The organism is Candidatus Methanoplasma termitum (assembly GCF_000800805.1).
In the GTDB taxonomy this organism is placed as follows: domain Archaea; phylum Thermoplasmatota; class Thermoplasmata; order Methanomassiliicoccales; family Methanomethylophilaceae; genus Methanoplasma; species Methanoplasma termitum.
This window is the reverse complement of the sequence record NZ_CP010070.1, coordinates 1-57,671: the sequence shown is the minus strand read 5'-3', so window position 1 is coordinate 57,671 and position 57,671 is coordinate 1. Positions and strand designations below refer to the sequence as shown.

Annotated in this window: 48 protein-coding genes and 4 tRNA genes (1 of these 52 running past the window's edge); 14 read left to right on the top strand and 38 right to left on the bottom strand. The window is 49.4% G+C overall.

Translation table 11 applies throughout. The annotated features are described in order from the left end of the window. The 6 genes in view from trpB to Mpt1_RS00240 are tightly spaced (each overlapping or abutting the next) and all read right to left on the bottom strand, a layout consistent with a single transcriptional unit that may run on beyond the window. Positions 1 to 712 carry the 5' portion of a tryptophan synthase subunit beta gene (trpB, locus tag Mpt1_RS00265; RefSeq protein ID WP_048111190.1) on the bottom strand. It extends 473 nt beyond the left edge of the window, so the window shows 712 of its 1,185 coding nt (coding positions 1-712); its start codon is at positions 710 to 712; its stop codon lies off the left edge, out of view. Next, a complete protein-coding gene (locus Mpt1_RS00260; protein WP_048111188.1) occupies positions 713 to 1,318 on the bottom strand; it encodes a phosphoribosylanthranilate isomerase in 606 nt (201 codons plus the stop codon). It abuts the gene before it with no gap. Beyond that, a complete protein-coding gene (gene trpC, locus Mpt1_RS00255; RefSeq protein ID WP_048111186.1) occupies positions 1,315 to 2,082 on the bottom strand; it encodes an indole-3-glycerol phosphate synthase TrpC in 768 nt (255 codons plus the stop codon). Before trpC ends, Mpt1_RS00260 begins: the two co-directional genes overlap by 4 nt. Then, positions 2,079 to 3,095 (bottom strand): anthranilate phosphoribosyltransferase, encoded by a 1,017-nt coding sequence (gene trpD / locus Mpt1_RS00250; RefSeq protein WP_048111184.1) that lies wholly within the window; start codon positions 3,093 to 3,095, stop codon positions 2,079 to 2,081. The genes trpC and trpD overlap by 4 nt, the downstream gene beginning before the upstream one ends. Beyond that, positions 3,092 to 3,673, bottom strand: a complete 582-nt coding sequence (locus Mpt1_RS00245; protein ID WP_048111182.1) for an anthranilate synthase component II — start codon at positions 3,671 to 3,673, stop codon at positions 3,092 to 3,094. Before Mpt1_RS00245 ends, trpD begins: the two co-directional genes overlap by 4 nt. Next, on the bottom strand, positions 3,673 to 5,130 hold the full coding sequence (locus Mpt1_RS00240; protein ID WP_048111180.1) for an anthranilate synthase component I family protein: 1,458 nt from the start codon (positions 5,128 to 5,130) through the stop codon (positions 3,673 to 3,675). The genes Mpt1_RS00245 and Mpt1_RS00240 overlap by 1 nt, the downstream gene beginning before the upstream one ends. Positions 5,131 to 5,706: 576 nt before the next feature. Between Mpt1_RS00240 and Mpt1_RS00235 the strand changes: the two genes are divergently transcribed. Further along, positions 5,707 to 6,420 (top strand): DUF6994 family protein, encoded by a 714-nt coding sequence (locus tag Mpt1_RS00235; protein WP_048111177.1) that lies wholly within the window; start codon positions 5,707 to 5,709, stop codon positions 6,418 to 6,420. A gap of 87 nt (positions 6,421 to 6,507) precedes the next feature. Here Mpt1_RS00235 and Mpt1_RS07640 read toward each other — a convergent pair whose 3' ends face one another. The 6 genes from Mpt1_RS07640 to Mpt1_RS00205 all read right to left on the bottom strand — a co-directional run bounded on the left by Mpt1_RS07640 (position 6,508) and on the right by Mpt1_RS00205 (position 8,889). Beyond that, entirely contained in the window at positions 6,508 to 6,912 is a 405-nt protein-coding gene (locus tag Mpt1_RS07640; protein ID WP_048111170.1) for a hypothetical protein, read from the bottom strand. Between the two features lie 485 nt (positions 6,913 to 7,397). Continuing rightward, positions 7,398 to 7,470, bottom strand: a tRNA-Pro gene (locus Mpt1_RS00225). A gap of 24 nt (positions 7,471 to 7,494) precedes the next feature. Continuing rightward, on the bottom strand, positions 7,495 to 7,686 hold the full coding sequence (locus Mpt1_RS00220) for a DNA-directed RNA polymerase subunit N (protein ID WP_048111168.1): 192 nt from the start codon (positions 7,684 to 7,686) through the stop codon (positions 7,495 to 7,497). A gap of 9 nt (positions 7,687 to 7,695) precedes the next feature. After that, positions 7,696 to 8,094, bottom strand: a complete 399-nt coding sequence (locus Mpt1_RS00215; protein ID WP_048111166.1) for a 30S ribosomal protein S9 — start codon at positions 8,092 to 8,094, stop codon at positions 7,696 to 7,698. Positions 8,095 to 8,098: 4 nt separating this feature from the next. Continuing rightward, the gene (locus tag Mpt1_RS00210) at positions 8,099 to 8,524 is read right to left on the bottom strand and encodes a 50S ribosomal protein L13 (protein WP_048113531.1); all 426 of its coding nucleotides are present in this window, start codon (positions 8,522 to 8,524) and stop codon (positions 8,099 to 8,101) included. Positions 8,525 to 8,529: 5 nt separating this feature from the next. After that, complete coding sequence (locus tag Mpt1_RS00205) at positions 8,530 to 8,889, bottom strand: 50S ribosomal protein L18e (RefSeq protein ID WP_048111165.1); 360 nt, start codon at positions 8,887 to 8,889, stop codon at positions 8,530 to 8,532. Positions 8,890 to 9,034: 145 nt separating this feature from the next. Here Mpt1_RS00205 and Mpt1_RS00200 point away from each other — a divergent pair, with 145 nt between their 5' ends. Together Mpt1_RS00200 and Mpt1_RS00195 are read left to right on the top strand one after the other, a co-directional pair. Further along, positions 9,035 to 10,075: a TIM barrel protein gene (locus tag Mpt1_RS00200; RefSeq protein WP_048111163.1), complete on the top strand. Its 1,041-nt coding sequence runs from the start codon at positions 9,035 to 9,037 to the stop codon at positions 10,073 to 10,075. Positions 10,076 to 10,091: 16 nt separating this feature from the next. Beyond that, positions 10,092 to 10,619, top strand: coding sequence for an SIS domain-containing protein (locus Mpt1_RS00195; protein ID WP_048111161.1), 528 nt, complete (start codon positions 10,092 to 10,094; stop codon positions 10,617 to 10,619). Here Mpt1_RS00195 and Mpt1_RS00190 read toward each other — a convergent pair whose 3' ends face one another. Genes Mpt1_RS00190 through Mpt1_RS00175 form a run of 4 tightly spaced genes read right to left on the bottom strand, consistent with a single transcriptional unit; the run spans position 10,620 to position 12,606 of the window. Continuing rightward, positions 10,620 to 11,120: an MPN domain-containing protein gene (locus Mpt1_RS00190; RefSeq protein WP_048111160.1), complete on the bottom strand. Its 501-nt coding sequence runs from the start codon at positions 11,118 to 11,120 to the stop codon at positions 10,620 to 10,622. After that, positions 11,113 to 11,598 carry a ubiquitin-conjugating enzyme E2 gene (locus tag Mpt1_RS00185; RefSeq protein ID WP_048111158.1) on the bottom strand — a complete coding sequence of 162 codons (486 nt, stop codon included), beginning with the start codon at positions 11,596 to 11,598 and terminating at the stop codon, positions 11,113 to 11,115. The genes Mpt1_RS00190 and Mpt1_RS00185 overlap by 8 nt, the downstream gene beginning before the upstream one ends. A gap of 1 nt (position 11,599) precedes the next feature. After that, on the bottom strand, positions 11,600 to 11,842 hold the full coding sequence (locus Mpt1_RS00180) for a ubiquitin-like domain-containing protein (RefSeq protein ID WP_048111157.1): 243 nt from the start codon (positions 11,840 to 11,842) through the stop codon (positions 11,600 to 11,602). After that, positions 11,839 to 12,606 (bottom strand): ThiF family adenylyltransferase, encoded by a 768-nt coding sequence (locus Mpt1_RS00175; protein WP_052399208.1) that lies wholly within the window; start codon positions 12,604 to 12,606, stop codon positions 11,839 to 11,841. Before Mpt1_RS00175 ends, Mpt1_RS00180 begins: the two co-directional genes overlap by 4 nt. Positions 12,607 to 12,703: 97 nt before the next feature. On the opposite strand from Mpt1_RS00175, the gene Mpt1_RS07365 reads away from it, so the two are divergent. Continuing rightward, positions 12,704 to 12,910: a DUF2116 family Zn-ribbon domain-containing protein gene (locus Mpt1_RS07365; RefSeq protein WP_082007202.1), complete on the top strand. Its 207-nt coding sequence runs from the start codon at positions 12,704 to 12,706 to the stop codon at positions 12,908 to 12,910. Here Mpt1_RS07365 and folP read toward each other — a convergent pair. From folP to Mpt1_RS00125, 9 genes are all read right to left on the bottom strand, one after another. Then, positions 12,876 to 13,721 carry a dihydropteroate synthase gene (folP, locus tag Mpt1_RS00170; protein ID WP_052399207.1) on the bottom strand — a complete coding sequence of 282 codons (846 nt, stop codon included), beginning with the start codon at positions 13,719 to 13,721 and terminating at the stop codon, positions 12,876 to 12,878. The two genes, Mpt1_RS07365 and folP, sit on opposite strands and share 35 nt — an antisense overlap. Continuing rightward, on the bottom strand, positions 13,718 to 16,060 hold the full coding sequence (gene larA, locus Mpt1_RS07805; RefSeq protein WP_238603121.1) for a nickel-dependent lactate racemase: 2,343 nt from the start codon (positions 16,058 to 16,060) through the stop codon (positions 13,718 to 13,720). The genes folP and larA overlap by 4 nt, the downstream gene beginning before the upstream one ends. Before the next feature lie 124 nt (positions 16,061 to 16,184). Then, complete coding sequence (rpsJ, locus tag Mpt1_RS00155; RefSeq protein WP_048111150.1) at positions 16,185 to 16,499, bottom strand: 30S ribosomal protein S10; 315 nt, start codon at positions 16,497 to 16,499, stop codon at positions 16,185 to 16,187. 31 nt (positions 16,500 to 16,530) lie between these two features. Beyond that, complete coding sequence (gene tuf, locus Mpt1_RS00150) at positions 16,531 to 17,799, bottom strand: translation elongation factor EF-1 subunit alpha (RefSeq protein ID WP_048111148.1); 1,269 nt, start codon at positions 17,797 to 17,799, stop codon at positions 16,531 to 16,533. A gap of 59 nt (positions 17,800 to 17,858) precedes the next feature. Continuing rightward, positions 17,859 to 20,066, bottom strand: coding sequence for an elongation factor EF-2 (locus tag Mpt1_RS00145; RefSeq protein ID WP_048111141.1), 2,208 nt, complete (start codon positions 20,064 to 20,066; stop codon positions 17,859 to 17,861). Between the two features lie 21 nt (positions 20,067 to 20,087). Beyond that, a complete protein-coding gene (locus Mpt1_RS00140; RefSeq protein ID WP_048111139.1) occupies positions 20,088 to 20,669 on the bottom strand; it encodes a 30S ribosomal protein S7 in 582 nt (193 codons plus the stop codon). 5 nt (positions 20,670 to 20,674) lie between these two features. Further along, positions 20,675 to 21,103, bottom strand: a complete 429-nt coding sequence (locus Mpt1_RS00135) for a 30S ribosomal protein S12 (RefSeq protein ID WP_082007299.1) — start codon at positions 21,101 to 21,103, stop codon at positions 20,675 to 20,677. 167 nt (positions 21,104 to 21,270) lie between these two features. After that, on the bottom strand, positions 21,271 to 23,451 hold the full coding sequence (locus Mpt1_RS00130; RefSeq protein WP_048111135.1) for a glutamine synthetase III family protein: 2,181 nt from the start codon (positions 23,449 to 23,451) through the stop codon (positions 21,271 to 21,273). A gap of 207 nt (positions 23,452 to 23,658) precedes the next feature. Beyond that, positions 23,659 to 24,066, bottom strand: coding sequence for a hypothetical protein (locus Mpt1_RS00125; protein ID WP_048111133.1), 408 nt, complete (start codon positions 24,064 to 24,066; stop codon positions 23,659 to 23,661). A gap of 35 nt (positions 24,067 to 24,101) precedes the next feature. On the opposite strand from Mpt1_RS00125, the gene Mpt1_RS00120 reads away from it, so the two are divergent. Genes Mpt1_RS00120 through Mpt1_RS00100 form a run of 5 tightly spaced genes read left to right on the top strand, consistent with a single transcriptional unit; the run spans position 24,102 to position 28,575 of the window. Further along, the gene (locus Mpt1_RS00120) at positions 24,102 to 25,025 is read left to right on the top strand and encodes a hypothetical protein (RefSeq protein WP_048111131.1); all 924 of its coding nucleotides are present in this window, start codon (positions 24,102 to 24,104) and stop codon (positions 25,023 to 25,025) included. A 5-nt stretch (positions 25,026 to 25,030) separates the two neighbouring features. Next, positions 25,031 to 26,575, top strand: a complete 1,545-nt coding sequence (locus tag Mpt1_RS00115) for a hypothetical protein (protein ID WP_048111130.1) — start codon at positions 25,031 to 25,033, stop codon at positions 26,573 to 26,575. An 18-nt stretch (positions 26,576 to 26,593) separates the two neighbouring features. After that, the gene (locus Mpt1_RS00110; protein ID WP_048111128.1) at positions 26,594 to 26,959 is read left to right on the top strand and encodes a hypothetical protein; all 366 of its coding nucleotides are present in this window, start codon (positions 26,594 to 26,596) and stop codon (positions 26,957 to 26,959) included. Beyond that, positions 26,960 to 27,496, top strand: coding sequence for a hypothetical protein (locus Mpt1_RS00105; RefSeq protein WP_238603120.1), 537 nt, complete (start codon positions 26,960 to 26,962; stop codon positions 27,494 to 27,496). Between the two features lie 2 nt (positions 27,497 to 27,498). Then, entirely contained in the window at positions 27,499 to 28,575 is a 1,077-nt protein-coding gene (locus Mpt1_RS00100) for an SPFH domain-containing protein (protein WP_048113519.1), read from the top strand. 50 nt (positions 28,576 to 28,625) lie between these two features. Here the strand turns inward: Mpt1_RS00100 and Mpt1_RS00095 are convergent, their stop codons facing one another. From Mpt1_RS00095 to Mpt1_RS00085, 3 genes are all read right to left on the bottom strand, one after another. Next, positions 28,626 to 29,678, bottom strand: a complete 1,053-nt coding sequence (locus Mpt1_RS00095; protein WP_048111126.1) for an epoxyqueuosine reductase — start codon at positions 29,676 to 29,678, stop codon at positions 28,626 to 28,628. A 516-nt stretch (positions 29,679 to 30,194) separates the two neighbouring features. Further along, the gene (locus Mpt1_RS00090) at positions 30,195 to 32,426 is read right to left on the bottom strand and encodes a heavy metal translocating P-type ATPase (protein WP_048111124.1); all 2,232 of its coding nucleotides are present in this window, start codon (positions 32,424 to 32,426) and stop codon (positions 30,195 to 30,197) included. Then, positions 32,426 to 32,644, bottom strand: a complete 219-nt coding sequence (locus tag Mpt1_RS00085) for a heavy-metal-associated domain-containing protein (protein WP_048111122.1) — start codon at positions 32,642 to 32,644, stop codon at positions 32,426 to 32,428. The genes Mpt1_RS00090 and Mpt1_RS00085 overlap by 1 nt, the downstream gene beginning before the upstream one ends. 94 nt (positions 32,645 to 32,738) lie before the next feature. Here Mpt1_RS00085 and Mpt1_RS00080 point away from each other — a divergent pair, with 94 nt between their 5' ends. Further along, positions 32,739 to 33,263: an adenine phosphoribosyltransferase gene (locus Mpt1_RS00080; RefSeq protein WP_048111120.1), complete on the top strand. Its 525-nt coding sequence runs from the start codon at positions 32,739 to 32,741 to the stop codon at positions 33,261 to 33,263. 81 nt (positions 33,264 to 33,344) lie between these two features. Here Mpt1_RS00080 and Mpt1_RS00075 read toward each other — a convergent pair whose 3' ends face one another. Next, a complete protein-coding gene (locus Mpt1_RS00075) occupies positions 33,345 to 34,424 on the bottom strand; it encodes a Fic family protein (protein ID WP_158386700.1) in 1,080 nt (359 codons plus the stop codon). Positions 34,425 to 34,774: 350 nt separating this feature from the next. Continuing rightward, positions 34,775 to 34,847: transfer RNA gene (locus Mpt1_RS00065), tRNA-Arg, on the bottom strand. 79 nt (positions 34,848 to 34,926) lie between these two features. Here Mpt1_RS00065 and hypE point away from each other — a divergent pair. Further along, positions 34,927 to 35,973: a hydrogenase expression/formation protein HypE gene (hypE, locus tag Mpt1_RS00060; RefSeq protein WP_202965147.1), complete on the top strand. Its 1,047-nt coding sequence runs from the start codon at positions 34,927 to 34,929 to the stop codon at positions 35,971 to 35,973. Between the two features lie 73 nt (positions 35,974 to 36,046). Further along, entirely contained in the window at positions 36,047 to 37,234 is a 1,188-nt protein-coding gene (locus Mpt1_RS00055; protein ID WP_048111112.1) for a DUF1015 family protein, read from the top strand. A gap of 25 nt (positions 37,235 to 37,259) precedes the next feature. On the opposite strand, the gene Mpt1_RS00050 is transcribed toward Mpt1_RS00055, so the two are convergent. Continuing rightward, positions 37,260 to 37,334, bottom strand: a tRNA-Thr gene (locus Mpt1_RS00050). A gap of 118 nt (positions 37,335 to 37,452) precedes the next feature. Between Mpt1_RS00050 and rqcH the strand changes: the two genes are divergently transcribed. Next, positions 37,453 to 39,375, top strand: a complete 1,923-nt coding sequence (gene rqcH, locus Mpt1_RS00045) for a ribosome rescue protein RqcH (protein WP_048111109.1) — start codon at positions 37,453 to 37,455, stop codon at positions 39,373 to 39,375. Positions 39,376 to 39,379: 4 nt separating this feature from the next. Here the strand turns inward: rqcH and Mpt1_RS00040 are convergent. From Mpt1_RS00040 to Mpt1_RS00015, 6 genes are all read right to left on the bottom strand, one after another. After that, positions 39,380 to 39,453: transfer RNA gene (locus tag Mpt1_RS00040), tRNA-Arg, on the bottom strand. Between the two features lie 39 nt (positions 39,454 to 39,492). Continuing rightward, a complete protein-coding gene (locus Mpt1_RS00035; protein ID WP_048111107.1) occupies positions 39,493 to 39,684 on the bottom strand; it encodes a 30S ribosomal protein S17e in 192 nt (63 codons plus the stop codon). A 41-nt stretch (positions 39,685 to 39,725) separates the two neighbouring features. Further along, a complete protein-coding gene (gene thyX / locus Mpt1_RS00030) occupies positions 39,726 to 40,388 on the bottom strand; it encodes an FAD-dependent thymidylate synthase (protein WP_048111105.1) in 663 nt (220 codons plus the stop codon). Further along, positions 40,385 to 41,110 (bottom strand): TraB/GumN family protein, encoded by a 726-nt coding sequence (locus tag Mpt1_RS00025; RefSeq protein WP_048111102.1) that lies wholly within the window; start codon positions 41,108 to 41,110, stop codon positions 40,385 to 40,387. The genes thyX and Mpt1_RS00025 overlap by 4 nt, the downstream gene beginning before the upstream one ends. A gap of 142 nt (positions 41,111 to 41,252) precedes the next feature. Then, positions 41,253 to 45,947, bottom strand: coding sequence for an InlB B-repeat-containing protein (locus tag Mpt1_RS00020; RefSeq protein WP_048111100.1), 4,695 nt, complete (start codon positions 45,945 to 45,947; stop codon positions 41,253 to 41,255). 289 nt (positions 45,948 to 46,236) lie between these two features. Continuing rightward, positions 46,237 to 54,027 carry a hypothetical protein gene (locus tag Mpt1_RS00015; protein WP_148305775.1) on the bottom strand — a complete coding sequence of 2,597 codons (7,791 nt, stop codon included), beginning with the start codon at positions 54,025 to 54,027 and terminating at the stop codon, positions 46,237 to 46,239. Positions 54,028 to 54,779: 752 nt separating this feature from the next. Here Mpt1_RS00015 and Mpt1_RS00010 point away from each other — a divergent pair. After that, on the top strand, positions 54,780 to 55,913 hold the full coding sequence (locus Mpt1_RS00010; RefSeq protein WP_048111096.1) for an IS110 family RNA-guided transposase: 1,134 nt from the start codon (positions 54,780 to 54,782) through the stop codon (positions 55,911 to 55,913). Positions 55,914 to 56,323: 410 nt separating this feature from the next. On the opposite strand, the gene Mpt1_RS00005 is transcribed toward Mpt1_RS00010, so the two are convergent. Then, positions 56,324 to 57,571, bottom strand: coding sequence for a Cdc6/Cdc18 family protein (locus Mpt1_RS00005; RefSeq protein ID WP_048111094.1), 1,248 nt, complete (start codon positions 57,569 to 57,571; stop codon positions 56,324 to 56,326). Positions 57,572 to 57,671 lie beyond the last annotated feature (100 nt).

The following is a 57,671-nucleotide window of genomic DNA, read 5'->3' as shown; positions in this document are numbered from 1 at the left end:
AACCTATTGCATTGGAACCGCCGCCTACACATGCTATCACCGCGTCCGGGAGGTGCCCTTCTGCCTCGAGAATCTGTTTGCGTATCTCCTTCCCGATCACACTCTGGAAGTCCCTGACCATCATTGGGAAGGGATGGGGGCCCATGACGGAACCGAGAACATAGTGGGTATCATATACACGCTTTGACCACTCGCGCATTGTCTCATTCACTGCGTCTTTAAGGGTCATTGTTCCAGACGTTACAGAATGTACCCTGGCCCCGAGCATACGCATCCTGTAAACATTCAGCGCCTGCCTTTCTGTATCCTCTTTCCCCATGAACACCTCGCACTCCATTCCCAGAAGCGCCGCTGCGGTAGCCGCTGCGACACCGTGCTGCCCGGCGCCGGTCTCCGCTATCAAACGAGTTTTGCCCATGCGCTTAGCCAGCAATGCCTGTCCGAGGACATTGTTGATCTTGTGCGATCCCGTGTGGTTCAGGTCTTCGCGCTTAAGGTATATCTTGGCCCCGCCCGCATATTCGGTCAGATTCTTGGCATAGTAAAGCAGAGACGGCCTGCCTGCATAGTTCTTCAGCAGGTCTGTGAGCTCTGTTTGGAATTCTATGTCGTTTTTGTAACGATAATAAGCCTCTTCCAGCTCATACAATGCGCCCATAAGCGTCTCGGGAATGTACATTCCGCCGAACTCGCCGAATCTTCCTTTTTCCATTTAATCCGCCTCTCTTACAAGCTTTACAAATTCTTTTATTTTTGCGGGATCCTTCACTCCGCCGGTCTCCACTCCGCCACTCACATCCATGCAGTATGGGGACAAAGTTCTTACCGCTTCCCAGACATTAGAGGAATTCAGTCCTCCGGCAAGAAAATATGGCATCGTGTCGAATCCTTTCAAAATATGCCAATCGAAGGTTTTCCCGGATCCTCCGCGCTGAGCGGAGAGGTTATCGAACAGAAGATAATCGGAGCCTTTTGGTATCGGTGGGATCGATCCTCCTATCGGGATGGACTTTATCACTCTGCACCCGCAATCCTCTTTCAATTGTTTGATATATTCTGAGTCCTCGTCACCGTGGAGTTGCACCATGTCGATCGTGCCGTTTTTGTATAGCTTCGATACTTTTTCCGCATCTTCGTTAACGAACACTCCCACTGCCTCGATGCGGCCGTCGAGTTTTCCTTTCAGGCTTTTTGCCTTCTTTTCATCTATTTGACGGCGGCTTTCCGCGAACACGAACCCGATATAATCCGGAAGTACGGAATTCGCCGCTTCGATGTCCTCCGGACGGCTGAGTCCGCATATCTTCACTTTGCTCATCGTCTCCCTCTCAGGGCATCCAATGCCGCTTTCTTATCCGACGACCTCATAAGCGCTTCACCGATCAGAACGGCATCGACGCCGTTCTTCCTTAGGACCTCTACGTCCTCTGCCGTGCGTATGCCGCTCTCTGAGACGAATATTATCTCATCTGGAGTGAGTTTTCTCAGTCTTATGCTGTTCTGAGTATCAACTTCGAACGTTTTGAGGTCCCTATTGTTAACCCCTATTATCCTTGCTCCGGCTTCGACGGCCGTTCTCAGTTCTTCCTCGTTATGGACCTCCACCAAAGATGATAGACCGAACTTGTCGGCCTCCTTGATGAATTCGGAGAGCTCTTCCCCCGAGAGAATTGAACATATCAGCAATATCGCATCCGCACCGAAGCGGAATGATTGTTCGATCTGGAATTTGTCGATGACGAAGTCCTTGCGGAGTATGGGTATGTCAACCGATTTCCTGATCTCCTTCAGATATTCGTCCGCCCCCCGAAAGAACTCCGGTTCCGTCAGAACGGATATTGCCGAGGCTCCCGCCCCCTCATATTCTTTTGCTATATCCAGATATGGGAAATCTTCTGCGATCACCCCCTTCGAAGGAGATGCTTTCTTCACCTCGCATATGAATGAGATGTCGGGACCGCGGAGGCTCTTTTCGAAAATAAAATGCTGCCTTTTGACCGAGTTTCCTGTAGGCATTCCCGCTGCCTTATCCCTCTCGACCCTCTTCTTTGTTGAAGCGACGATCCTGTCCAGAATGTTCATTTCCCTGCCTCGTTGGTGGCACGGACGAACTCTTCCAATTTGCGCATTGCGCTTCCGTTGTCAAGCAGTTCCTGCGCCAGCCGGACGCATTCTCTCATAGTGATGTTGTTCTTCCCCATGTATATGCAGCATGCCGCGTTCATAACAACTATGTCCCTCTTCGGCCCTTTTTCGCCGGAAAGGATGTTCCTTGCTATCTCCGCGTTCTCCGGCGGCCCACCGCCGACCAGGTCTTCAATCTTGCATCTGGTCAGTCCGAACTGTTCGGGCGTCACGAAATAACTGTTCAGCATCCCGTCCGATACTTCGCATATCGTCGATGTTTTGGTGAGAGTGATCTCATCCAGTCCGTCATGGCCGTGCACGACCATCGCGCGTTTAACGCCGAGGTTGCTCAGCACTCTCGCCAGCGGTTCAACGAGATTCTCGTCGTACACTCCGAGGAGCTGCATGTTCGCACCGGCGGGATTGGCCAGGGGCCCAAGGATGTTGAATATCGTTCGAACGCCCAATTCCTTGCGTACGTGTGCGACATGCTTCATCGCTGAATGGTAGACCTGAGACAGCATGAAACACATCCCCACTTTATTCAGGACGCGCTCGCTCTGCTCTGCGTTCAACGTAATGTTCGCACCCAGTGCCTCAAGCACATCTGCGCTTCCGCATTTACTGGAGACACTGCGGTTGCCATGCTTTGCGACCGGCACTCCCGCCGCAGCCACAACAAACGAGGATACTGTCGAGATATTGAAAGTGAACAGTTCGTCACCTCCCGTACCCACTATATCCAGCACATCTGTTTTCGGGTGCAGTTTCATGCTCTTTTCCCTCATTACTTCGGCACAGGCCGTGATCTCCTCGATCGTCTCTCCTTTAAGGCGCATTGCCGCAAGGAACGCTCCCATCTGAGCATCTGTTGCCTTTCCGTCCATTATCTGCAGCATCACTTCTTTTGTGTCATCGAGACTCAGGTGCTTGCCCGCGACAATATCATATATTGCACGCTCGATCATTGGAGACCGCCTCCGATCTTCAGGAAGTTCTCGATTATCTTCTCGCCGCCCTTGGTAAGTATCGACTCGGGATGGAACTGCAGCCCGAACACGTCGTAGCTGCGGTGTTTTACTCCCATTACTTCGCCGTCATCCGTCTCTGCTATAACCAACAATTCATCCGGGATAGTAGAACGATCAACCGCCAGCGAATGGTAACGACCGGCCTCGAGCATCGGCGGGAGGTGGCGGAATATCGGGTTCCCGTTCGCAATGTGGACCGCACATCTCTTACCATGAACAAGTTCCTTTGCATAGGTGACCACTGACCCGTATGCTTGGCAAATCGCCTGATGTCCCAGACATATCCCCAGTAACGGGACCTTCCGTTGGAATGCGAGGATCACTTCCTCACATATTCCTGCATCTTCCGGTCTTCCCGGGCCGGGAGAGATGATGATGTGTGACGGATCCATCTCCTCGATCTCCTTCACTGTGAACTTATCATTGAGTACCACTTTTATGTCCGCCGTGAACAATCCTGCAATCTGATAGAGATTGTATGTGAAACTGTCATAATTATCTATAATTAGTAACATCAGAGCCCTCCCGCATCATTCAGCGCTTTCATTACTGCGCGAGCTTTGTTCCGAGTCTCGGCATATTCCTTTTCTGGAACGCTGTCGGCCACGATCCCCGCTCCTGCCTGTACGAACACATTACCTTTCTTCAGCACGGCCATTCTGATGCCGATGCACATATCCATGTTCCCCGTGAAGTCAATGTATCCTATCGCGCCGCCGTAAATTCCGCGCCTCCTTCCCTCCGCTTCATCGATTATCTCACATGCGCGCTTCTTGGGCGCCCCAGAAAGCGTTCCTGCGGGAAGCGAGGCCATAAGCACATCAAGTGCGTCGACATCATCGCGGATCTCTCCTGTCACATGAGAGGATATATGACTAACATGCGAATATTTCTTGATGGCTCTATAATCGCGAACCTTTACCGTGCCGAATTTGCATACCTTCCCTATATCGTTACGAGCGAGATCTACAAGCATATCATGCTCCGCCAGCTCTTTTTCGTCTTTCAGAAGAGCTTCGATCAATGCTTTGTCCTCTTCTTCCGTCTTCCCGCGCGGGCATGTTCCTGCGAGCGGAAACGAACTGACCTCCCCATTCTGTAAAGATGCCAACGTTTCGGGGGAAGAGCATGCTATCTCGACATCATCCGCACGCATGTACACCATGTACGGCGACGGATTGATCGTTCTCAGCATCCTGTACGTGTTGATCAGGCTTCCCTTGAACGGTGCTTTGAACCTGTTGGAAACTACCGCCTGGAAAATATCTCCTTCAAAGATGTGAGATTTTATCTTCAATACCATCTCTTTGAAGTCCCCTTCCGTGAACATCGAGGTGAACTCACCGCATGAACAGTGTTCGTCTTGCGGTTTGGAGCCTGATAGGATCGTCCTTGCGAGATCGTTAAGATCCTGGAATCCTTTGGAGTAGCCGTTCTCTATGTCTTCCACCGGGATGTTCGCAATCACATACATCTTCTGTTTCAGGTGATCGAATGCTATTACCTTGTCGATCAGCATCAGGTGGAAGTCCCTGAACCCTTCTTCATTCTTGGACCTCAGTTTCAGACCGGGGATGCAGTTCTGCACAAAGTCGTATGAGAAATACCCCACGAATCCACCTGTAAACGGCGGAAGTCCAGGAACATTCGGGCTTTTGTATTTTCCGATCAGTTCTTTTACAACCTCTATCGGGTTGCGTTTCTCTTCCTTTGATTCGCGGCCGCTCTTTATTACGACAGTATTACCCGTGCCGTAGACGTTGATTATCGGGTTGTAGCCAAGGAAAGTATAACGTCCCCATCCTTCTCCGCCGTTTACACTCTCAAGTATGAAACAGGAACCCCCCAGACTCCGGATGTTCCTGATTATTTCGATTGGCGTTTTTTGGTCGGAGAATATCTCTAATGCCATAGGCACAAGCGTATAGCCTTGAGACAGTCTCTTCGCGTCTTCCAAAGATGGTTTTATCATTTGATACCTTCCTTTGATTGGACTATTGTAATCATCTATTTAATTATTAGTACATTGATGTATATTATTATACATTATAATAATTATTTATCATTAGAACAGACCTTTTTGTTTAGTATCTCCGGGATCACCTTTGCTTGTGTATGCTCTGTGTCCCTCCCGGCAAAAAGCAGGGTCGTTTCTTTCTATACTTTATCTTATCAACAAAATCATCTTAAGCGGGGTTGTTCGATAATTCTGTTCTGTACCTTTCTCCGAACTCCGAACGGGATATATTCCGACTGTGAAGATCTTTTCACGATCGTTCGTCGGCGCAATGTCCTTTCCCATATGTCAATACCGGCGTCCTCTTTCTTTATATCGCGCGGCTACAACCGATCAACACGCACGCGACAGCCATCTGTCGGATCCATATGTTCGTAAATTCGTTTCATTCGGATCATCATTGTTCGCAGGTTGCTTTTTCTACATCCGAAATGGGTTCGATGATTATGTCCCTTTCCGATCATCCCACGCTCCTACCGCTTCGGGATTGCATCGTTATTTTTGTATTGAGACCGCTTACTGTTCGATAAGATGAAGATCGATACCTCATACAAAGCAGATTGGACCGGCGGCAAGGATGCTGACATGACCGATCCTATCTTGCGCGATTATCACAAATTGCTTTGGAGCAAGCCGCTGCCTGACGGCAGGATGTTCGATCTCACAGTCAGCTCGGCACCGCCTTACAGGCTGTTCCATAGTTCGGAAATCGGTACTTTTTCACTTTCCAGCGATTCGATCGTCCACACATATTCCCGCCTGAAGAATGGGCATATGACGGAAGTGGTCGGTTCATTACCTAAGCATGATATAGATGCTTTCTACGATCTTGTCTGCACCATCGGAGCATATTTGGTGTTCCCATCGAACAAAATAGACAACAAAGCCACAATAAATGTAGAGCGCGGGTTCAACGGCCTCATAAAGGACCGTTTCGACTTTACACTTGAGTGTATAAGGCGCTGGTATATCGGAGAAAAAAATCCATTGCGGGATTGTTTTGACAGATATACCGATTTCTTCAGACTGTTCACTGACTTCCGCGGGTATGTGGAGTTCTTCCTTCTTGACGACATTGTCGACGAAGATGAAAATGTACGTTTTTGGCTCCCGTTCAGAGACTTCGGTTCGACGCCGCCGCTGCCTAACAGTGTGACCGAATACAAAGAATATATGAAAAACGCTTCTGATTTCACAAAAGCACGAAATAAAAGGATGGCTGCATGGGCGATGACCTTGCCCTGAGTGTTTGTTTCTCAAAGAAAAGTTTCAACGAGGCTGTAAAAAGCCTCGTTTAGATGGATCGGTCACATGTTTCGGGGCTGGTGCTGATCAGTCCTCTTCATCATCCTCTTCATCGTCTTCCTCGATGTCTATCTCAAAGTCATCGTCTTCCCATTCATCTTCTTCATCCTCAAGCACATCAAGGAATATATCCAGTGTTATCTCGCGCAACCAGAAGAACTCGTTCTTATCCATCGCTCCTTTTCCTTCCAGGATCTCGCCGAGTTTGATCTTGATATCTATTAGGCCTTTTCTGTTTATTTCAAGCTCTTTTCTGAGTATTTCGCGGCCGGCGGTACCCATGCCGTCTATCATCATGAGGATCTCTGTGGCTTTGATCTGTTCTTCGGTCGGTTCGATCTCTTTTACCTTTGTGTCCTTCTTTTTAGTCATTTTCACAACCTCTCTTTTTTTGCCCTTCTTTGAAAGGACATAGCATTCACATGTACTCATTCGGGACATTTAATCTGTCGTATAATTCACTCTATAATGCCTGTCATCATTGGATCGTTTTGCTGGCTACCGCTAAAAAAGGCGAACGGAGCATAATTCCATAAATGTATTAAAGCACATTACAATTGTTGTTTAGATAAATTCATGCGCTCATTTTTGTCTATGGTTTGCTATAATGATAACAAACGAATGTAAATTGAAAGCAGTAGATAATATCTCAATCAATAACGGCCATTGTGCCCTCAATTGCTTTTTATGTCTCGACCCTGCTGTAATTCTGTATTTACTTTGTAACTTTCATGTTGATTTGACTTTTGACTTGAATTTAACTTTTAGTTTTTTCTAATGATGACCTATCATTTAAAGTATTCAAAAAGTTAAAAAGTTAAACAAAAAAGAAATAAATAACCGATTTTTACAATCTCTTATTTTTGCAGATGAAAGTTATTGATCCAATACATTTAAGTGCTGGCTGTGAAAATAGGTGAGCCCGTCCAGATTTGAACTGGAGTCAACAGCACCCCAAGCTGCAAGGATACCAAGCTACCCCACGGGCCCATAAATTAGTTTGTTTTAAGAGGTTTATCCGAGAGGTGCTATCTCTCCGATGAGGTCTGCGTGGGATACGATCATCCTGCGGCAGCAGTATCTCTCGAACCCCAGGCTGTCCAGGACATCCTTGGGGTTCTCTCCCATTCCTACGCGTTTAACGTACTCGGGGTAGGCGCTTCCAACCACCTTTCCGCATGTGAAACATCTCACCGGTATTATCATGATATCACCTTAACGGTATGACTTCTGCTTCTTGGCACGAGCACCGTGTCCGAGGGGGTTTTTCGGAAGTTTCCTTCTTGTGTCGTTGATGATCAGTGTCCTGTCATACGCTCTGAACACTGCCTCAAGCTCCTCGTCCTTGTAGAAGTCTACGAGTCCTCTTGCGATAGCTGTTCTTGCTGCCGCCGCCTGACCCATGACCCCTCCGCCGTTGACCAATACAGATATATCCACTTTTTCAGCCTTCTCCGGCACGAGGCCGAGGGGCTCCAGGATCTTGAGCTTTGCAAGCTCGGGGCTGTATATCTCCAGCGGCGTCTTGTTGATCGTTACCTTTCCGGTACCTTCTTTGACGGTTGCCCTTGCGATAGCCGTCTTTCTTTTTCCGCTTGTGTTTACGTGCTCCATAGGATCATCTCACATTGGATCCCAGGAATTTTGAAACGGCTCCCAGGGTCGTATATTTGCCGGTGATCTCTCTGATCGCCTCTTCGGGCCTCAGTTTCTCGCATGACTCGAACTGTTTGGGAGTTCCGACGTAAACGTGGAGCCTCCTGTATGCTTCCCTTCCGGTTGTGTTCTGGAAGTGTATCATTCCTCTTACGCAGCGTTTGAAGAGCAGATCCGCTCTGCGGGGGTAGAATGGCCCCTTTCTCTTTGTGGTGTCTCCGTGGTCAACTTTCTGTTTGAAGTAAGCAAAGACCACATCTCTGTTCCCCGTTATGATTATCTGTTCAGCGTTGAGGACCACTACTTCCTCTCCTGCCAGGACCATCTCTGCGATGTTGCTTGCAAGCCTTCCGTAGACCAATCCTTTTGCATCAATGACTGTAACCATACATATCACCTCATGATCCTCACGCCGGAGCCTTTGGGGTTGTTCTCCATGAGCTCTCTTATTGTCATCGTCTCTCCTCCGGCAGCTTTGATACCTGCTGCTGCCGCATCCGAGAAATCGTATGCTGCCACTGTTAATTTTTTGGTTACGCTTCCTGCTGCGAGAACTTTTCCGGGGACAAGTATCGTCTCTCCGTCCTGTGCATACCTTTCCAGTTTGCTGAGGTTCGCTTCGGCCCAGTTCCTTTTCGGTTTTTCAAGCCTAAGCGCTATGTCTCGCCAGATAGCGGCCTCGTTCTCCCTTGTCTTTGCCTTAAGATCGAAGATCAAGGCAACGAGCTGGGGGTTTGTTTTGATTCCACTCATATTCTGACTCTCCCGACACGGGTAACCGTCGTATGAATAGGTTGTTTATAAAACTATCCTGAATTCCTTTTATCTTTTTTCCCTATTATGTGCGTACACATGTTTTAATACCTTCCTGCATTCCCATGTTATTATCGGTGATGCCATGATAAGATTCGGACCTGCCGGAATACCCCTGTCTTGTAAAGGACGAACATTGAAAGATGGGATCGAGGATGTACATAACCTCAGTCTGAACGCACTCGGCATCCAGATGGTGAGGGCGGGCGTTTACGGAAGGGTCCCCAATGAGGAAGAGATAGGCATCAGGATCATGGACATTGAAGAGGGATTCGTCGTTGAAGTGGACAGGGACGGCGAGATAATATCTGACCCGGAGGAGATCGTCGAAGAGGATGATGTCCTTATCTATATGCCGTCCGGAATAACCAACAGCTTCGGCGAACTCTACGGTATCGGAGAGATCGCAAAAAGATTGGATGTAAGTGTTTCACTGCATACTCCCTATTACATGGATCTGGGTATGAACACCGAGATCACCGAGTCGTGCATCGACAACATCAGAAGAGCGGCAACCATTGTTAATGCCCTAGACGGAGATATCGTGGTGACAGGCCTCGGTCTGTACACAGGAAAGATGTCCAGAGAAGAAACGGATGCGAACATCGAGGAAAATGTGGCAACCATTATGGAATGGTGGAAAGACAACAAGATCCGCCCTAAGCTCGGAGTGGAGATCACCGGCCACCAGTCCGCATACGGGTCATTGGATCAGATATTGGATCTATGCGATTCGATTGACGGCATTGTTCCGGTCATAAACTTCCCGCACCACCACTCAAGGACCAACGGTTCGCTTACAGAACCGGAGGATTTTATTGACCTGATTCAGCAGGTGGAGCCGTATTGTAAAAGCAGTATTCACGCCGCATTTGCAGGTGTTGAATACAGCGACGGAAATGAGAAGAGGCTCACCCCTATCAAGAAAGGGGATTTGAAATTCGAACCATTGGCGGAAGCACTCTGCACCCTCAATCCGGATGCGACGATAATATCGTCCTCCCCCTTGCTGGAACATGATGCGATGTATATGAGGATCATTAATGAAAGGGTACTGAGCAAAAGAGTGGCCAAAGCACTTAAAGAGAAGAAAAAGGCCGAACTGGCCGCAGCGGCAGAGGAATGAAACCTTGCGGGAGACGATGGATTATCTCAAAGAGCGCTGTAAGGCGGTAGTTTATTCCATCCCGGAGAGCGAATGGAATGTTCTGATCGACCTCATAATCTCAAAGGAAAAGATCTTTGTTTACGGTTCCGGAAGGTCCGGTCTCATCGGACAGTTGTTTTCCGTGAGGATGGTGCAGCTGGGATTGAACGTACATTTCGTCGGAGACATGACCACCCCGATCATCGGAAAGAACGATCTTACACTATTGATCTCTAACACCGGGCGGACTATGTCCGTTGTTCAAACGGCCGAAATAGCCAGGCGCGTCGGGTCACATGTAGTATCGCTGACATCGTCCGGGACAAGCAAACTTGCCGCCGCCTCCAACACTACAATCATCTTTAATATCACAAAGTACGAGGCCGATTCCAAATTGGCACCGCTGGGTACGATCTTCGAGGATACCGTTCTTTTCTTCTTCGACTGCATCGTACCGGAACTGATGCGGAGACTTAATGTCACGGAAGAGGACATGCGGAAAAGACATGCCATCTGGGTATGATCAGTTGAACACTATCATCGAGACGATTTTTGGTTTGTAGTCATCGCATGAGAAAACAGCAAGGGTCGAATCGGAAGGGTCTATTACGACCGCAAACCCTATCTCCCCTCCGAATAATCCCATGTGCGTCCTTATGTCAACTTCCGAAAGATAACATCCGATACCGAGATGAGAATGGTACCATCCGACAACCGCGTCGCCCTCGCAATTGTCAATAGAGTCAAAAAGTTCTTCAAGATTTTCTTTTTTGAATCTCACGCTCACCTCGTCCGCTTCGAGTTCCGACGTCACGGCATCCTCGATGCGGACATACATCCCCTCATCGTCTTTGAAAATATAACCTGCCAACAGCCCCATGACCTCTTTGTTCTCCGCATATCCGGATTCGGCGTGTTCTGTCATCGCTGTTATCACACTCTCGCTTACAAACAGATTAACACCCTTTACCGGTCTTTTCCTGAATTCTATCTCCGGGGTATCGGAAGAGATTATCTTAGGCATTGCGCCCACCGTAATTGACCTCGGCTTCGATCCTGGGTTTATTCGCCGAGTACCACTTCGCCGCCTCCAGGCATGAGTCCGTACCAAAGGGATTCTTCGGGTTCGGTTCCGATATCAGCTGTTCCACGCCTCTCACGAATGATAACAAAGATGAACCGAATGACCAATCGTCCAACATTTTGACGCAGACATATCCGCCGTCCTCCGGCATCATTATGTTCGGATGGAATATCGGCGTCATCCATTTGGCTCTGGGCCTTTCGTACGGATAGTTCTCGGTAACAATAATGGACAGGATGTGTTCGCCGCTCACCTGATCCTTTGATATTCTTGCGGGGATGTTCTTCAGTGCGATCCTTATTTCGATCGGGAACTCTACATCATCGGGCACTTCTTTTATCCTGACATTAAGGTGAGATTTCAGACCGAGGATCTCGTTGTTGATCCTTTTTATCAGTACCTGTCTCACCAGACCCATCTCAGCTACCGCCTTCCGGGTCTGGGATCATTTCGATCTTGTCATCATCTTTGAGATTGATATCCCCGATCTTCTGTTTCTTGTTCAGAAGCTTGGACCCTTTTCTGAGAACATAAGCTCCCGCGGCCTTGCCCCAGTATTCTGCGGCGGTGTCTATTATGTCCTCGACGGACTCATAAGATTCCAATTCCATCCTTATGGATGAACCATTCATTGTGTTCACTACGGTGACTCTTACGGTCATTTTGATCCCTCTGTAAAGTGGTTCGGACAGCTGCTGTCCTCAGAGATCTCAAGATCCGCCATAGCCCCCGACAGCCCGTCATAATACATGACATTCCTGACGCAGGAATCTCTTCTCCCTGATAATAGTTTTATTGCTTCTCTTACCTGAGTAGCTGCGATTATCGATGTGGTCGTTATCTCTGCTGCGAACTTCGGAATGAAGACGGACCCCTCTCCCGTACATGAGAACCTTTCGTCCATGACCTTCATATGGCTGCTGTTCATCCCGCACTCCAAACAGGGACCTGTTTCCAACACAACTTGCACTTTCCCTCTGAACCCGTCGGTGGCGCCATCGATGTAGGGTATCTTATTGTACCTTGCATGGGAGTTCACATGCAACCTTGCCGTGATGTTGTCCAAACACCCGAATACGAGATCGAATTCCCAATCATCCAGATCCTGTATCTTCGCTGTGATCGGAGTTATCTTTGACCCCGGATAGAGGTCTGCCGCCCTTTCGGCAACAACTTCCGCTTTCTTTTTCCCGTTATCGCTTTCTCTGAAGAACACGCACCTGCTTAGGTTAGAGACAACGACCTCGTCCATATCTACTATTGTAATATCCCTGAAACCTGCCAGCAGCATGCATTTCATTACCTCATTCCCGAGCGCGCCGGCGCCGACCACGAGGCACCTTGCACTCTGTATCCTCACCATGTCCAACCAATCGATCCTTCTCATCCTGTCGAATCTGTCGGCGTCATATTCCCGCACTTTCACAGACCGACCATTTTCTTTCGGTATAAAACGGTTGGGCTGCCAGCTTTCAGCTTAAACCGGCAAGAGAGATTTAAACTATGACCGCCATAATCGGTCAATGTCGATAAGACTGCCCGAACATGATCATTGTAAGTTCTGCGGGGATCCTGTGCCGTTTGACAGGGCATTTTGCTCAGAGGACTGTTACTGGAAGGAACAGGCCAGGATCAAAAAGGATAAGAATAGCAATATTCGATTTGCCGTGATAACGGCGGTGAGCGTCGCGATCATCATCGTAGCTGGCTTCTTCCTAAGGAATGGTTGATTTTCTCAGGTTTTTTGTTTTCGAGATAAGATAAGACCAATGGAACATTGTGCACTCTCAAAAGACCTGCTCCATTCTCGGCTGCAATGCCCGATACGACCGCGGTGGCCTGGTCTTTATCCATATCCGGACAGTATTTTGAGAGGAACTTTTTTCTGGATGGGGCAATTAGTATCGGATACCTATCACTGAACCATCCGCTGTTCTCTATTATGCTCATGTCCTGTTCGGCGGTCTTGCCGAATCCGATGCCTGGGTCTATGATAATATTCCCTTCCTTCATCCCTTTGCCTGTTGCGTATTCCGCTCTGTCCCCGAGGAATCTTTTGATCTCTCCGTTGGCATCGCCTCTCATCGTATCGAAGAGAAATGTCTTAGGTGTTCCGTGCATATGCGTGATGACGACTGCGGCGTCATATTCGATCGCCGTCCTGATCATTGCTTCTTCTCTAAGCCCGCTTATGTCGTTTATCATCACCGCGCCTGCGTTCAATGATGCTTCCGCAACGACGGGTTTCGTTGTGTCTATCGATAATGGTACGTCGGTAGTCGATGCGAGCTCTTCGATCACGTCAATGACCCTGCTCAGCTCTTCCTCGACGGTAACAGCATCGGAGCCGGGTCTTGTGGATTCGCCTCCGATATCAATGATGTCGGCGCCAGACCTTATAAGGAAATGTGCATGCTCAAGCGCATCTTTTTTTGAAAGATATTTACCCCCGTCCGAAAAGGAATCGGGGGTAAGGTTTAGTATCCCAACTATCAACGGACGGCTTCTCGGCCTTTTCCAAAGATCGGGAAATGTACTCATAGATTCTTGTCGACAAGCTCGACCAGGTCGATCACTTTCAGCTTACGGTCCCCTACTGCAGCCGAAAGGTTCCCTACGCAGAACGGGCATGTCGTCACTATGATATTGGCAAAGTCCGCTTCGTCCAGCCTTGTCGAGGCGATCGTTTTGGATTCCGCGGGGAATGCCGATCTGACACCTCCGCCGCCTCCGCAGCAGTGGCTTCCCGCCTTGCTGTATTTCATCTCTTTGAAATTGACGTTGGGGAACTTCTTCAGCACATCTCTCGGCGGCTCGTATATACCGCAGTGCCTTCCCAAGTGGCAGGGGTCATGATATGTGATCTTAACATCGCCCAGGGACTTCAGCTTAAGGTCCTGTTTGGCCAGGAACTCCGACATATGAAGCACCTCGAACGGAACTTTCACATGCTTTGGGTACTCCTGCTTGAACATCCTGTAGCATCCGGAACAAGAGAATACCAGGGTCTCGATGCCGAGTGCTTTGATGGCCTCTATGTTCTTATTCATCAGCCTATAAACTTCGTTCTCGTCGATACCTATCCTCTGAAGGACCGATCCGCAGCATACCTCGTTCACCGTTGTATAGTCCACTTTGAGCTTCTTTAGGATCGAGAGTGTAGCCTTAGAGATCTCTTTCTCCCTGTATGTCGCCGTACATCCGGAGAAGTATCCCACCTTCGCCTTATGAGGCTTCTCTCCGAGGGTCTCGGCGACGGACCTCTTCTCGGAATATGGGTTGTTGTACTTCTTTACGCTCTCTGTCACTGACTTGTGCTTCGGCAGTATGTGGCCGTTCGCCACGAGGTCGCGGCGGCAGGTCTCTATTATCTCGACGATGTCCACATTCGACGGGCAGCGCCTGTTGCAGTCCGCACAGGTCGTGCAGGTGTAAATGTTCTCCATGACAGATGCGTCCGGCTCTATGTCGCCCACAAGCAGACCGTAGGTCAGGATTATCCTTCCTCTCGATAACGCCGAGTCCCAGCCTATCGCTTTGAATGACGGACATACCGCCTTACAGAAACCGCACATGGTGCAGGTGTTCAGAGCCTCTTTCACTTCTTTTATCTGTTCTGCCTTGAAATCTGACATCTTATCCTCTACCTTGGGTATTGTGACGCTTCCGTCCGCCAAAACAATGAATTTCGCATTAGGGTTAAGCCTGAGTGCTTCTCTTACTGCCGCTTCGACCGTCGGGAACGGCTTGATGTTCGCCGCCTCGATCATCTTCGGGTCCAGATCGGTGACCGCCCATATGTCCGCCCAAACAGCTATCTCCGCCATCTTGGCGGCCTTGTGGTACCCGAGCTTGTATTCTTTGCTGAGGTTCTCAAGTACTATTTTAGGATCCTTTGAAGAAGAGAGCTGCGTAAGGAAAGTCGGATGGCCGACACCTTCCCTGCATTTCGAGACCATTACGATCTTGCCGCCTTCCTTGAGTGCCCATTTTCCGTTGTCCAGCGCTTTCTGCGATTGATAGAGATCCACATCCATCGGGTACGGCGCGACGGATATCACAACATCCGCTTTCTCCGGTATGGGGACAGAGAACACTTTGTTCGCCCATTCTACTGCCTTGTCAAAGGCCGGGTTCAGGCTTCCGGAGGCCACCTTATATATGTGCTGATGGCGGTCCAAAACCATCTGGATGGAGAATATCTTCTTGCCCTTGACAACTTCCAATGCGTCCATCATATCTTCATGGACGGGGTTGCCTTTGAGGACCAGCGACTGAGCCTCCTTCCTCATCGCAAGTTTGTGGTTCGTTTCTACTGTGCGGTACGACGCTACTCCAGGAAGGAACGATTTCCTTCCTCCTGTGTATCCGGCAAAATAATGCGGTTCGACGCTTGTTATTATCACGAGGCGGTCGGCATCCACTGCGATCTTGTTGACCTCCATGGGAGTTCCGTTCTTCGATCTGCCAAGGTTCACACACTCGGATTTCTTCGCATCATGAGATATTATCCTGTCCTTTAGGGACGCGTAGTGTTTTCCGAATACGAAGTTGTATTCTTCTTGGGTCATGTCCCTGTGCGTCCCGGTTGCGATAAGATATCTGGCTTTGCGGAGATCCATACGTTTGGAGAGTGCATCCAAGACCTTTGCCGTGGGGGTGGGCCTCGTACCGTCGTTGACAATGAAAACGATATCCTTTCCTCCCTCCAGGAATTTGGCCAGCGAATCGTACCCTATGGGGGCATCTATAGATTCGTTTATCACTTCGTCCGGATCTCTGCATTGAACATCCTTCGGGAAGAAAGTCCCGATATAGTTCTTATCCGGGATGTCTATCTTTTGGACCCCATCCTTACCGTATTTGATATCTACTTTCATTAAGACCAAACTTCGGAATTGTTTGATGTATATTAATTATTATTTGTCTTGAAAATAGAAATCTGCTAACAGAAATTCGTTTTTTGCAAAAGGGTGGGGTTGTAAGGTGTTTTAATGAAGAGGTTTACGTGCTGCGAAGAACGATCTCAATATTGACGCCATCCGGCACCTGGATCCTCATGAGCTGCCTGAGGGCACGCTCGTCGGCGTCCAAATCGATGAGTCTCTTGTGGATGCGCATCTCCCAGCGGTCCCATGTCTCGCTCCCCTCTCCGTCAGGACTTTTCCTGCAGGGAACCTTGAGCTTCTTCGTAGGAAGAGGCACAGGGCCGCGTATGTCGACACCGGTTCTCTGGGATATCCCTTTGATCTGGGCGCATACGCTGTCGACCTTTGCCGGGTCTGTACCGCTGAGAGAGATTCTTGCGCGCTGTGACATGTGTTATCCCTTGTGTTAAGGAAAGAAGGCCTCAGTTGGCCTTCTGGACCTCGATGCACATACCGGCAGCGACGGTTTGTCCCATGTCACGGATGGCGAACCTTCCGAGCGGCGGGAATTCTTTTGCAGTCTCGATGACCATCGGTTTTGTGGGCTCGACCTTGACGACCGCGATGTCTCCCGTTTTCAGGAAGTCCGGGTGCTCGGCCTTTGCCTGACCTGTCTTGGGGTCGATGGTTTTAATGAGCTCGACGAACCTGCATGCCGTCTGGGCCGTGTGGCAGTGGAACACGGGTGTGTATCCGACCGTTATGACCGACGGGTGGTTCAGAACGACGATCTGTGCGGTGAATGTCTTTGCGACCGAGGGCGGGTTGTCCACGGGGCCTGCTACATCTCCTCTCTTCACGTCGTTCTTAGCTACTCCACGAACGTTGAATCCGACGTTGTCGCCGGGGCCTGCCTGGGGCAGCTGTTCGTGGTGCATCTCTATCGATTTTACCTCTCCGGGTACGTGCGACGGCTCGAACATGATCTTCATGTTCGGTTTCAGTATACCGGTCTCGATCCTTCCTACGGGAACGGTTCCGATACCGGTGATCGTGTAGACATCCTGGATAGGCATCCTGAGGGGTTTGTCTGTCTGCTTGGGCGGAACTGTCAGGTTGTTGAGGGCCTGGATAAGGGTCAATCCTTTGTACCACGGCATTTTTGCCGACAGTACTTTTATGTTGTCGCCTGCCATTGCGGATACGGGGACGAACGGAACGACATCGGTTTTGATACCGACCATCTGCATGAGTTTGGACATTGCAGCGACCGTGTCTTTGTATTTGGCTTCGTCGTATTTCACCGCATCCATCTTGTTGATGGCAACGATGATCTGTCTTACGCCGAGTGTGGTTGCAAGGAAGACGTGCTCTTTTGTCTGTGCCTGCGGTCCCTCGATCGCAGAGCATGTTATGATCGCCGCGTCTGCCTGCGAGGTTCCCGTAATCATGTTCTTAACGAAGTCGCGGTGGCCGGGGGCGTCTATGACTGTGAAGTAGTATTTGTCGGTGTAGAATTTCTTGTGTGCTACATCGATGGTAACTCCTCTCTCCCTCTCTTCTTTCAGGCCGTCCATGACCCATGCGAAGTAGAAGGATCCTTTTCCTTTCTCCTCCGCCTCTTTTTTGTATTTCTCTATCAGGTGTGGCTCGATCGCGCCGGTCTCGAGGAGGATCCTTCCCGTAAGGGTGGATTTCCCGTGGTCGACGTGGCCGATGATGACCAGGTTCATGTGCTCTTTGTCTGCCATTTTTCATACCTCCTACTTTATAGGTCTGTTTTGTGCGATAAGGTGTTTATATTTAAAGTTTACAGACCTGAGTAGTAGCGGGCGTCATACGGCTCGGGGTTGAGTCCCTTACGGGTCCTGATCTCCGTTACGACCTTCTTCTGCAGCTCAGGCGGCAATTGTTTGAATCCTGCGTTCTCTGTGGACCAGAGAGCGCGTCCCTGCGTCGATCCGCGTATGTCGGATGCGAATCCGAACATGTCCGCAATGGGGCACTCGGCCGAAACAGTTGCGTCCGACCCATCCTGACCCATCTCCAGGATCGTTCCGCGGCGCTGGTTTATCAGATTGATCGCCCCTCCCATGTAGTCCGGGGGAACGCTGATGAACACTTTTGTCATTGGTTCTCTTATTGTCCTTCCAGCCTCGCACATCGCACCGTATATACCGTCCCTGACGGCCGGGATCACCTGTGCGGGTCCTCTGTGGATGGTGTCCTCGTGGAGTTTGGCATCCATCAGTTTTACTTTCACTCCGGCGACCTTCTCGGCTGCGAGGGGGCCTTTCATCATTGCCTCCTCGAATGACTGTTTTATCAATTCCATTGTCTCATGGAGATACTGGATACCTTTTGTGCAGTCCTCAAGCATGTTGTTGTTCTTGAACATTACAACGCATTTTGCCTCTTCTTTGCTGAGACCGAGTTCTTCCAGCTGTTTTGCGAGCGCTTTCGGGTCCTTGATCTTTGCGTCCGGGTCGATCTCCCCTTTGCGGATGGCATCTGTGATCGTCTGCTCAAGCGGCTCCACCAAGAAGTAGAATTTGTTGTGCTTGTTCGGTGATTTACCTTCGAAGGTGTTCTGGTTGGATCCTTTTATACCTTCCTGGTAAACGACTATGGGCGGCGACGCTACGATGTCCACGCCCTGCTCTTTGACGATCCTGTACTCTGTGATCTCCAAGTGGAGCTCTCCCATACCGGACAGAAGGTGCTCTCCCGTTTCGTTGTTGATCTCGATGTTCAGGGACGGGTCCGCTTTTGCGACCGATCTCAGCACCTCGACCAGCTTCGGAAGGTCCTTCATGTTCTTTGCTTCAATGGCTTTTGTGACCACCGGCTCGGAGTAGTGGGCCATCTTCTCGAAGGGATCCATATCATTCAGTGATGATACGGTCGAACCTGCGATGGCGTCCTTCAGACCCGTGATCGCTGCGATGTTCCCCGCGACGACGCTGTCGGTGGTTATCCTGTCGGCCCCTACCATCAACGCCACGGTCTGGACCCTTTGGGGGTTCGGCATACCGGCGATGTGAAGAACATCTCCTTTCTTAACGGTGCCTGCGAACAGTCTTCCGATAGCTACCTCGCCTGCGTGTGGGTCCATGATTATCTTGTTCACCATCAATGCTGTGGCTCCGTCGTGATCGCAGTGCATCATCTCTTTACCGATCTCGGAGTCGAGGTCTCCTTTCCATATTACTGGTATACGGAGCCTCTGCGCATCTCTGGGGTTCTGGATGTGCTTGATCGCCATTTCCAGGACTACCTCGTGGATGGGGGATTTCTTGGCGAGCTCTTTCTGTCCGCCTTCCCTTCCGCAGTACTCGAACACATCGCTGAATGTGATCTTTGATTTCTGCATGAATGTCGATGATATCGCCCAGTTATTGTATGCCGATCCGAACGCGACTGTCCCGTCCTGGATGCTGACCTGCCACTGCTTGTTGAGCGGTGCGGGAAGGATGTCCGCTATCTTATGGTTGAATTCCGCCACGATCTTTGAGAACTTAGCGATCATCATCTCTTTTGTTACCTGCTGCTCGACGATCATCCTGTCCACTTTGTTTATGAACAGAAGCGGCCTGACCCTCTCTTTCAGGGCCTGCCTTATGACAGTTTCCGTCTGAGGCATTATACCTTCCACTGCGCAGCAGAGAATGAACACTCCGTCGAGTGCTCTCATCGCCCTTGTAACGTCTCCTCCGAAGTCAACGTGGCCGGGTGTATCGATAAGGTTGATAAGATATTCCTTACCTTCGAATTTGTGCACCATTGACGCGCTTGCGGCGTTGATAGTGATCCCTCTTGCGGCCTCCTGCTCATCAAAGTCGAGAACACACTGTTTTCCTGCAAGGTCGGCCGACATCATTCCCGCACCTGCGATAAGGTTGTCGGAGAATGTTGTCTTACCATGGTCGATATGCGCCGCTGTTCCTATGTTCCTGATGAACTCGGGCTGTATCATCAATTCTGTTGCTCTTTTGATATTATCCTCTTTACGTCCCATTTGCCTTCACCTTACAGATCATTACCTGGCCGACTGTGCGACCCTCTCGATCTCTTCTTTTTTAGCGACTGCGAACGAGGTCATGTCGCCTTTTGCCGCCAGCATTAATTCATCGGCAAGGCACTCGTAAATGGGTTTCTTGCTTTTTGAGGATGCTTTGACCACACCTGTACAAACATTGCGCAGGGCGATGTCCAGTCTCCTTTGAGGGGATATGTCCACCGCTTTCGGTACGGATATTCCGCCGAACTGCAGTCTCGTTACTTCTTCGCGGGGTGCCGCGTTCTCCAGCCCCTCTACCAATACCTGGAGAGGGTTCTTCTTGGTCTTCTGTGCGACAATGTCGAATGCTCTGGAGACGGTCTTGTACGCCTTCATTTTCTTTCCGGTGTACTTTTCAGTCCTCATGATGTTGTTTATCAGTCTCTCGACAATGCTGAGTTTGGATTTGCCGAACCATCTGTTCGCGTGCTTACCGCCCGAGTGAGGCACATTTGTGGGTGTGAGGTCTATGTATTTGGCCAATCCGCCATCATTGATGACGACCTCGGACGTGTCGTATTTTCCGAATATAAGTGCTTTCTGAGCAACGATCTCTGACATTTTATTCACCTTACGGGTTTCTCGGTCCTTCCTCTGACCATTTCATTGAGAGAGACGTTGTTGACTTTGATCACTTTGTAACGGACCCCGGGAATGTCTCCGTATGAACGGCCCATCCTTCCGCCGATACCTTCTACGAGTACTTCGTCGTGCTCGTCTATGAAGTTGATAGCTCCGTCCCCTACCGCGAAAGCCGTGATCTGACGTCCGTTCTTTATCAACTGGACCTTTACGCACTTACGGATGGCGGAGTTGGGCTGCTTAGCCTCGACCCCTACCTTCTCCAGCACGATGCCGCGTGCCTGGGCCGATCCCTCCAGAGGGTCGGATTTCTCCCTAAGTTTCAGTACTCTTTTCTTGTATCCACGATCCAGCCAGCGGAATTTCTGCCGGTCCTCTCTCATCTTTCTTGCGGTGTATAGACCTCTACCCAAACGTTTCACCTCATTCTTTGAAGTATTTTGTGCGATAATTATTATCGTATTTAAAGCTCATGCATTGATGCGAACTTTTTGTAGAGTTGGCTAACTCGATTGGATATATAACACCTTTTACAGTGTCAATGATTTTTCGCGTGCGCATGGGGCATCGACAGGGATCTTCAGCGGATGAAGAGGAGCTCCCTGTATTTCGGAAGGGGCCACATCTGATCGTCCACTATCATCTCAAGGTCGTCCAGATATTTCCTTATCTTTTCGATGTTCGGCACCACTCTATCATGATATGCGACCGCCCTGTCGCGCCCTTCGAGCTTTGAGAACTTGTCGCACATCTTGTCCATGCTGTCGCCCATGATCCTGAGTTCGTTTATGTGCATGGCTATCTCCTTGATCTGCCCGACCTCCTGATAAGAGTATTTTTCGAATTCCTCTTCCGTGTACAGCTGTTTGCATTTCAGAACATTGTCCAAGAGCACATTCTGGTAGACCGTGGCCACGGGTACGATGTGATTGTACGCAATGTCGCTCAGAACCCTGGATTCTATCTCGATCTTGTTGGCGTAGTGTTCCCAAGCCACCTCATTCCTGGCTTTCAGCTCGGCTTCGGAGAGGACCCCCGTTTCTTTGTAGATCCTGACGGTCTCCTTCGTTGTGAATTGATCATATACGATGGGGACCGAATTTTCCACGTTCAGGCCGCGGCGTTTCGCTTCCTTTTTCCATTCATCGGAATAACCATTGCCGTCGAAGCATATGTCCTTGCATGATCTGTATGTTTCGCGTGTCTCATCGAGGATCGCTTTCATGACCGGTTCGCCAGCCGCTATCCTGTTGTCCACGGCTTTCTTGAATTGTGCAAGTTGGTAAGCGACAGTCGTGTTAAGGACCGTCATAGGCAGCGCGCAGTTCGCTGATGCACCCACAGCTCTGAACTCGAACCTGTTCCCCGTGAACGCAAAGGGCGAGGTCCTGTTCCTGTCAGTGTTGTCGACAAGGAGTTCGGGTACCTGAGGTATGCCTGTGCTGCGCCCCTTCTTGCCTTTGATCTTCACCATGTCCTTTGTATTCAGCAGTTCGTCGAACACGGCGGTCATCTGCTTACCGAGGAACGACGAGATGATGGCGGGCGGCGCTTCGTTGGCCCCCAGCCTGTATTCGTTGGATGATGATGCTATAGAAGCTTTGAAAAGCCCGTTGTTATCGTGGAGCGCTTTGAGGACATTGGCCATGAACATAAGGAACCTCAGGTTCTCCTCGTCCGTCTTTCCCGGAGAGAGAAGTCCGGCGCCGTCGGTTATCCCTAATGACCAGTTGCAGTGCTTGCCGGAACCGTTGATGCCTTTGAACGGTTTCTCGTGGAAAAGAACTTTGAATTTATGGCGGCCGGCGACCGATCTCATCAATGACATCAGTAAAAGGTTGTGATCCACGGCTAGATTCATCTCCTCATACACCGGCGCGATCTCGAACTGATTGGGCGCAACCTCGTTATGCCTTGTCTTGATGGGTATGCCCAGCTTGTACCCCTCGAATTCCAGGTCCTTCATGAATTCCATGACCCTCGGAGGTATCGATCCAAGATAGTGGTCCTCGAGCTGCTGGTTCCTTGCGCTGTCGTGGCCGAGCAGCGTCCTGTCCGAAAGCATCATGTCCGGACGCTGTGCGTAAAGCGCACTGTCCACGAGGAAGAACTCCTGCTCCCATCCCAAATATGCCTGTACATCCTGACCTTCAAACCCGAAATATTTCAATACATCGGATGCCGCTTTCCTTACGGCGGACACGGACCTCATGAGCGGTGTTTTGTAGTCAAGCGCGTCGCCTGTATACGAAATGAATACTGTGGGTATGCATAGGCAGTCCCCGAGGATGAACGACGGCGATGACGGGTCCCATGCAGTGTATCCTCTTGCTTCGAAAGTGTTCCTGAGGCCTCCGTTCGGGAAAGAGGAAGCGTCCGGCTCCTGTTGGCAAAGTCTGTCCCCGCTGAAATGCTCCAGCGATGTGCCGTACTTGTGCGGTTCCGCAAAGGAATCGTGCTTCTCCGCCGTCCCTCCCGTAAGCGGCTGGAACCAATGAGTATAGTGGGTCGCACCCTTGTCCATCGCCCAGCGTTTCATTCCGGCGGCAACATGCTCCGCCACCGACATGTCAAGCGTCGCACCTTTTTCGATAGACTCGTAAACGACCTTCCTTGTCTCGGATGAGAGATATTTTCTCATCGTCTCTCTGTTGAACACATTGCATCCATAGTACGATGATGTCTCGGCCGCCGGGGGCGTAGCCACCACCGGTTCTCTTTGAAAAGCCTGCTCCACAGCAACGAATCTGCCGTTTACCATAGGCGGTGAGTGCTATTTCATATTAATAAATCTTTCTAAATGATTATAAATTCAAATGTTCATTAGACAAATATCTAATAAATTTGGAAATTATTTGAGTTATTTCGATATTTATCTCATAATAATCGAAATATCACATAATGTGCTGTAAAAAAAGAGCACGTTGTGTATGTTTTCTGTCGCTTTACAGCTGCCGCGGACAAACTTTTAGCGACGGGTGTATACACGATCATTGTAAGTCGTGTAATCGCACTTTTGTTTGAAAGGAGGGGTGCGGTGTGCCTCCTGAAATGGCTTTATAATGCTTACCTGCACTCGCTTCTTCCCGCAGAAGAATACGAACCATACCGGCATGGCCGCGATGATCCGCATCGGGACCAGCACGAGTATGCACAACAGGATGTCGTTGCCGTCGTCTGTCGAGACCTCGCTCTTCACCGCTGTGGTGTGGTCGGACGGTGTACCTTCTAAGCTTACCTGCTCGTGGCTCATCTCCGTTTCGTCCACAACGACCGATGATAGCTTGTACCCTTGGATACAGTGAATACGTAGGTCACGCTGCCTCCCCTCAAACCATCCGACCGCATATTGATGCGGGACAGAACAAAAGAACATTTAATACCACCACTTATACACCCGTAGGCATAAGAATGGCAATCGGTGTTTTCAAATCCGGCGACGAGTTGTTCGACCAAGGCGTGGACCTGATAAAGAGGAAAGAGTTCGCTAAGGCCAGGAGCAATTTCGAAAAGACAATAGCGAAAGGCGGCAAGAATGCGAACCTTGCGGGGATATACATAGACATGATAGATGCGTGTCTAGACAATAATAATCCCGCCAGGTACGAGAGGCTTGCATCGACCCTCGGTAAAGCGAACGGCCCGTTCGAATTCGGATTGACGGAGATAAATCCGGAAAGGGTCGCACTGGAATGCAGTCTGCTTGCGGAACGTATGCAAGTGGGGAGGATACAGGGAAATACATCTGAGATCCTGGAGCAGAAAGGAAATAAATTCCTCGACATAGCCAGAAGGTACCAGGCTAAGATAGGGAACGACTCGATACAAATAAACGAGATCGTCGGACTGCAGGTCAACACGGGGATCAAAGAGGCCCTGTATCTGCAGGCCTGGGGGTACGAGAGTCTTGCTGCCGGAGCTGTTATGTCGGACCCGAAAAAGGCCGCTGAGCTGCTTCAGAACGCATATACCTGCCGCAAACAGCTTGGAGAGGACGGGCAGCAGGACATGAACCTCATGAAAGCCTACTCCAAATCCGTCAAATGCTGGATATGCGGAAGGCCTTCTACCGGAGAAGGCGTCCACTTCCTTGCTATGTCGAGCGAGATCTCGCCGTTCATGAGACAGTCTGATGATGATATCCTAAAATCAGCGCCGGCAGACTATAATTCGGTCTATGTTTGCAAGCCTTGCTACTCTTCCATTTCAAGGAGATCCGACGAGATAGCGAGACGCTATCATGAGCAGGCCATGCAGGAGATGAGGGCAATGGAGGCCAGACTGCAGGCGGAGATCAGAAGCATGAATGCGACAATGATGGTAATGAGACGGTGAACCGATTGGACGATATCGTTATGTTGAGGTGTAAATACTGCGGCGCCCCGCTGGACAGAAAGGCGCTGGAGTCGGACTCCCCGTACATAACATGTTCAAGCTGCGGCACGTCCCAGCAAAGGGTCGATTCGAAAGCATATCTGGAACAGATGATGGGGCAGATACAGTCATGGATCAGCAGGACCCTGCCGGGCGGTTTCTCGATGGCACAGAGCGAGAATGTTGACTCTGTTGCAAGGTACAACATCTTCAACAACAACATCAGGCCCAGAGTGGAGGCTGAATTTTCAGAATATAAGTTCGGTGTGAGTTCGCTTCTTTCAAGCCCTCTCATCGTGCTCCCATTCATGACAGACAGCGGCATTGTCCCCTCCCATACTTCGACAAAAGCGTTCGAATTCGATGCGAGGGTGAAAAGCGTTTCTCCTCTGGCTGTGGATGAGTCCTCAAAAGCTCTGATCGACTCGGCGAACGGGTTGGCATCGGGGTATGCGATGCTCATTAACAACACGAAACTGCTTCAGGAGGACAAGCCGGGAAGATACCTTCTGATGGCGAACAATTTCAACGAGGCTGCAGCTTCGTTCAAGAAGATCAAAGGATACGGTCCCGCCGCTGATCGCTTCCAGGCGCTGGCTGGAATGTGCACCGGGTGCGAGAAACTGCTGAACGGGGACAGCATGGGCAGCATCTCGTACTTCGAGAACGGCCGTGCTCAGCTGGAGAAAGTAAAAACATCGATCAATACCGACCTTACGCTGGGCGTAATGTATCAGGCATTGGACATGGAGATAACACAGGCCAAGATCCTCACGGATATCGCAAGTTTCCTCACCAAAGGCGTGTCAAAGGATCCCATGCAGGTGCTGAACAGCATCAAAAAGATATTCGGTTTCGATTACCAGAAGACCGGGAAGTGGGGATTCTTGCTTGGCAACAAAGACAGGTTCGATGAGATACTGGGTCATCTCGCAGAGGTCCTCAACGCAAAGGGTGGCGGCACGCTTCCTATAATCGCAGGCGCCGGAGAATACCTTATCCCGTTCTGGGAAGTGGACCTGAGGTACAGCTTCCAGACTGGAGCTCTGTTTGCGAAAAAGAGCGTGGAGGTCACCGAGGACCTTTTGATACCCGCGGATTTCGTTATCGACCAGCAATGCCTGAACAATCCCAGGAGCGGGGTCACGGACATATTCTCGATAAGACCCGAATCCAGTATACTTTCTGGTATAAAAGGGACCGAGACCAGCATCAGCGGCGGAGAAGGAATAGGGAAGCTTACCGGGAGCGTAGCGAAGAACTCTCCTGGGTCGAGAAAGGTCGTCGTCCCGTTGAGCACGGAAAAAGAAGCAAAGAAGCTGGTCAGCGAGTATCTTGCCGTTATGACCAGCCAAGACAATAAATTAAAGCTTAGCAATCCGATTGTGAAATCACTCATCTACATACCTTGCGATGTCAGGAACGGCCGCGTCGAGGTCCCAAGCGGATTCGGCAAACTGGTGCCTGAACGCGTCAGAAGAATGGATATATCACAAATGGTTATAATATAAACAAAAGAAGGGAGAAAAATGAACAACAGAACATTGTCGGCGTCGTTGCTGGGTGCTTTCATTATCGCACTGGCGGTCGGACTGATAATATTTGCCGTGACAGATTACGGCATATCGATCGTATTGTGGGTGACCCTGCTGATATTCGGCATCGCACTATTTGCCTTTTCGTTCATGTATCCGAAGGTCGAAAGTAAATTCGGCCCTTCTGAATTCGCTTACAAATTGGTCGTGGGAATAATCGTTGCCATGGTGGGCCTGATGGGAATGCTGTTCACGCTTACGGACATCGATCCTATAATACTCATTGCGATATTCCTGATAGTTTTGGCGGTCGTGATCATAGCGGTCGCACTGATGAACGGAAAGAAAGGGGGAAAGTAAATGTCAATCGATGATACAATAGAAAGTCAGATGAAAAAGAATCAGTCCCTTGTGGAGAGAATAGGCCATTACATCCCCATTTACAGAGGATATAAGGACAAGAACCTCCGCAGAGAGGAAGACAGAGCGGTAAGAACGGAAGTAGCGAGAGTGCTTGAGAGAGTGAAACTCGACCTTGTCACGATACAGAGAGCGACCGTTAACGACCTGGACCTTATGAGGGATACCGAAAGGATCAGAGCGAAGGCCGACCGCTACTACATAGACGTGAAGAAGGCCGTCAACGGTTACAGCGCATTCCATGCGGCGATCAAGATAATGGAGTCCGAACTCGACGAATTGATCGAGTGGGACGCCAAGCTGATGGATAATGCCGCTCTGCTCAAAAAAGAGACCAAAGCGCTGGTCAAGAGGATCGATGCGGGCGAGACTAAGATCAAGGTCCCGCTGAGAGAATTAGAGATGACCTTCGACGAACTCATAGAGGACTACAACGGCCGCGAGACAGTAATGAGAGGATTCAAAGAAGGTGAATGAGAATGGCAGACAAAAAAACAAACGTAGTATTCTGGGCCAACCAGGGGCCTGACGACATTATTTACAGATCGGAGCAGGATGACCTCAGGACCATCACCTCCGTCACCGTTCCGGAGCATGCGGTGGCATTGTTCATAAGGGACGGCCAGTTAATGGGGGTCCTCGAACCCGGAAGACATGTAGTAACATCGGCGAACATCCCATGGCTGACGAAACTATACAATCTGGCACTTGGGTTCAAGGAGACCCCGTTCAAAGTTTGGATCGTCTTCGTATCATTGAAGATGTTCAACGGCAAGTGGGGCATCAGAGGTATGATAAAAGCGGCCGAAGAGTACGAGGTTCCCATCGTCCTTATGGCAAACGGAGACTTCCAATTCAGGGTGAACGACGTTGCCGTGTTCTACACCCAGATCATAGGCGGACTTAACGCTTTCACCACCAGCGACGTCAATTCGTTCATGAAGAGCTTCATCAACGAACAGATAATCCAGCAGCTGAACTCGCAGTATTATATGTCGATCATGAACAACTTGGAGAAGGCGTCGACCAACACCAAGATATTGATCGAACCGTACTTTGCACAGAGAGGGATCGAGCTTCTCGCGCTGAAGATCAACGCCGTGGATACCACCGACGAGGATAGAACGAAAGTGTTCAACTACCTACAGTTCAGCAGCAAGAACGGAGAGGCCTTCAGAAAGTACCAGGTGATGGAGAGCATGGCGGATGCCATAGGGAACTCAACGGGAGGTGCGGCAATGGGCGCGGGGATGTTATTGTTCCCACAGATGTACCAGCAGCTTCAGCAGCAGCCTGTTCAGGGCGTGCAGCCGGGACAGCAGCCTACGAAGGTCATGTGCCCCACATGCGGCGGATTGAATGAATATCCGTACAAATACTGCAACTCCTGCGGACAGCCGTCGCCGATGGTGAGACAGCAGGCAGCACCTGTGACCGCAGCTGCCGGAAAAAGCAACGGAAAAGCATTCAAGAACTGCCCGTACTGCGGAGAGGATCTCGGCGGTCTCCCGAAGACACCGAAGTTCTGCCCGTACTGCTCCGAGCAACTAAACTGAGCCGGCGAAAGCCGGACCTTAAACTTCCCATTTCCAAAACAGAGGAATGGTCAGGGGGACGGCGATTCGTTCTTATCTTTGTGTATTGACCGTACCCACTCCGCCATCCGCCTTACTCTTTCATCCGGGTCGTCAAGACATTTGATGATGTGTGCGTCATACATCTTTTGATAATCATTGTTCATTGCATTCAATGCATTCACTTTCCAGACCCATTTTTTATCGGGCCCCAAATACCTGAATTTAGGAAAAACAACGTTCAGGAGATACTCATCGTCCATATCGATTATCTTCTCCGGCGAAAGATCGCCTGCCATTTCCGCCAAGCCCGGATATTCCGCATCTTCGGTAAAGCGGTTCTTGTTGAAGGGGCATGCGCTCTGACAGGCGTCACATCCGTAGATCCATTTCCCTATCTCTTTTGAAACGGGATTTCCCACAAGATCCACCGTACCGCCTCCCCTTGCCGTCAGATATGACACGCACCTGAGAGGATTCATCGTTAAAGGTCTCGTCAAAGACCGGGTGGGACAGGCGAGAATACATTTGTCGCAATCCTTCGGACATTGTTTCAGATATGACTGTTCAATCAGTTCGAGCTCTTTATCGATGACGAACACATCGATATAATTCCACGAGCCTTTTTCGGTATAGAAGAAATTATTCCTTCTTATCTTCCCGAGTCCCGCCTTTTCCGCCGCGAATCGGAGGGCGGTGACGTCCCGATCGTCTTTGCCCGCAACTCTGATCCCTATGCTTTCCATGTATGCGGTCAGTTCATTTCTTGCCTGATATGCGTCCGAATTCTTGTCTCTCCGGCCGTCGAAGAGATATATCGCCCCGATCCTCCCCCTAACGTTCTCCGGGATCTTGTAATTATTATAATCAAAAACACACACGACAAGGGACCTTGCCCAAGAGAACTTTTCACGCACGTCCGCAAATGAATAGAATTTGTTGTAGAACGCAGAAGATTCCGGGAACTCGGCGATCCTTTCGTCCAGCTTCTCTTTGTATCCCCTTACCGAATCAACGGAAATAATACCGCATTTACTGAACCCCAGCTGAAGTGCCCGCTCTTTGATGCTCGCTGCATAATCCAAAGGATCGCCCTGCCTGCTTATGGGCTCACTATGATGATATATCTTTTCAGAGCAATTTGCGGAAGTGCTTTTTTATCCGTTACCGCATGTAATTCGGTCATGTTAAGCAGTCAGCATCGTGGCGGCGAGAGTTTGTCAAATCCCTCATTGCCGTGGAATCTGCTTTTTTGCAGTTAAATCAGCGTTTTACACAAAAATCTATGTCCACGGTTATCATAACTACGTTATTCGTATGATTTCGTACGAATAATACGTTAATTGTCGAAAGCCTTACTATAAATAGTAGAAATGCCATGTATATTCGGAGGTAAGTGAAGATCGCAAAAAGTAATGCGTTAAAACCCTGCGGCGAAAATGATCCTGTAATAACGGAGATAGGCGTCAAAGAGAAAATCTGGTCGATTGACACTTTCCGCTGTACGTCCTAAGGATGTTTTCGGATCATTTGCAAGACTCAACGGATGACCGCAACAATCCGGCCTCGGCCGGGACCTTTACAACTCCCCTTGCTTCTTCTCACACTTTCATGCTCAAAGGTCTGAATCTTCTCAGTCTCAGTGCGTTTGTCACTACCGATATCGAGGAAAGCGACATCGCCGCTGCCGCAAGCATCGGCATCTGCATCAACACATCAGACCCCGAACCGAGCATGAATGGGAGAATCACCGCCACCAACGGAATGCATACCGCATTGTAACAAAATGCTAAGAAAAGATTTTGTTTTACGTTCTTGAGTGTTGCCCTTCCTATCTCCACGGCTGCAGGCACGCCCCTTACATCGTCGCCCATTATAACAACATCAGCTGCGCCGATGGCTATGTCAGTTCCGGAGCCGATCGCTATCCCGATGTCCGCCTGAGTAAGCGCGGGAGCATCGTTGATCCCGTCGCCGACCATCGCGACATTCTCTCCTTTGACCTGCAGATCTTTGATGATGTTCAGTTTATCTTCGGGCAAGGCCCTTGCATGTATCTCTTCAATTCCAGCGACCCCTGAGATAGCTTTTGCAGTGCCTTCCGAATCGCCAGTTACCATGATCGGCCTTACTCCCATGTCTTTTAGGGATGTCACACCGGACAATGCTGAATTCCTTATCTTATCCGATATCGCAAAACTTCCTGCGAATATTCCGTTCACGGCGACGACGATGACGGTCTTTTCTTCTGCAAAGAGGTCCGGGATCCCTTCTCTGACAAGATCGATGCCTGTGAATCTTTCATTTCCAACAGATACCTCTTTTCCGTCCACTGTGCATCTGACGCCACTTCCCGGCTCAGATGTAAAATCCGATGCAACTGAAACGGCAACTCCTTTCTCTTCGGCGTAGGAGACTATCGCCTTCGCCAGAGGATGCTCCGACCTCGCTTCCGCCGAGGCTGCCAACATTATCATCTCCGCTTCGGGGATCTTCGACACAATGCCGGTGACGCTGGGCCTTCCTTCGGTCAGCGTCCCGGTCTTATCCAGAATAACGGATGTTATGTTCCCTGACCTTTCGAGCACAGACGCGTTCTTGAACAATATGCCGTGTTCGGCAGCCTTGCCTGTCCCTACCGTCACCGCAAGGGGTGTAGCAAGTCCCAGCGCACAGGGGCATGCGATCACCAACACAGAGATCAACACCAACACAGAGAACTCAACACTTCTGCCTCCAAGCATCCATAGCAGGCACGCCGCCACCGCAGTGGACATCACAATCGGAACAAAGACGGCAGCCACCTTGTCGGCGACCCTTGCCACCGGCGCCTTGGTACCTTGGGCATCCTGTATCATCCTGACTATCTTGAAGAGCGCTGTGTCGCTGCCTGTTTTCTCCGCGGTCATCTTGAGACTGCCGTTGATGTTCATTGTGCCGCTGTAAATCATATCGCCTGACACTCTGCTTATAGGCATGCTCTCTCCGGTGAGCATGGACTCATCGATAGACGACGAACCGTCGATTATCATCCCGTCTGCGGGTATTCTCTCCCCAGGTCTGATGATCACTATTTCTCCGAGAAGAACCTTATCTGCGGGAATGGAAACTTCCTTTCCATCCCTGATCACATTTGCGGTGGCTGGCGCAAGGTCAAGCAATCCTCTTACAGTGTCATTGGTCTTGACCTTCGATCTTGATTCGATATATTTCCCTACGGAAACTAACGCGATGATCATTGCGGCGGAATCATAGACCAGAGAATGCAGATAGTGAGGTTCCCCCGAGAAAATCTGTACCGTGCCGTACAAACTGTAGATCACAGCGGCCGTGGTGCCCAATGCGATCAGCGTGTCCATGGTGGGGGCCCCCATAGCCAGAGCTGGATATCCTTTAGTATAGAAGCGGCTCCCCGCAACCAGAACCGGGATACACAATATGAGTTGTATGATCGAATATATCTCGGGCTCGTCGCTCAGCGGGATTTTCAATCCGATCATCGGACCCATCGCAAGTACGGACAGAGGGACCGCAAAAACCACTGCGACTATCAGTTCTTTTTTCGTCCTTATTGCGTTTAGACGCTCTCTTTCCGCAACGGCATCCGGATCATCCTCCAGAACAAAATAACCGGCCTTCCTTATCGCATCGGCTATCTGCTCCCTTCCCGTCTTTGACGGATCGTACAGCACAGATACCACATTGTTGGAGAAGTTTGCGTTGGCCTCCTCTATCCCATCTAACTTCCGAATCGCTTTTTCAATTGAAGCGGAGCATGCGGCGCATGTCATCCCATCCGTTCTGAGATTAACTCTTTCGACATCCGTATTCATTAAAAGAGTCCTTTCTTCACTTTCGCCTTATAACCGGCATCCACTACCGCTCGGATCAGATCCTCGTCCTTCGCCCCGTCATGGATTACCTCGGCGGTCCCCTTTTTAAGATCGACCGTCACTGCCGTTACTTTGTTCACTTTCTTAAGGAATTGATCGACCTTGTTTGAACACATCCCGCACGACATTCCCTCTATTTTTAAAACGGTCTTTGCCATAATTAATGATTCTCTTGGGGATATAACATCGTTTGCCTTTTACTTCGAAAATGAATATAATTTAAACTGGTAACTGCATAAGCAATAAGATCGCATGAAAGAGCTGAAAGATTACGTCAAGACCATACCCGACTTTCCGAAAGAGGGCATAATGTTCAGAGATATCACTTCCGTCATAGAGGATCCGAGGGGTTTCAAATTGGCCGTGGACGGTCTGAAGGCTTTGCTCAAAGGCGTGGATTTCGATCTTGTCGTCGGTTCGGAATCAAGAGGTTTCGTGTTCGGTGCACCTGTCGCTTATGCAATGGGAAAAGGGTTTATTCTCGCAAGGAAAAAAGGGAAGCTTCCGAGAGAGACGATCTCGGAAAGCTACGATCTTGAGTACGGGAGTGCCACGCTTGAAATGCATGCGGACAGCATTAAGAAAGGGCAGAAAATAGTGATAATCGATGACCTGATCGCTACGGGCGGCACTACGGGCGCCGTGATCAAAATGGTCGAGAGGCTGGGCGGAAAGGTCGTCAAAATATGCTTCGTGATGGAACTTGCGGGCCTAGAAGGAAGAAAGGCGCTCAAAGGATATGATGTGGAATCCCTGATAATTTATGAGGGGAATTAATTTCAAAGTGTGTTTTCTTTCAGCATCAGATCGTTTCAATAAAGATTTACCATGAAGTTTACAATGAAGTTTACAATGAAATTACTTGCGCAATATTTCCCATTGCCCGGCCTTGTCGCTGCCAACTCTCCGGATATATTCCTTTCTGACCAATGCAGAGATATGGCTTCTAACCATTCTCTCGCTAAGGCCTACCAGTTCGGCGATTTCACCCGCCGTGTTCTTTGGATTATCCGAAATGATCCCAAATATCTCTTTCTCTTTTTTTGATAATGACTCGGCAGTAAGAGAATGATTATGCTCAACAAATTCTCTGACTGAATTTCTGATCATTCGGAGCATAAAAACAACAAACGGAGTAACATTGTCGGGACTGGAGTTCTGGAGAGCAGAATAGTAATTTTGTTGTTCTTTTTTTACCCATGTTTCCACAGGAAGGTAAGCAAAAACATGTTTCCATTTTGAAAGGATCAGAGATTGCCAGAACCTTCCCATTCTCCCATTACCGTCAACAAATGGATGTATGTATTCAAATCTATAATGAAAGATGCAACTTTTTATCAGTGGGTGATAATCTGTTGTTCTCACCCATTCTATCAGTTCATTCATTAGTGTCGGGACCTCCTTATGTTCCGGTGCGATATGCACGGGAACATTTCCCTTGAAAACGCCAACGCCGCATTTTCTGAATTTACCCTCTTCATCCACTAACAGATACATCATTTCTTTGTGAGCTGCAAGCAGGTCCTTTATGGAATATGGGTCGTAACTATCCATATTGTCATAGGCTTTCAAAGCCCCTTTTACCTCTTGTATCTCTCGCGGATTGCCAAGGACCCTTTTTCCTTCGACAATATCTGTCACCTTTTCCAAACTGAGAGTGTTGCCTTCTATTGCTAATGAGGATTGTATGGATCTGATCGTGTTGGCGCGCCTCAATTTCAAGTCGATTGGTGGAACATCTTCATCCGAGATCTGATCTATTAACAAAGATATCTCGGATACCAGCGAAGATATTTCATTTATAGAATCGAACCTAGGATCGTGAATCACATTCCTACATACATCAAAACCATATTTTAATAATATGTCTCGGTGCTGTTGCGTTGATGTGGGGGGGGGGGATCCCGGTGTACCCTGAATTGTCACTGTATTTGTCACTGTATTATTCATGTTATTTTTCACTGTAAAATTTTGAAAGTTGTCTGGTAAGCCCACCGTAATTCGAATACGTGTCTTCGGCTCCGAATGCTAAAGTTTGATCCGCTACCAAGGGATCCAGGGGCGGCTGTTCCATTGTCAAAGAATCGAAAAACTGAGAATAGTTATTAGAAAAAACTGGGAATTGTATTATGCCGGGACCTTCATTGAGTGAGTGTATGATGTAAGGGGCAGCGATGACCCAGAGTACAAAGGTGTGGTCCACATAATCAGAGTGAGAACGCACTACAGAGGAATGTACTCTGTATTATCTTTATAAGATCCGTCGCACTTTTCAGAGTAAAATTGAGTGAGCCCGCCGTGATTCGAACACGGGTCTTCAGCTCCGAAGGCTAAAAGGATGATCCACTACCCCACGGGCCCGTTTTTAATAGTATGCGTATTGATTATTTAGTCCTGATTAAAGATAAAAACCTATATTGGTTCCTCTATTCACAACATAATGTCCAAGATAATCATGAACCACGGTGCGGGCGGGGAGATCATGCAGGAGTTCCTAGCTAAGCACATCGTATCTCATTTTCCCAAGGCGGGAGCCGATGTTCCGTTGGAGGCCATGGATGATTCAGCCGTTATTGAGGATATCGTGTTCACGATCGACGGGCACACGGTCAATCCGTTGATATTCCCCGGCGGCGACATAGGTAAGATATCCGTTGCGGGAACGGTGAACGACATCTCCGTAATGGGCGCCACGCCTATAGCAATAGCTTGTTCCGTCATTCTGGAAGAGGGACTGGATATTGAGATCGTGGACAAGATAATGGAAAGCATGGGCCGTACATCGAGAGAATGCGGCGTTCCCATCGTAACCGGCGATACAAAGGTCATGGAATCCGGTGCGTTGGACAAGATGGTGATATCCACATCTGCGATCGGGAAAAGATCCAAGCTTTTGGATGATGACCTGAAGGTCGCCTCCCGGTACAGGAAAGTGAAGGACAGATGGTGTACCGACTCGAATCTTGCTCCGGGAGATGTGATAATCGCATCCGGTACGCTCGGAGACCACGGCGTGGCCCTGCTCTCTTTCAGAGAAGGATACGGTTTCGAGAGCGAGATTCAAAGCGATGTCACCCCGCTGAACAAGATGATCGCCGAGGGACTGAAGGCCGGCGGGATCGTTACCATGAAAGATCCTACCAGAGGAGGTCTTGCCAACACCCTGAACGAATGGTGCTCGAAGTCTCACGTTGAGATAGAAATAGAGCAGGCCTCTATACCTCTGAGAGCCGGGGTGATAAGCGCATGCGACCTTCTGGGTATAGACCCTCTCAGCATAGGGAATGAGGGGAAGGTCATAATCGGCTGCGTCCCAAGCATGGCCGATCATGTACTGAAAGCCATAAAAAGAACTCCGGAAGGCAGGAATGCGGCGATTATAGGCACCGTCAAAGAAGGAAAAGAAAGGGTCATAATGAGAACGGAAGTTGGCGGGAAGAGGATATTGGAGCCTCCGTCGGGTGACCCCGTACCCAGAATATGCTGATGTATCAGGATTCTCCTGATATCGATAGAAAGGGATATAAGGCACAAAGTATAACGTCGGTCCAGGCAAAAAAATGGTTACCTTTCTTCCTTTCCCGGGGTACAGGCCGGTTCTGAAAAACGGCGAGAGTATCGAGGACCGCATTTCTCCGCCGTATGACGTGATCGGTAAGGAATATCTCAGGATCCTTCATGAGAACAGGAACAACGTCACCCATCTTACTCTCGATCCAGACCTGGATCGAAGATACAGGAGTTCCAGGAAAGAGCTTGACAGGATGGCGTCCGACGGAAGCCTGAGGCAGGACCCCCCGTCGTTCTATCTCTATGAGCAGATATTCGATGACCATGGCATAAAGAAAACAAGGAGAGGGTTCATGGGCATCCTCAAGACCGAGAGTTATGAGGATGGCAATGTAATACCTCATGAGGAGACATTCTCAAAGATAAAGGAGGACCGTCTCAACCTTCTTCGGGACATGGAAGCTCATTTAGAATCCATATTCGGGATATTCGAAGGATTGAGCCCGGAACTGGACAGGAAGGCATACGATTCCGCGAGGCTGATCTACAGATACATGGACGAAATGGGCGTAGAACACCGTTTCCACATAATAGACGATGTCAACATCCAAAAGCGCATCACCTCTGAGTTGAAGGATCAGAAGATGCTGATCGCGGACGGCCACCACAGGTATGAGACCGCACTCAACTACTCGCTCGAGAACCCCGGCAATGAAAAGAAGAGTTATGTCCTTGCGACGCTGGTCGCAGCAGACGATAAAGGGTTGGTGGTCTGGCCGACGCACAGGCTTGTCAATTCTTCGAATGTGACCATTCAGGAGGCCGAGAAGGCAATAAAAAAGACGATGAGGGTCAAAGAGGTCCCGGAGGATCAGATGGTGTCCGGGATGAACGGCTGGATGATGGGGCTCATGTTCAAGGACGGAAAACGTTTTCTGGCAACATACGAGAACGAAGAAAAAGAGATCTGGAAACTCGATACGTACGTTGTGCAGGAGATGATCCTGAAGAAGATCTACGGCTACGACGAAGGAAGATCGACCGTCGATTACGAGGCGGAGTTCCATAAGGTCAAGAAGATGATGGACGAAAAGAAATTCGATCTTGCCGTTGTTCTTAACGACCCCAGCCTAAAGACCATCTGGGATCTTTCAATGAAAGGAGTAAGGATGCCAAAGAAGACAACATTCTTCTTCCCCAAGATATGGTCGGGCTTCGTGTTCTACAGAATGAACTGATCAAGAACTCCGTTTTGAGAAAGTATGGAGCCGCTGATGGGAATCGAACCCACGACCTACGCCTTACCAAGGCGTCGCTATACCCCTTAGCCACAGCGGCCTGTAGGGTTAGTCAAGTGCGGCATTGATATAAAACTTTCTGGGTTTGAACAAGAGGAGGTAATGTTTTCAGAGTTTTCATCTGAAACTTTATCTTTATAACCGGCATAACACACCGCATGAAGAAGGAGATGAGTTCCTTCGATGTCCGTTCAATCGTTTCGGAGATGGCATCGCTGGAAGGTGCTCACATTGACAAGATATTCCACTGGGGTGCGGGGAACGTCCTTTTCCGCCTTAACGTACAGGGGGACGGGAAAAGAGAGTTGTTCTTCAGAGACAAAAAGTGGCTGTATCTTTCTCCCACCAGACCCGAGACACCGGAAACTCCGACCTCCTTTGCTACATTCCTCAGAAAATACATTACGAACGCCAGGATCGGAAAGACGACCCAGGCGGGTTTCGATCGTGTGACCGTCACAGAAGTATTCAAGTCGGACGGCGAGTACAGATTGATCTTCGAGATGTTCGGCGGTGGTAACGTACTGCTGGTGCAGGACGGAAAGATCGTAAATTGCCTCACCCATAAAACGTTCAGGGACCGTGCCACCCGCCCCGGCGAGGAATATATCATGCCGAAAAGCAGGTTCGATCCGGTTATCTCTTCTTTAGATGATTTCAAGGGCGTATTCAGAACATCGCAATCGGATACCGTAAGGACCTTGGCGACAGTGGTCAACCTGGGAGGCCAATACTCGGAAGAGTTGTGCAAGCGTTCTGGTATTGACAAAAGCAAGCCTTCTCCGGAGGTCGGTGATGATGACCTCGCAAAGATGTATTCTTCCTTGAGAGAGATCGTCGATCGGGTCATCAAAAACGGCGAACCGACCGTTTTCAGAAAGGATGGGGAGATAGTGGATGTCGCCCCCATTAACCTGAAGATATATGAAGACACTGAGCCGGAAAAGGTCCAAAGTATGTCTCTGGCTATAGACGCTCTTCTGAAGGAAATGATCGTGGCCGAAGAGGAAGCTTACGTAGACCCGGAGATGGAGAAGCTCAAGAAAAGGATCCAAAAACAAACCGAAACAGTGGATGAATACAAGATGGAATCCGAGGATCTGAAGAAGAGGGCCGACGCAATTTACATCGAATATCAGAAAGTGAACGACCTGCTCAACGTTCTTGGGAAAAAATCAAAGGAACTTACCTGGGAGAAGCTTGCGGAAGGGGCGAGGAAGATCCCTTATGTGATGAACATCGATCCATCAAAGAACATCGTCACGGCTAGCGTGGCCGGCCTGAAGGTCACCATGGACTACACAAAGAACATTGATGCCAACGCTTCCGATATATATCAAAAAAGCAAGGATATCTATGAGAAGGCAAAGAGAGCGGAGGATGCTTTGAGAGAAAGCATGACCGAGCTAGATAAGAAACAGAAAGGGATTGATAAAGCAAAAGCGCTTGCCGCCGGCAAAGTTCAGCCTACCAAACAGTTCTGGTTCGAGAGGTATAAATGGTTCATCACTTCTTCCGGGAAGCTGGTCATCGCCGGAAGGGATGCGCACTCCAACGATAATGTCGTGAAGAAGCATCTGAAAGAGAAGGATGTGTTCGTGCATGCGGAAGTGCACGGCGCCCCGTCGGTGATATTGAAGGAAGGCACGGGAGCTACTCCCGAGGAATTGAGGGAGGCTTGCGTCTTTGCATTGACCCAGTCCAAAGCATGGGTGGCTGCGCTGACGGAAGGCGCCGCGTTCTGGGCTTATCCGGATCAGGTGAGCAAGACCCCTAACCCAGGAGAATTCGTTCCGAGGGGAGCGTTCATAGTCAGAGGAAAAAGGAACTACGAACACCATCTGAAGATAGAGTTGGGCATCGGAGAGATAATGTATCAGGGCACACGAAAAGTAATGTGCGGGCCTGTTGAACTGTTCAAAGATTCGGAAAGATACATGGTACTGATCCCGGGAAGAGGAAAAAGCGGAAGAAAGGCAGGAGATATAGCAAGGGATTTCAAAGTGCCCGAAGAAGAGATCTCCAGAATATTGCCGCCCGGCGATGTTGAGATCGTTCGGCGCGTATGGAAAGAAGAATGATAGGTGCCCGCACCGGAATTCGAATCCGGGTCAAAAGATCCGCAATCTCTCAGGATATCCTAGCTACCCCATGCGGGCGTATCATTCTGCGGAAAAACTGACTTCAGTTAAATGGTTTCAGACTTCCGGACGGGACAAGTAGCGGGTTATGTATCCGGCTATCCTGTTCCTCATCGTTACGGAGTAAACGTCTGTGAGGTTGTTTACCATCACTTTGTTGTTCTCGAAATCCCTGTTGAACGCCTGAGGGTATTTGTTGAGAAGCTCGATGGCAACTCTCTTGATGTATGTGGGCCTTATTCTTCCCATTTTATTCACCGTTACTGAATCCGATTAAGGAGATTCCCTATTTAAGCTTTATTTGGTCTCCGAGGATGACCGCATGACAGTTTTCCTTCCGGGCAAGGGCCCCTCACACATGGCGGCCCGGCGTCCTTGAAGATCACCGGTGACACCTCTTTGCATAGTGCCAGCATCCTCTCTGCCATCTCTCTTATCTCCCATTGAGCGCGCTCGCAACACCTCATTGTAAAGAAGTGAAGCAATTCTCTCGCATTCATTGTTATCGTGATATTTGTGGTGCATCCGTTCGGTAGCAGATACCTCGCATCTTCCGCAGGTATGGTCTCTGCCAATCTTCTGTAGGCGTCCCATATCTTTTCCATCATCTCTTCATACAGAGCGAGGGAGTCGGGGTCGGCCTTGATCGTTCCAGGTATGACATATGTGGGTTCTTTCAGAGGAACATATCTCTGACTCTGCTGCGAGAACGATGCTATCCTGTGCCTCACCAATTGATGCGTCAGTGCTCTGGACACGCCGTCGACAGAGAAAGTGAACACGGCATGTTCCACCACGGAATGATGACCCAGACCCACTATGTTCGCAAGTGTTTTTTCCGGATCTTTCATTTCTAAAAGGTCGGCGGACGGTTTCTCCGAATAACACGACCTGCCCGCCGCGGCGCATATAATATCTGCACCCTGTGTATATGCAAGCAGCCTTACATTCATTCTGATGCCTCCGCTCTTCTGTTCCAGATGCGAGACCTGATATTATCCATGCTTTCCGGATCCATCATCTCTGCCAGCCTGATCGTGTCGATCTCGATACCATCCAGAATATCGCATATACCTTTGACGTGCACATCTCCCACCACAACAACCATATTCTTGTATTTTTCCGATGAGGTCCTGATCTTTTCCGCCATGAATGCGTTTCTTTCATCCACGAGTTTCTCAACTATTGTGGGGAACTTCTTACGCATGTTTTGTACATAGCTCTCTTCGTCGACAATGAAACGCTTTCGTGTGATCTTTTTTTTACTCTTTCCGAAGAGCTCATCTGTTTTAAGGGAAAAAGAGAATCTCATCCTTTCAGAAAAGGACATGTTCTCTTCGATCTCTTTCATTACCTGCTCCGCATCCTTATCGATGCATATTATATCCGCACCGGCCGTTTTTCCCGCATATATCGCGGCGAGCATCTCATCGGCGCCTCCTGCGTCGTTCTTTTCCGATGCTTTGTTCTGATGTGCCGAGATATCGCCGAGAAGACCGCGACGGTGTTTACGGGTATTGTCCGGTACTTTATCTTCTCTTTTGCCGTTCATCAGTGAAGCGTATCTTCTCTCATCCAACTCCACGAGCACGGCATCCGGCCAAGTATGTTTCACAATGAAAGAGACCTGTTCAGATATACTGACGACATGTCTTACTCCGATCATTGTTATCATACGGCCGCAGTATGTGTTTCTTCTTAATAGATTATTTTGCTTTTGAGCGGCCGGTCAGAAGTATCTTCTTTAATAAAAAAATGAAAAAATGAAAAATGGTTTAAAAGAGGTTTGCGGGCAGTTTAGGAGGTCTTTTTCATTGTTACTTGAGGATTATCTCTCTGTGCTCTCTCCTGTGTTCCATAACCACAATGAGGGGTAAGCCAACCGCTGTGTGTCCGTCCTTGGCCACCGCGGATATGGTGACCACGGAGTTCTTCTTCGCAGATATTCTGAGCTTGCCCTTCGAGTTCGATGACTTTACGCCGCTCTCTGTCTTATCGTCCTTGTCTATCCTGTAGGTCACGACCGCACCCTCGACCGCCTCCTTTGCCGTTGTTATCGTCAAGAACAGACCGGATCTTATCCAAAGCAGGATGAAGAACAATATTGCCAAGATCGCCAGCAGTGCGATGACCCACCATATGGATCCGTGGTTGTTGGTGTCCCCGACGACATTGTCGTTGGGTTCAAGGTGCAGATCCAGATGCAGGGAGCTTCTGACGTCGTCGAAGGACAGTGTCGGCGATGTCTGCACGCTTGGAATATCCCACTCGGCAAAGTAGTAGCCATCGTCTGCGAAAGCGGCCACAGAGACATTCTCGCCTGCATAGAGGGTCACCGTCGTCGTATATACGATGGGGGTTCCGTTGTCTATGCTGTATTCGGCGTGACCTTCTCCTTCCACAATATCTATCGTCAGGGTTATGTCTCCCAGCTCTGTGCTGACTGCAACGCTCTTCACCTTTATGGTATGGTTAGACATCACATTGGTGAATGCATATGAACCGGCATCTATCTGAGATTGAGTCAAACTGTAGAGGCCGTCTATAACTACCTCTGTTATCTTACAGCCTTCCTTAGCCTTGAAAGTGAATGTCTGACTGTCACCCTGGTGCACAGAGACCTTTCCGTTCGGGGTTATGGTGGATCCCGAGTCGGCCATCGCTGTAATGGTATATTGCTTGGGTTCGGGTGTCGGTGGAATGACAGGTTCGGAATTATACTTCCATACGGCGTATACAGTAACGTTGCTTGACACTGTAACGGTCGTTCTCGTCGTGGGAAGTGTGTCTCCTACGGCGTATATCTTGGTGTCCTTGGTCAGGGTCCATCCTATAAAGACTATCGCCCTGCCGTCAACTGCATTGGTGTGAGTGGGCACCGTCGAGGACAGGGTGCATATGTCGCCGGAAAGCAGACCCGTTTCCGGTGCTGGCACTGATGAACCATTCCCACCGTTGGCGTTATAGGTCACAGTGTAAACACTCTCGAGAACATCCGGGATTCCGTTGTTGTTCGTGTCGATTCCCCATACAGCGTAAACCGTCACATCGGCGCTGGTTATCGTTACCGAGGTGACCAGCGAGGATGTTGGGTCGGCGTCCCCGTATGCGAGGACGCCGGCTATCTGTGTGAGGGTCCATCCCATGAACAGCACAGGCGATCCGGAGACGTCGGCGTGGGTCGGCTCCGTCGAGGACAGGGTGTATGTGTCCGGGAGGAGATTGGACTGTGTCGCGGGTCCGTCGGCGTTGCCGCCGTTGACGTTGTAGATCACCGAATATTCATCTTCGAGAACATCCGGGATTCCGTTGTTGTTCGTGTCGATTCCCCATACAGCGTAAACCGTCACATCGGCGCTGGTTATCGTTACCGAGGTGACCAGCGAGGATGTTGGGTCGGCGTCCCCGTATGCGAGGACGCCGGCTATCTGTGTGAGGGTCCATCCCATGAACAGCACAGGCGATCCGGAGACGTCGGCGTGGGTCGGCTCCGTCGAGGACAGGGTGTATGTATCATTGAAGAGTAGGTCGGTGGCTTGCGGAGGTACCGATGATGTGTCTCCGCCGTTGGCGTCATAGGTCACAGTGCAAGGTGCAGTCGATATGACTATGTTGCCGGTTACCGGAACACCGAACACGATCTCTCCGGTACTGTCATCATATGTGTAATCAGACGCCGCAACGACCGAGCCTGCCATTGTCACGATTATCTCGGACGGCAGGGCGTATCCTGTGTCCTCGTTGATGGTTATTGTCGGCTTGGAATCGTATTCAGCTGTTTCCGGGTCTGGTTCCACATGGAGTATGTCTGATGTCACTGTGTAGACGGCCGTTATCACTATGTCGCCGTCTGTCGGGATGAGTAGCGATACTTCTCCGCCGGCCATATCATATGTGTAATCAGATGTCGGGTCGAGGATCGCACCGCCCATTGTCACTACAACGTCTGTAGGAACATCATTGCCGGCTGCCGTCGTGAGGATGATCGGCAACGAAGGAATGTCCCAATAGACCAACACTTCTGGATCTGGGTCTGTCTCGCCTATGGGTTCAAATCCCGTATCTCTTGTAAGTCCTGTCCCATTCGCAGTTACTGTCGCAAGCACATACAGTGTGTTCGGTTCAGATATCTCGGACCCGCTGAGTCCTGGCGATGTCACAGCCGCACGATACATCGTACCGCTGTCGGTGCCGATCACCGGTGCCAGAGTGAAGCTCTGACCTACCGCCCCGAGTATGGGGTTCCATGTGGATCCCCCATCGGTGCTTATCTGCCATTGGTACTGCGGCGTCTGCCCCATGTCGGGATTCAGGGTCGGCTCGACCCAGAATGTCACCCGACCGCCAACAAGCTGGTACTGTGGGTATTGCGGGTCCGTCTGACTATAATAATTCGAACCTATGAAGATGTTCATATCTGAAACTGTACTCTCTGTGTTAGCATCCAGAGAGACCATTTGGACGAACGCCCTGAGTGTGGGGTATCCGCCGTTTATGTTCTTGTCTATCGTCCATGTGGTGTTGAAATTCCATCCCGTTATTGTAGCTAATCCAATCGCGCCCAACCCTGTACCCGTCATTGTTCCGGTATAGTATATCGAGTTGGTGTTGGCTTGAGCATTTGCTAGTGTTGGTTGGGTCATCAGAGTTGATGTGTATCTGCCGGAAGCTTGATTGGTGCCCCTTGCCGGCGTAGCTGTCCCTTGGTCGCGGAGCGGGTTGTTGGCGCCTCCGTCAAACAGCAAAGCAGAGACCGTATCGAGAGAATAACAGTTGAAGAACGACGTACCCGTGTTATCGGCGGGAGCATTGTTGAGTCCGATCATGCCTCCCTTCGTCGTAGCCGGCCCGGTCGCATCCAGCGTGCCGTTGTTGTAGCAGTTGGACAAGATGACATTCCGTGCGTAGACAGAGGCTAAGCCCACTATTCCTCCCGTTGCCCTCATGTTAGCCGCACCGGTACCCGTAGAGGTCATAAGCCCCGTGTTATAACAGTCAAATATTCTGCATGATGCATAATCCACTTCTCCGACGATGCCGCCTGAGAAGATGTTGAATTGCGAATTCGCTTTGATGTTCCCGGTATTGTAACACTGTTGGATCAGCGGTGCGGGTCTCCCGCCGTGGCTCGTTGAATTTATCTCACCGACTATGCCGCCCACTTGGGTCGAGCCGTTGCTGCCGGTAAGATAATAGAATTGATTATCCAGAGTGCCGGAGTTGTAACACCTGACGATCGCCGGTGAGGCCATGACCGCATTGTCTGTTTCAAAGAATCCCACTATTCCGCCAACGCGTATGTCACGGTATGTGGACTTGCCTGTGATAACACCGGTATTAAAGGAATCAGATATTTGGAATGAAGATATCAATGGATTTACGTAACCTGCGATGCCTCCGACAAATATCGCATCGCTACCGGTTCCCGGCACGTTCGCTACAGCGAAGATCGCACCGGAGTTATTGCATCCGCGTATGGACGAGAAACGGCTGCATCCTATTATCCCTCCTCCGGCAACATTCCTTCCGTTGGCTGTCAGACCGACGACCCTTCCGCCGTTCCAATTATCTTCAATAATAGAGGGCGTCCCAGTAGTGCCGGTACTGTCAGTTCCTATTATTCCTCCGGCGCTACCCATGTCCGTGGAACCGTTATCTGCCGCCGAAACGTAGATGGAATTGTAGCAGTTCCTTATGGTCGATCCGAGCGAAACGCCCACTATGCCGCCAGAGTACGACTCTTCCATCGATGCCGCGAATGACCAGCCCGCTCCGTTCCTGTCCAGAACATTTCCAAGATTAATTATCGTTGCGCCTTGGGCGTATGCGAAGAGACCACTGACCGCAAGGGTCATATCGAACACTGCGGAGTTCATCCCGTATATGGCATGACCGTTTCCGTCAAGGGTTCCCTTGAAAGGCGTGGAAGCCGTACCTATCGGAGTGAAGTTACCGTTGCTGTTGAAGGTAGTGTTCAGTATTGTGTGGTATGGGTATGCGGGATCCGATGGATCGGACGGGCCTGCGACGAAGTTCGACAATCTTGCGAGTGCGAACGTGTCCCCGTTGCTCAGCGTACCTCCTATCATAAGAGTGTAATTTCCCAACATGACATCGTTAAACGTCGCGGTAGCGGTACTGTTATTGAAGCCGACCATTTGTGAGTTCACTCCCGCGCTTCCCATTACGATCGAGATGCCGGCGGGCAGCGTGAGCGTCACGGTCATGCCCTTTGTTCCGTCGAATACCGCAAGTATTCCTATGTCTATGCCACCGTTCAGATCCTCGGTGCCAAAAAATATGTCATTTGCAAGATAGTATTGTGCAGTAGGATCGTTTACGACAATATCTTGTAGTTCCTGTGGCGTGCTTATCGGTGTGCCTGAAGGCACACCTTCACTTGTGCTGCCGTATTCCATCAGACCGATCGGTACGATGGTCACAACCAACAAAGTTAGTATCATTACAATTAAAGCTATTCTGCTCTGCTCTCCGATTATGTACTTTAACATTATTTCGAATGCCCCCCGTGTATATTCTGATATATATTATAGGTATTATTTATATTAGATACCTTTACCAAAAAAATTTTTACAAAAAATTTAGTTAAAAAAACATATCGTTGTAAACAAAAGAAGAGCAAGCACCTGAAACTTTTTGAAAGCACACATCCACTGCTCCCTTGATGGGAACTTTAACTGCCAGATGGATCGAAAGCATTCTGTTTCTAAGCATAAAATGAGATACAGAGTAAATTAAAAGAGAGTTTATAAAAAGTTTAGGCTGTTGTTTCCGGGCGTCTTACTTGAGAATCATCTCTCTGTGCTCTCTCCTGTTCTCCATTGAGACGATCAGAGGCAGACCTGTAGCGATGTGTCCATCCTTTGCCGCCATGGTTATGGTGACCGTAGCGTTCTTCTTCGCGGGTATCCTGAGCTTTCCTCTGGAGCTCGAAGACTTGACCCCATTCTTTGTCTTGCCGTCGTCGTTGACTACGACATAGGTCACGGCCGCGCCGTTCACTGCCTCTCCTCCCATGGTTATGGATAGGAACAGACCGGCCCTTATCCACAGCAAGAACAGCAAGAACAACGCCAACAAAATCACAAGGATCAGTAGGCCAATGATCCACAATGCTGATCCGTCTTTGTTGTCGACTGCGCCGGTCACGGCGACCGTGAAGTACAGGTCGAGGTGCATAGATGCTCTGACATCGTTGAAGGAAAGCGAAGAGTTTGTCTCTACGCTCGGTGTCTCCCACTTAGCAAATTGATAGCCGTCCGCTGCGAACGCCCTCACCGCAACATTGTCGCCGACCTGTAAGGTCACTGGGCCAGTGTATCTGGTGAAGCTTCCGCCGTTTATGCTGTATTCTGCATATCCGTCTCCTTCCTTGATGTTAATCGTCAAAGTTATGTCGCTGGTCCTTGAGCCCACTACACTCTTCATCTGAATGGTATGGTTTGACATAACATTAGAGAAGGTGTATGATCCGCTGTCGATCTCTGCCTGTGAGAGGGAGTACACGCCATCTATCCATACCTCAACTATTGTATAGCCATCTTTCGCGGCGAAAGTGAACGTCTTGCTGTCACCCGCCTGCACAGTGATTCTTCCGCTCGGGTTAATGGTGGAACCTGAGTCGGCGGTCGCGGTGATAGTGTATATCTTGGGTTCGGTCGGTCCACCAGATGATCCGAACACCGCAGATATGATGTCGCCATCAGCTATGGTGAAGGTCTTCGGGTTGGTGTTGTCGCCTACTCCGTTCTGCAGGAAGGTCACGGTGCCATTGGGCACAGTGGGAGTTCCTGTAAACTTCAGATTGGTTACAGTGTCAGGAACTGACAGCAACCATGTTCCGGGGCCTACGAACGGGTCAGGGAATCCATCAACCGCGACACTGCCGTTTCCGGTGACGGTGAGTGTGATGTTCTTCACATCATTTACTCCATCCTTCTCGTCGAATGTTGCGGTTATGGTGTCATTCTGGACCACGGTGTAAGTCATCGGACTGTACCTGGACGCCGTTCCGCCGTTCTGGTCGAAGCTGAAGAAGTTCCATCCCGCTACGTTGGGGTCGGCGGTGAATGTGATGTCCGCGGTGGTGGCCGGTGAGACCACGTCCATTGAGATCAGCCAGGAACCGTCTCCGGTGAAGGTGTCGGTTCCGTTGTCAACGTCTCCCTTCCCTACGATGGTCAGGGTGTAGTTGATGGTGTTCATTCCGTCGGTCGTGTCGGTGGTGTCCTCGAAGGTCGCTGTGATCGTATCGCCCTGGGCCACGGTGTAAGTCATCGGACTGTACCTGGACGCCGTTCCGCCGTTCTGGTCGAAGCTGAAGAAGTTCCATCCGGTGACGTTGGCATCCGCCTCGAAGGTGACGTCCGGGGTGGCGATCGGCACCGACATGAGCCATGTTCCGGGGCCTGTGAATGTCGCCGTTCCAACGATGACGTCTCCCTCTCCGACTATCGTCAGGGTGTAGTTGAGCACGTCGTTCGTTCCGTCGGTCTCGTCGAATGTTGCTGTTACGGTGTCTCCGTCGGCTATGGTGTATGTGACGGGGCTGAAGGTGTCCGCAGCGCCGTTCTGGTCAAAGCTGACGAAGTTCCATCCGGTGACGTTGGCATCCGCCTCGAAGGTGACGTCCGGGGTGGCGATCGGCACCGACATGAGCCATGTTCCGGGGCCTGTGAATGTCGCCGTTCCAACGATGACGTCTCCCTCTCCGACTATCGTCAGGGTGTAGTTGAGCACGTCGTTCGTTCCGTCGGTCTCGTCGAATGTCGCCGTTACGGTGTCATCCTGAGCTATGGTGTATGTGACGGGGCTGAAGGTGTCCGCAGCGCCGTTCTGGTCAAAGCTGACGAAGTTCCATCCCGATACGGTTGCAATCGCAGTGAAGGTCAGCTCATCGATGCCGAACGGAACGAGTATCTGATAGGTTCCAGCCCCGTTATATGTCTCATCAAAGTCTGTTCCCCCGGTTATCTGTACAGAGCCCTCCCCGTCAATGATCAATATGATCATTGTTCCTGGGTATGCGATCAACTGATCAAGAATGGTCGTTCCCGCAGGATATGCTCTTGTGAAGATCTGATAATCAATTGGCGACCCATTAGGAGTGTATGTCGAGGAGTAATCGGACACTGTACCGGAAGGACTTCCATCTATGAGGATTATCACTTCTTTCGCATTTAGTGTTGGAGCCGTCACGGTACCGTTGTCCCAGTCATTGCCGAAAGATACGGTGGTTGACTGAGGGATGTTTGATGCACCCGTGACCGTAGCATATGTCAGAACGCCGTCCACAAGCTGGCCGACGAAGTCCAACGTGCCTCCGGCTGTGCCCATATTGAAATTGCCTTCGATACTGCTGCCTACGCCGAATGTGACATCGTTTGCTACGTTTGCAAGTGATACATTGCCCTTGATTGAGCCATAGTTAGAGAGATCAACATAGGCGGTTGCAAAGAGCCCGTTCGCTGTGCCTATTATTGAGCCATTGTTCACAGCCGTTCCGCCGTTGTACATGATGACGCCGGCGCCTACGCCGCTGATTACGGATGATCCTGTCTCATTAAAGATCTCTGAGCCGAGAGCTGTAAGTGTCCCGTTACATATTATCCCCGTACTGCCGAGGCCGGTCCCGCTGATCGTGTTAGAATTGTGGACTGTTCCCGTATTCATATTTATGCCGGAGGATTCTCCTTCTATCGTTCCCTTATTGGTGATCTCGATGATCGAATCGGAATAACCCATAAATGCTATTCCGCTTGTTCCGAGACCGACGATCGTACCATCATTTATTACGCTGGAGTTTCCGTTGGCGATAATACTAATACCGCTGTTTTTACCTGAGATCGTTCCGGGGCCGCTGCCGCCTCCGGGGGAGGTCTGGCTGTTAATTATATTAGTGATTCCGTAACCGACATAAACGCCATCATAAAGATCGCCTATTATGTCACCATAATTATAAACGCTGCCTCCTCCCGTAAGGCTGATGGCCTGCCCGCCTTTGATCACGCCGGTGACACCGTTCGTGACGGTGACGACGCCGTTGCCGATCACACTTTCAGTTTGAGCACTACCAATTGGCTGGCGATAGATATATGCTGTGTTGGTAAATTCGCAGCCGTTGGGAAGATTGATTCTGCTGTTTATGTTGTTGTTCAGAATACCTATCGCACCGGTCCCTTCCGGTTGTGAGTATATCGAGAATGTGTCGGTGAACACGTTGACGAAATCTGCCAACGACAGAACGCCATCGTTCCCGATGATTATGCTGACACTGTTGCTTGCTGCAAGATCCCTGATAGCGAGCCCTGTGAGGTCTATCTCCGTTCCTTCCGGCACATAATACCATGTGCCGTCGGTGCCGCCTGTATTGGTATCATACAATATGCCGTTGCCGGAGCTTCTTTCGAAGAAGATATTGTCAATATAGATAGCTGTGTGTGTTTGCGTGTTCCCGTCCACATCAACATATGGGATTTCTTCTTCTATGACCGCGATCAGCCGTTCCGGCTGCGAAAGTACTACAAAGTCATATACTGGGTCGGGGGATACCGTGCTGTATGTGCCATATCTGTATGCGTTAGCGGTGTTTACGACAGTGTTGGCATCGATAAGGACTATAGTCCTAAGATCGTAATCAGACGGTAATCCGTCAAAGCTTACCAGGGCGCTGCCTATGTTCGCAACACCGCTGACAGTGGAATATTTGAGTGCACTTGTGGTCAAAGATCCGCTCGGGTCTGTGAACTTCAGCGTACCGCCGCCTGTACCCATAGTGAAATTGCCTGTGATAGAGCTGCCGGCTCCGAAAACAACATCGTTAGCAACGTTATCTAATGTAACGTTACCGATGATTGAATCATAGTTGGATAATTTGACCGTTCCTACCGACCATACTCCATAGTTACCGCCTGATATGACATTGTTGTTGGTAATGTTTCCTCCCGCCTGGAGACGGATGCCGATGGCATTGACCGAGCCGGTGGTCGTTACATCTATCCGGCCGTCGTTGATTATCGTCTCGCCGTTGGTGCCGCGGATACCTATCATGTTGGAATTATATGCTCCGGAGACCGTGATGTTACCGGCAGAGGTGTTCTTAACGGTGCCCCCGCTGAGAGTTATCCCATAGAGTCCTGCGGTTATATTGCCGCTGTTCTCGATGCTTACATTGCCCAAAGAGATTATTCCTATCGACGGATTCCCGCCAGGGGTCCCGTTAGCGATGATGTCGCCGGCGTTGATGACCGATACACCCGACGTTGATATACCGCCGGTGCCTGTGAGCTTGCCGCCGAGAGCATTCGTTATTTTGGAACCGGAATAGCTGCTCTGTATCGCATAGCCTGTCGATGACTGGACATCGGCCTCGTTATAGATATCTCCGCGCGAGGAGTTGATGTATTGGATGGCATACGGGCCCTTTATCAGCGCCCTGGTCCCGTCGGCGTTGACGTAGTTGAATGTGTTCACGGCCGTGGTGGCATATGACGTATCGATAAAGATCGCCGGGCCTTTTTCGGCCAATATCTGACCGTAGTTATAGATATTGCCTGTCGCAGATTGAGAGTAACATATGGCATTGCTTGTACCGGTGCCTGCACTCTGTTTGATGATCCCGGTCTTGTTGTTGGTGATGGTACATACGCTTGTTGTGATAAGCCTTATTCCGTCTGTTCCGTCTATCGTACCAGAGTTATCAATTTCGACGTTACCGCTAATGCAGTATATGCCCGTACTACCAAGGATCTTGCCGCCCTCTTCGTTCGTCACTGTGGCATTGCCTCCGATCTGGATACCTGCTCCCGTACCTGCTCCCATATCAGCCTTTATTATTCCGTAGTTATCGACCATGCCGCCGACGGTAAGGTTTATGCCCCCTCTACCCTGAATTATACCGGTGACACCATTGATAATATCGATCTGACTGCTTGCATTGATGCCCATGCTTACTACGGCTCCGTTGGTGCTGCTTGGGATGTTTATGCTCGCCGTGTTGATCACGTTGCCTGCGGCATTCACTCCATATGCGCCTGCGGCCGTAGATGTCACTACACCAATGTCTCCTGCATCGACACCTGCGCGTGTGTTCGCATATACCGCGGCGGAGCTTCCGGCTGGAACTTCGACACCGTTGCCGCTTGTCACGGTCACTGTGCAACTGTCCCTTACGATCAGGCTGACATCACCGGACATCGTTATTGAATTGCTAAGCGTGACATTTTCCGTTATATAGTACCAGCCGTTGTTCGGGCTGCCTGTGTTGTCAAGGATGAAAGTACCCATGTTGTCAAAATCAGCCTGGCTTAATGTAAACACCTGATTCGGGGCCTGTTCCTGACTTCCGTCGATAAGGACATAGTCCGCTGTTACATATGTGAGCTTTGCGATCAGATCCGTTTTTGAATTTGCCGCAAGTATCGTGAACTCCTCGCCATTGAAAGTATAGCTGACGTAACGATAAGTTGCCATCGAGCCTCCGGTGGTTCCCTTGATGAGAATGATCTTGTCATCCAACCCAATGGCGGGCGGGGATGTCCACCCATTCCCGAAGGTCACAGTCGTATTGAGATAGATCTTGGTCGTCCCTGTGACCGTGGAATACTTCAGGTTGATGTCGGGTGCGCCTGGGAAATCGAGCGTCGAGTTGCCGTCACCTATGTCAAAGTTGCCGTCTATCTCGCTGCCGGTAATGAACGTTACGTTGTTCACAACGCCGGAGAGAAGAGTGACATCGCCTGTGATCGTGCCGTCGTTGAGAAGGACGGTCGGGCCGCCGGCGGACGATATACCTATGCCGCCGATGCCATTTATGGTGTCGCGATTCTCTATCGTGCTTTGGGTACCTAAAAGATATATGCCGCTGTTGTTGCCTTCTATCAGGCCGTCATTGAGAATATTGATGCTGTTGCTGGTAGCGGCCGTGGAAATAGCAGCGGTTCCTCCGATTATTGTCCCGGAGTTGTTGTTTATGATTCCGTCCCCATTGATAGATATACCCTCAGACGCACCTTTTATCTGACCGCTGTTCGTTATCTCGACGTTGGTGGTGCTGTTGATAACAGAAATGCCCTGCTTACCGGTTGCGATAATATCTCCTGTATTATCGATTTTATTTACGGAGCCTCCTGTCAGAATGATGCCGGATGATCCGTCGATGGTGCCATCGTTGATTACCCAGACATCCTTGTCTGAAACTATACCATAGTTATCGGTTCCGGTGATCGTGCCACCGGGTTTATTGGTTACCGTTCCGCCTGCACTGAGGTATATTCCTATGGACTTGCCTGTTATCGTATTATAATTGGTGACCGTCATAGTCTCCACAATGCTCATAGGAGAGAATATGCCATAGCCGATTGTCCCGGTTATGCTGCCGTAGTTGGTCACTGTTCCGCCCCTTGCGAATCTTATGCCGTTTTCGTCACCCATGATGGTACCGTAGTTTACGATCGTCTCATTTACGCCGTAGCTGACTCCCACCGATGCCGGCATTGTGCCTCCTGCTGCATATATTAAACCGCTGGTTTGGTTATTGACATTTCCTCCAACCGGCAGATATACCCCCTGGCTAACACCCGTTATTAATGCATAATTATTGACGTCTCCCCCTGCGTTGAGATATATTCCGCTGTTGCCTCCCTGAATGCTTCCCAGAGGTACCGTTGACCCTACATTGTTGGTGATATTGGTATTGGCTCCGTTTGAATATATGCCGTTGCCGTTGAGACTCGCAATGACGCCTGTATTCGTTACAGTTCCGCCGACCGCAAGATTGATCCCGGCCGTACTGTCGCCGTGTATCTCACCATCGGTATTGGTAACGGTCACATTGGCCTGGGCGTCGATACCGATTTGACTGCCGCCAATGTTACCGGTGTTGGTGATCGTGGTTCCTGCGGCCGCAGCTGTCACACTGATCCCTTTGGTTCCGCCCGATATTACACCACCGCCGGGTGAATTGTTATTTGTTATTTGGGTGTTGGGTCCGTTTGTATATATTCCAATATCACTGACGCCTGTGATTAACCCACTGTTTGTTACCGTTCCGCCGGCAGCAAGATTTATACCTGTCGTGTTGCCTTGTATCGTTCCGGCTGCGTTATTTATAACTGTCACGTTGGGAGTGGCATTAATACCATAGGTGCCTCCCTGTATTACTCCGTCGTTAGTAATGTTGCCACCGGAAGCCATCACATTGATGCCATTGGTGCTAGCGTAAATCTGACCACCGAGAGTGGAAATGGAAGTACTAGCAACATTTGTTCCAAATATGCCGTAGTTGTTGACAGTGGCTATGCCACCTTTGTCCCCTGTGAGAGTTACGCCATTACCCGATGAAGTGTTTGTGATTATACCATAATTATTAAGCGTACCGTTGGCGGTGATCGCAGCATTGTTGTTGTCGCTGAAGAAAAGATTGCCAACCTCGATGGTACCTACGTTCTTCAGTTTGGCGGTACCGTTGAGTTGTATCGAGGGAGTGATAATTTTGGCATCACCTATTCTAACGGTAGAAGCGGTTCTATCGATGGGTTGAACGTAAATATTTAATGTGCTTCCATTTGCCACAGTTATCCCATTTGTAACTGTCAACGTAAATGTCCATACTGAGCTGCTCCAGAGAATAATATTTGCAGTACTCCCACCACTGACTGTGATTGAATCTACATTTATGTTTCTTGCTGTAACCGGGGCTGTTGCCGTGGTATTACTTGGAATAAAATAATGCCAACCGTTTGCATTTATAGTCATGGCAGCTTGATCGCTGCTGTATTCTGTTGTTGATGCAGGCGATTGCGTCATACTACCATTTTCAACACAGTACCAACGCGCAGCTGCATCACTTGTCGGACTGTATACGGCCGCAACCATCGCCAATACCGCCAACGCAACTATCGCTGTCATTATCAACTTGCTTTTAGGCTTTAAAATATCCTTTGATTTAACACCCGCCACTGTTTCTCCCCCACTTTAACTGATAAAGTAAACACAGTATGGCGTTCTCTTTAAAAGATTTTACCACTTGTATATTTTTCTAAATTGATATATATTGTCACAAAAGCAACCCTGCATACTGCTCGGTTAAAGGGATCCAATATCCGTCTTCCGAGATATGATATTCCTTGGCATGTCTTGTTTCTTCGGCTAAATTCTTTTGATTACAGAACCAAAAATCCGCCCTCATTAAAAGTTGGTCTGTGATATTAGTTTACCACAACAGAAAACCACAGACCGTATGTATGATGGGCGGCAAGGTTATAAAATAACCGATTTCCGGTGCGTACGGAAGCGGTCCTCTGTTTTGGAGGAGGAACGCATAGATGAAAATAGCGATCGGGATAGATGTGCATAAGGAAAAATGTGCGGCGTTTGCAGTGTACGCAGGCAAAGAAGAGCCGAGAAAGAAGAACCTGGATTTTTTGGAAAGATTCAACGCCGATTTCCGGAGGTTCCCTTCGGACGCTGCGGGAATGGTAGGACTGACGAACCGTCTTCACGGTCAGGATGCGTATATTCTGATAGAGAATTCGACCAAGTCTCACGACGTCTATTGGATGCTGACCAATCTCGGGTTCAGAGTGACGGTGGCCCATGCCGCCGACCTGTACAGGATAACCAGGTCCAAAACAAAGAACGATGATAACGACGCTGCTGAACTGGCGGGGTATATGCGCAGGCGGCTGATGGGGGAGATCGAGTTCGCCGTCGCCCATATGCCTTCGCGGGAGGTGCTGGTGCAGAGGGAATTGTGCAGGTTCGATATCAACGACAGGAACGATCTGACCGCTTTGAAAAAACAGATCAGATCCCATCTTCTGATAAGAGGAATGAAGCTGTCCCGCGATTACTCCGACATCACCTGTGTTCTTGCCCTCAGGGAGCTGAAGGCAACGGGGGACCACATTCTCATTCTGGATGCGGCGAAGGCCGAGAGTATCAAAGCGAGGAAGTCTCAGACGGAGAAGATGATCCGATACAGGATGGAAGGCAACAGGATGTTCGATATCGTTTGGTCGGTCCCCGGATTCGGTATCCTGTCTGCGGCGTATGTCACGTGCATGGCCGATGATATGACACGTTTCGTGGATGGGCGGGCATTCGCCGCATCTGCCGGTATAACTCCCAAACTTGACGAATCCGCCGACAGACCGAAGAACTGCGGGATCAGCCGCAGAGGGGACCCAGAACTCAGGAGGCTGTTGTGCCAGGCAACGTTCGTTCACATAAACCATGCGGACTCGTTCATATCCGAGAAATACAAACGTCTGAAGGCCAACGGCAAACATCACAACGAGGCGTTGGTGGCATGTGCGAATTCCATGGCCCGTATGATCTGGGCCATGGTGACCCGGGACAGGAAGTATTCCGCAGACCCGACAGTGATGGCTGTGACAAGATATCTCGCCGATTCCGACGAGATAGAGGATGAGATGGAGGCAGCGCAGACAGAATGATCATGAACGATCGGGATGCGGTGAAGCACAGCCGGACGGGAAAGGATGTCGGCTTCTTTTTGGCCTTCGTGGTCGCTTAGAAAATCGATACAGTATCGTCGGGCATATCGGGAACGCGGAAATGGCCTTCGGGGCCGGGCAATAAATCGATGATGCGGAACTGCGGGGGACCCGACCGCATGGGTTAATGGATATCACAGACCGATGCCTCCACGGTCGGCATCGGAACATGGGGACGACCTTAGGTTGTTTTTATGGGTAGGATCAGCGGATGCGGTAACAACCTTTATCAAAAACGAGTGGCTATAGTGGTGACAGACCAACTTTTAATGGAATAAATGAACGCCCTCCCCCCTTCATTTCCAGTGGAAAAAGAAAATAATGAATGATGTTATCAGATTCACTATGGATCAGACCTTTTTATTATCTTCCTGTTCTTTCCACAGTGTTGTCTGCTTTTTTGATTTGTGCTTTTGAAGAGGTTCAAAAAGTTCATCTTTCTTAACAAAATCAATTATGTCTTTGTTAATATTGAGTTCTATTTCCCTTGTTCTTCCATTTCTCCCGAATGATTTCACCCTTGCATGAATTATTCCCAACATATCCAACTCTGATATCAGATCAGCCACTCTTTTTTCCTTCAAGAGATTAGCGCTGAGAATGTCACAATTTTCCTTATAGATAGAATAAACATTTCCGGTTGTGATTATGTCTTTTTTTTCATGAAGTTCTATTATACTTCTGAGAACTATCTTTGATTGAACGGTTATAGTTCTTATAACTTCAATTACGGCATCGATTTCTATCTTATTCCTCGCCGCTATAACATGAGCCTCTGTTACCGACGTGTCTCCGTTTCTTTCTGCGATCTCGGCCGATACTCTTAGAAGATCCAGTGCTTTCCTCGCATCGCCTGAATCCTGTGCGGATATTGCCGCACAACGCGATATTACTCCGTCACCTATTATTTCAGTATCAAATGCGAGTTCTGCTCTTCCCCTTAATATATTCTGAAGCTGTTCTGCATTATAAGGTGAAAAAATAACTTTCTCTTCACCCAATCTGCTTTTAATCTTTGTGGATAGGAGTTCAGTGAATTTTGCATTATTTGTTACTCCGATTATAGATATCTTTGATTGTTTTAAGATTTCATTCATCGTTGTCAAGAAATAGAATATATCGTCACCATTCTTCTGAAGTATTCTGTCTATCTCATCCAGAACAATGATGAATACCTTGTTCTCTTTATCGATATAACTTATCATTGTATCATAAACTCTATCAAGACTCCAACCTGTGGGAGGTATTCTGTTCTGATCTATGATTATTTGATTTGAAATGTTAAAAAGAATTCCATATGGATTATCTACGATCTCACAATTAACATAAATAAAACTGCAGTTCTCTTCTTTTGGATCTTCTTTTTTTAGTTCTTTTCCTATATAATTCAGAACTGCGGTCTTTCCTGTTCCTGTCTTCCCGGTAACAAGTATATTTGATGGTTTGTTCTTGTAGAGAGAAGGAGTGATTATTTCAACAATATTCCTGATCTCATTTTCTCTGTGAGGGAGTTGATCCGGAATATATGTTGTTTGGAGGATATTCCTATTTTTAATGAGCTGTTTTCTTTTTTGTTTCGACTCATCAAATATCCCCATTTCATTCCTCCGTTACTAAGCCCGACTATGTAGCTTTAAGACTGTTATAATGGTTTCTTTTTTTGTAATAGAGAAAAACAATGATATTAGTTTTATAAGA

Coding starts and splice junctions, on each gene's coding strand:
- Mpt1_RS00260 (WP_048111188.1), bottom strand. CDS start 1,318: ATGAGCAAAGTGAAGATATGCGGACTCAGCCGTCCGGAGGACATCGAA.
- trpC (WP_048111186.1), bottom strand. CDS start 2,082: ATGAACATTCTGGACAGGATCGTCGCTTCAACAAAGAAGAGGGTCGAG.
- trpD (WP_048111184.1), bottom strand. CDS start 3,095: ATGATCGAGCGTGCAATATATGATATTGTCGCGGGCAAGCACCTGAGT.
- Mpt1_RS00245 (WP_048111182.1), bottom strand. CDS start 3,673: ATGTTACTAATTATAGATAATTATGACAGTTTCACATACAATCTCTAT.
- Mpt1_RS00240 (WP_048111180.1), bottom strand. CDS start 5,130: ATGATAAAACCATCTTTGGAAGACGCGAAGAGACTGTCTCAAGGCTAT.
- Mpt1_RS00235 (WP_048111177.1), top strand. CDS start 5,707: ATGAAGATCGATACCTCATACAAAGCAGATTGGACCGGCGGCAAGGAT.
- Mpt1_RS07640 (WP_048111170.1), bottom strand. CDS start 6,912: ATGAGTACATGTGAATGCTATGTCCTTTCAAAGAAGGGCAAAAAAAGA.
- Mpt1_RS00220 (WP_048111168.1), bottom strand. CDS start 7,686: ATGATAATACCGGTGAGATGTTTCACATGCGGAAAGGTGGTTGGAAGC.
- Mpt1_RS00215 (WP_048111166.1), bottom strand. CDS start 8,094: ATGGAGCACGTAAACACAAGCGGAAAAAGAAAGACGGCTATCGCAAGG.
- Mpt1_RS00210 (WP_048113531.1), bottom strand. CDS start 8,524: ATGGTTACAGTCATTGATGCAAAAGGATTGGTCTACGGAAGGCTTGCA.
- Mpt1_RS00205 (WP_048111165.1), bottom strand. CDS start 8,889: ATGAGTGGAATCAAAACAAACCCCCAGCTCGTTGCCTTGATCTTCGAT.
- Mpt1_RS00200 (WP_048111163.1), top strand. CDS start 9,035: ATGATAAGATTCGGACCTGCCGGAATACCCCTGTCTTGTAAAGGACGA.
- Mpt1_RS00195 (WP_048111161.1), top strand. CDS start 10,092: ATGGATTATCTCAAAGAGCGCTGTAAGGCGGTAGTTTATTCCATCCCG.
- Mpt1_RS00190 (WP_048111160.1), bottom strand. CDS start 11,120: ATGCCTAAGATAATCTCTTCCGATACCCCGGAGATAGAATTCAGGAAA.
- Mpt1_RS00185 (WP_048111158.1), bottom strand. CDS start 11,598: ATGGGTCTGGTGAGACAGGTACTGATAAAAAGGATCAACAACGAGATC.
- Mpt1_RS00180 (WP_048111157.1), bottom strand. CDS start 11,842: ATGACCGTAAGAGTCACCGTAGTGAACACAATGAATGGTTCATCCATA.
- Mpt1_RS07365 (WP_082007202.1), top strand. CDS start 12,704: ATGTCGATAAGACTGCCCGAACATGATCATTGTAAGTTCTGCGGGGAT.
- folP (WP_052399207.1), bottom strand. CDS start 13,721: ATGAGTACATTTCCCGATCTTTGGAAAAGGCCGAGAAGCCGTCCGTTG.
- larA (WP_238603121.1), bottom strand. CDS start 16,060: ATGAAAGTAGATATCAAATACGGTAAGGATGGGGTCCAAAAGATAGAC.
- rpsJ (WP_048111150.1), bottom strand. CDS start 16,499: ATGTCACAGCGCGCAAGAATCTCTCTCAGCGGTACAGACCCGGCAAAG.
- tuf (WP_048111148.1), bottom strand. CDS start 17,799: ATGGCAGACAAAGAGCACATGAACCTGGTCATCATCGGCCACGTCGAC.
- Mpt1_RS00145 (WP_048111141.1), bottom strand. CDS start 20,066: ATGGGACGTAAAGAGGATAATATCAAAAGAGCAACAGAATTGATGATA.
- Mpt1_RS00140 (WP_048111139.1), bottom strand. CDS start 20,669: ATGTCAGAGATCGTTGCTCAGAAAGCACTTATATTCGGAAAATACGAC.
- Mpt1_RS00130 (WP_048111135.1), bottom strand. CDS start 23,451: ATGGTAAACGGCAGATTCGTTGCTGTGGAGCAGGCTTTTCAAAGAGAA.
- Mpt1_RS00125 (WP_048111133.1), bottom strand. CDS start 24,066: ATGTTCTTTTGTTCTGTCCCGCATCAATATGCGGTCGGATGGTTTGAG.
- Mpt1_RS00120 (WP_048111131.1), top strand. CDS start 24,102: ATGGCAATCGGTGTTTTCAAATCCGGCGACGAGTTGTTCGACCAAGGC.
- Mpt1_RS00110 (WP_048111128.1), top strand. CDS start 26,594: ATGAACAACAGAACATTGTCGGCGTCGTTGCTGGGTGCTTTCATTATC.
- Mpt1_RS00105 (WP_238603120.1), top strand. CDS start 26,960: ATGTCAATCGATGATACAATAGAAAGTCAGATGAAAAAGAATCAGTCC.
- Mpt1_RS00100 (WP_048113519.1), top strand. CDS start 27,499: ATGGCAGACAAAAAAACAAACGTAGTATTCTGGGCCAACCAGGGGCCT.
- Mpt1_RS00090 (WP_048111124.1), bottom strand. CDS start 32,426: ATGAATACGGATGTCGAAAGAGTTAATCTCAGAACGGATGGGATGACA.
- Mpt1_RS00085 (WP_048111122.1), bottom strand. CDS start 32,644: ATGGCAAAGACCGTTTTAAAAATAGAGGGAATGTCGTGCGGGATGTGT.
- Mpt1_RS00080 (WP_048111120.1), top strand. CDS start 32,739: ATGAAAGAGCTGAAAGATTACGTCAAGACCATACCCGACTTTCCGAAA.
- hypE (WP_202965147.1), top strand. CDS start 34,927: ATGTCCAAGATAATCATGAACCACGGTGCGGGCGGGGAGATCATGCAG.
- Mpt1_RS00055 (WP_048111112.1), top strand. CDS start 36,047: ATGGTTACCTTTCTTCCTTTCCCGGGGTACAGGCCGGTTCTGAAAAAC.
- rqcH (WP_048111109.1), top strand. CDS start 37,453: ATGAAGAAGGAGATGAGTTCCTTCGATGTCCGTTCAATCGTTTCGGAG.
- Mpt1_RS00035 (WP_048111107.1), bottom strand. CDS start 39,684: ATGGGAAGAATAAGGCCCACATACATCAAGAGAGTTGCCATCGAGCTT.
- thyX (WP_048111105.1), bottom strand. CDS start 40,388: ATGAATGTAAGGCTGCTTGCATATACACAGGGTGCAGATATTATATGC.
- Mpt1_RS00025 (WP_048111102.1), bottom strand. CDS start 41,110: ATGATAACAATGATCGGAGTAAGACATGTCGTCAGTATATCTGAACAG.
- Mpt1_RS00020 (WP_048111100.1), bottom strand. CDS start 45,947: ATGTTAAAGTACATAATCGGAGAGCAGAGCAGAATAGCTTTAATTGTA.
- Mpt1_RS00010 (WP_048111096.1), top strand. CDS start 54,780: ATGAAAATAGCGATCGGGATAGATGTGCATAAGGAAAAATGTGCGGCG.
- Mpt1_RS00005 (WP_048111094.1), bottom strand. CDS start 57,571: ATGGGGATATTTGATGAGTCGAAACAAAAAAGAAAACAGCTCATTAAA.